Here is a 57,671-nt window from a genome sequence, read left to right on the forward strand (position 1 = left end):
AATATTTTTGAGGGAAATTTTATGGTCTTTAAAAACTGACATAATGATGGAATATCACCTATAAATATAAAAATAAATCCATGCAGAAAAGAAAAAGTCGAAAGAAAAAATCTTCCGACCAAGACTAGCGAAGCTGCCGCGCCGAACCCCCAAAAATAAAAAATGGGCTCAAACAAATGCTGCGATCTGGGCTAGGAATGGGAATTGTCAATTTTACGTTGTAAGTAAATTATGAATTTTCCGGACTAAAAATTCCCCTTCTTTGAAGGGGTGGATTTTTGCATAAGCAAAAAGACGGGGTAGTTTAATTATTATAAGAAAATGGAAAGTAATAATAAAACCACCCCGTCAAAAATTTCTATGAAATTTTCGCCACCCCTCCAAAGGAGGGGAATTTTTGTTGTGTGAAACTCAAGTATAAAAAAGTCTAAAAAAAAATTCTACACATCATTCACAATTACAACGTTGATATTTTATAAAAAATAAAAAAATGTATAATTTTTGCTACCACATAAAGTAAAAGGTAAAGCTTAAACGTCAACAAGATTAACAACTATAAAGAAATGGACTCAATCAAAGTAATTCTCACAGGTGCAACAGGAATGGTAGGTGAAGGTGTTTTATTAGAATGTCTTGAAAATCCGAATGTTTCAGAAATTTTAAGTGTCGGCAGAAAACCTTCAGGAAAAAAGCACGCCAAATTAAAAGAATATATAGTTTCAGATTTTCTACAAATTGATCTTCTGGATGAAAATCTTAAAGGTTACGATGCCGTTTTCTTTTGCGCCGGAATCAGCAGCGTGGGATTGAATGAGGAAGATTACACCAGAATCACTTACGACACCACATTGCATTTCGCCAAAGCAGTTCTCAACCAAAATCCGGATATCGTTTTCAATTATGTTTCCGGAGCAAGTACCGATAAAACCGAAAGCGGAAAACTGATGTGGGCAAGAGTAAAAGGAAAAACAGAAAATACATTGAGAAAGCTTGGTTTTAGAAGCGAATACAATTTTCGTCCTGGGTTTATGAAACCTGTTGAAGGCCAGGAAAATGTAAAATGGTTCTTCAAACCAATTATTTGGATTTTTCCACGTATATTACCTTCAAAATCATTAACTTTACACGAAGTCGGGAAAGCGATGATCAACGCAGTGCAAAAGGGCTACCCTACCTCAACTTTAGAAATTAAGGACATTAAAAATTTAGCGATATGAGAGAAATGTTAAAGAGAATTGTTCTGGTGGTTTTCATTTTATTGGTCTTGACTGCAATTTCAGGATTTTTTTACATGCAAAAACATCCTCTGGAAAATTCTTCCAATCAAATCTATTTAGCACATCCGGATAAATAAAACAGTACATTCAATTTTATTATAGCCAATATTTCTACAGTTGGCTGATTTGTCGTTTCTTTAATTTTCTATTTTCTTCTTTCGAAATTTAATTTTCATCAAAACTTTCAAAAATTACATTATTATTAAGAATTAATTAAAATTCGCTTAAAATGTTTACAAAATAGAAAGTTCATTTTTGCATAAATTTAATATAACGTAAAAATGACTGATAACTACCTTTTGAAAGGTTCGGTGATTGCCGCGATGTTCCTTCAGGGAGCAGCTTTCGGGCAATCAAGCCTTATTCATTACTGGAATTTTAATAACAATGCTTCTGCAACCGCGATGATGACGCCAACATCAACTTTGGTAAACGGTTCTATGACAGCCGTAACCAGCGGAACAACAGAAGTTGATTTTGCCAACGGAACAGGGCAAAACTTCAGCACAGAAAATTTAAATGCAAGAAATGGAGATGCTGCCGGAACGCATTTGCGATACAACTTCCCTATTAACGGGAATTTGCAGTTCAATTTACCAACTACAGGATTCAATAATGTGGTGGTAAAATTTACGACAAGAAGATCGGGTTCGGGGGCAGGAACACAAACGTGGTCTTACTCTTTGGATGGAACAACTTTTCAGACCTATCAAACAGTAAATCCGCAAGATGCCAATCCGCAATTAATTACATTTGATTTTTCCAATATTGCAGGCGTTTCCAACAATCCTAATTTCAAACTTAAAGTTGAATTTTCCGCAGGAGCAAATAACGGAACTGTAGGAAATAACCGTTTTGATAATTTTACCGTAGACGCAACAGCAGTTGGAGGTATCGACACTACTCCGCCAACAGTTGCCTACCTTCCCACAAACAACACAAATAATGCTTTAACGACTGTAAATCCTACCATTACTTTCAACGAAAATGTAAGATTAGCCGACAATTCTACGATCAACGATTCTAATGCACAAACGCTTGTAGATTTCCGTATTGGAAATGCTTCAGGTGCTCAAATTCCCTTCGCAACAACTTTTTCTAACAATAAAATCACGGTTATTCCAACCTCAGGTTTAGTTCCGAACCAGACGTATTATCTGGCTTTAAAACCAAATGTGGTGGAAGATTTCAGTGATAACGCAGTAACAACGGCAACTTCAACCGTATTTACAACCGCCGGAACTTCTATTTCTTTGGATAAAAACTTTATCAAAGTCAATGAAAATGCAGGAACATTCGCATTTAAAATTAATGTAACCAATCCTTCCACGGCATCGGTAAATTTGGTAGCAAAACCGGCTCCTTTCAGCACGGCAGACCATAATGATTTCACTTTTATCAGTCAAACAGTTAATATTGTTCCGGGAACTACAAGTTACACGGTAAATATCCCTATTATTGATGATGCACTAGCAGAACAAGAAGCAGAATATTTTGTTTTAAGCCTTGAAAATCCTACCGGAGCAACCATTTCAGGAGACAGCAATTCAACGGTTTATATTATTGATAATGATAAAGCGGCTCCTGTTCCATCACACCAAATTCAGTTAAATTATATCGGAAGTTTTGATCCTTCCGGAAACAACAGCAGCTCTACGGAAATAGTGGTTCACGATCCTACCACGCAGAGATTATTTACCATCAGTTCTTTGACGGATGTTTTTGATATTATCAATTTCAGTAATCCGAATACTCCAACGGTTATCAATACCGTAAATATGGCTCCGTATGGCGGAATTACAAGTATTGCCGTGAAAAACGGAATTATTGCGGCAGCTTCTCCAAACACGAACCCTCAACAGAACGGTTCGGTAGTTTTCTTTGATATTAACGGAAATTTCCTGAAACAAGTTACGGTTGGTGCTTTACCGGATATGGTTTCCTTCTCACCAGACGGAACAAAAGTTTTAACCGCCAATGAAGGTGAACCCAATGACGCTTACACCATCGATCCTGAAGGAACTATCAGCATTATTGATATTTCGGGAGGAATTAACAATCTAACTCAAAATAATGTTACTACACTTAATTTCAATGCGTTTGATTCTCAGGTGGCAGCATTAACACCGACAGGTTTAAGAAAAGTAAGAACCAATAATATACTTTCTCAAGATTTAGAACCTGAATATATTACGATAAGTGCAGACAGCCAAAAGGCTTGGATCACACTTCAGGAAAATAATGCGATTGCTGAGGTTAATTTAACTTCAAAAACGATTACCGGAATTTGGGGATTAGGCAAAAAAGATATGAGCCTTCCAGGAAACGGTTTTGATGCTTCGGACAATAATGGTGAAGTTTTAATTGCCAACTGGCCTGTAAAAGCTTATTATATTCCTGATGCGGTTCAGAATTATAAAGTGGGAAACACAAACTATATTGTAACGGCAAACGAAGGTGATGAAAAAGATCTTTCAGGATTTAGTGAGAGAACGACGGTTGGAGCCAACGGTTATACTTTAGATCCAGCACTTTTCCCGCAATCATCAATATTAAAAGCTTCGCATAATTTAGGAAGATTCAGAGTTTCTAATGCCACAGGAAATACGGATGGAGATAATGAATTTGAAGAAATTGCAGCGTTGGGTGCACGTTCGTTCTCGATTTTCAATGCTGACACGAAACAAATCGTTTACGACAGCGGTGATCAATTTGAACGATATATCGCAGCTAATCATCCATTGATTTTCAATGCTGATAATGAATCGAACACGATTAAAAGCAGAAGCCGTGCAAAAGGCCCAGAGCCGGAAGGGGTAACTTTAGGAACAATTAATGGGCAAACTTACGCTTTCATCACCATTGAAAGAACCGGAGGTGTAATGGTTTATAATATAACAGATCCGAATAATCCTACTTTCACTGATTATAAAAACTCTCGTATGACTTCAGCGTATGGAGGTGATAATGGCCCTGAAGGAATCATCTACATTGCTCCTGAAAATACCACAACAGGAAAAGGATATGTGGTAATTGCCAACGAAATCAGCGGAACTTTATCGATGTACGAAGTAGCCACTCCAAGTTTGGCAACCGGAGAAGTGAAAACAGAAAAATCGACCTTCAACGTATTCCCGAATCCGGTATCAAAAGGAAACACTTTATATTTCAACAGAGTTCAGGATTATGAATTGTATGATATGTCTGGAAAACTGATTGAAAAACAAAAAAATGCTTTAACAATAGATACTTCAAAGCTTTCTACAGGCGTTTACCTTGTGAAAACTTCTGAAGGACAGCTAAAAAGAATTATTGTAAAATAGAGTATATTATTTAGTTGATGTAAAGCTCCGAAAAAGTTCGGGGCTTTTTTATTATTGAACATTTTAATATAGCAAAATTAAACGCAATACTATCAATATTACCAATACAAGGAAAATCTTATCATCACTTTAACCGTGGCTCTCGGTATAGCAACACCATGTACAATATTAACATTATAAGGAGACTTAATAAGTATAACAGGGGAAGCCTTTTCTGACGTAAACAATAGGGCAGATATTCCCTCAATGCATCTCGTCATAAATTCTCACCAGATCTACCACACTTTTCACTTGTAGCTTCTCAAAGATTTTCTTTTTATAGGTACTTATGGTTGACGTCTTTAGATCTAAACTATTGGAAATCTCAATATTTCCATAACCTTCTGCTAAAAGTTTGAAGATTTGAAACTCTCTCTTAGAAAGTTTTTCAACAGTATTATTATCTTTTGAAGTCAGCAGTTTATTCATCATTTTAGAAGGATAATAAAAACCTTCTTCAAAAATTGCCATAATTCCCTTTAAAATTTCAAATTCACTGGCACTTTTATTCATATAACCTTCTACTCCCTCTTCTATGTACTGAATCCCTACATTTTCATCATAGGTGGAAAAAATCAGGATTTTAATATTTTTCTGCCTTTTCTTAAGATCCTTCACCATTGATTTAAAAATACTTCCCGGAATATCTGTATCAAGAATTATAAGATCATATTGTTTAGAAGAAATCTTCTCTTTCGTTTCAGAATAATTTTCAGCGAAATCAATTTTACACGGAAACTGTAGCTTAGTCTCCAACAACACTGCCGTACCCGCCCTTACCACATACAGACCGTCAGCAATGAGTATATTTTTCATAGTTTTAGTTTTTTAATAATAGTTTCCATAAAACCCATACATCTATTTTACAGAAGTTAGTTTATCCTCTAAATTATTATCACAATGCAATACAACATATAGACCAATACCACATTTTTTCTTAAAAAATTCTTTATTTAAAGCACTTTCCGCGATTTTCATCAAAACTTTAAACAAAAAAATTCTGCCCTTACTTTCTTCTCAAAGTCGGGTAACTTGCCATAAAAAACATTGAACATTAAAAGGAACGACAACGCAACCTCAATAGTATATTTTAAAACCTCATATTGCGTTGTAAATAAATTTTTTACAAAAATAACACTAATAAATCTCATGCAATCATAGAATTATTTCTATATGCAGGTAATAATTTTTCTAAACTTTTTTCTCGTTTAAAAGCAAAAAAAAACAGGTCTTGAAAACCTATTTAATATTGGAATTGAAAACCATAAAAAAAAGACAGGCCGAAACCTATCTCAAAAAAATATATATTGTTATTTTTTATTCCACGCTTATTACTTTTTCTATTTCCGGCGCATGTTGTTTGATTGTATTTTCAACACCTAATTTCAATGTTGATACATTCAGTGAGCAACCAGAACAGTTTCCTAAAAGTTTTACATAAACCAAGTTATCCTTCACATCAATAAGCTCAATATCTCCACCATCTTTATTCAAAAACGGTCGGATGCTTTCCAGAGCTTCCATCACTCTTGTTACTGTATCTTCGTGTGTTATGTTTGTTTCCATATTTTTTCAGTTCAATTCGGTTTTTTCAAGATTTGAAAAATATTTATTTTGCTTTTGGCGAGCAACCCGCCATTGTAGAAATTTTCACTGCTTCAGTCGGAGGAAGATTTTTATTTCTTTCTACCAAGCTTTCCACCATTTTACGGGCAGTTTCTGTGTAGATCTCCGCGATTTTAGAACCATCCTGCAAAGCGGCCGGTCTTCCAACATCTCCCGCTTCTCTGATACTTTGAATTAACGGAATCTCTCCCAAAACAGGTATTCCAAGATCATCTGCTAAATATTGCGCTCCTTGGTTTCCAAAGATATAATATTTATTTTCAGGTAATTCTTCCGGTGTAAAATACGCCATATTTTCCACTAATCCAAGAACCGGAATGTTAATACTTTCCATCTGGAACATCGCAATCCCTTTTCTTACGTCTGCCAAAGCCACGTGTTGAGGGGTACTTACAATCACCGCTCCCGTTACAGGAACTTCCTGAATAATTGATAAGTGAATATCACCCGTTCCTGGAGGAAGGTCGATCAATAAGAAATCTAATTCTCCCCAAGCTGCGTCTCTGATCATTTGGTTCAGCGCTTTTGAAGCCATCGGGCCTCTCCAGACAACCGCCTGATTTGCACCTGAGAAATATCCTATGGAAAGCATTTTTACGCCATAATTTTCAACAGGTTTCATTAAACTTTTACCGTTTAATTCTACAGAAATTGGCTTTTCACCTTCTGTATCGAACATCGTAGGAACTGAAGGACCATAAATATCCGCATCCAATAAACCTACTTTGAAACCCATTTTTGCCAACGTTACCGCCATGTTTGCAGAAACCGTAGACTTACCAACACCTCCTTTTCCAGAAGCAATGGCAATAATATTTTGAATCCCAGGAATTTGTTTTCCTTTGATCTGACTTTGCTGAATTTCGCTAGGTTCCGGAGAAACGATTTTTAATTTTAAAACAATTTCATCTCCGAATTCACTTGCAAAAGCCTGCTTCATGGCTGCCTCAAGCTTTTTTTTCTCGTGCATTGCCGGTGAATGCGCAGTCATATCAATATATACATCGTTGCCCATAACCTGAAAATTGCTTACCAAGTCATCAACTTCTATCTCTTTAAGGAAATTTTGTACCTTTTCTTTCGTCAACATAAACTAAATAAATTGTTTACAAATTTACGTAATTTTTACCTATTTAGAATAAGTAAACGCAATGATAGATATTTTCTTTTGTGAATCCAAATTTTAGTGTATTTTAGGGGAATTTAATTTTTTACATGATGAAAAAAATATTAGTTGTTCTTTTAGGAATTGTTGCCCATAATTTATTTTCACAAAATTATTCGCAATATGTAAATCCTTTTATAGGAACTGGTGGGCACGGACACACGTTTCCCGGAGCCATTGTTCCTTTCGGAATGGTACAGCTTTCACCCGATACAAGAATCGATGGAAGTTGGGACGGTTGCAGCGGTTATCATTACTCAGATTCTGTGATCTACGGATTTTCTCACACGCACCTTAACGGAACGGGAGTTTCGGATTATGGAGACATTATGCTGATGCCGACAATGGGAAATCCAAGTTTGGACAGCAAAGACTATTCTTCTAAATTCTCACACAAAAACGAAAAAGCAACGGCTGGATTTTATTCGGTTAAGCTAGATAAAAACAATATCGATGTTCGTCTGACTACGACCAAAAGAGTAGGTTATCACGAATATACTTTCAATAATGCTGGAAATGCCAATATCATTTTAGATCTGAATCACAGAGATAAACTGCTGGAAGGTGAGGTTAAAATAATCGACGATAAAACCATTGAGGTTTTCAGAAGAAGTGAAGCTTGGGCAACGAACCAATACATTTACGCAAGAATTGAGTTTTCAAAGCCATTAAAAATTTCAAAAAAACTGGTAAACGGTAAAGACGAAACAAATCTTTTAACAGGAACAAAATTAGCATTGGCCTTTTCAACAACAGTAAAGAAAGGAGAAAAAATCAGCGTAAAAGTGGCGATTTCTCCGACAGGTTATGAAGGCGCCGGAAAAAATATGCTGGCGGAAGGAAAATCTAATGATTTTTCTGAAATTCAAAAACAGGCGGTTGCAGATTGGGACAAAGAATTATCAAAAATTGAAGTTAAGTCTTCCGATAAAGATAAACTGACGGTTTTCTATACGGCAATGTATCATGTTTTCACGCAACCTAATATTAATATGGATGCAGACGGAAAATACAGAGGTCGCGACAATAAATTCTATATGGCGAAAGGTTTCGACTATTACTCGGTTTTCTCGCTTTGGGATACTTTCAGGGGTGCGCATCCTTTAATGTCTTTAATCGATAGAAAAAGAACAGCCGATTTCATCAATACTTTCATTAAACAATACGAACAGGGCGGCAAACTTCCGGTTTGGGAGCTGGCTTCCAACGAAACAGAATGTATGATCGGTTACCACGCAGTTTCTGTGATTGCAGACGCGATGGCAAAAGGAATCACTGGTTTTGATTATGAAAAAGCATTTCAAGCTTCTAAAAATTCGGCGATGTTGGATATTTTTGGGTTGAATGCTTACAAACAAAATAATTTTATCGCTATTGATGACGAACACGAAAGTGTTTCTAAAACCGTAGAATATGCTTACGATGACTGGTGTATCGCTCAAATGGCGAAAATTTTAGGCAAAAAAGAAGATTACCAGTATTTCATGAAGCGTTCTCAGAACTGGAAAAATTTATACAATCCCAAGAACGGATTTATGCAGCCTAGAAAAAACGCAAACTGGCTTGAACCGTTTGATCCAAGAGAAGTAAACAACAATTATACAGAAGGAAATTCATGGCATTACTCCTACTCCGTTCAGCAGGATATTCCGGGATTAATTGCGGCGCACGGCGGAAAAGAAAAATTCGAACAATTTATTGATGCTATTTTTGCAGCTCCGGATAAAACGACGGGTAGAGAGCAGGTGGATATCACAGGTTTGATGGGACAATATGCCCAAGGAAACGAGCCGAGTCACCATATCGCTTATCTTTATAATTATGTTGGCAAGCCGGAAAAAACAGATGCTAAAATAAAGTATATTCTTGATAATTTCTATAAAAACACTCCTGACGGATTGATCGGAAATGAAGATTGCGGACAAATGAGTGCGTGGTATATTTTGAGCACGATGGGAATTTATTCTGTAACGCCAGGATTGCCTGAATGGCAGACGACAAAGCCTTATTTTGATGAGGTTAAAATTCACCTTGAAGACGGAACAACGAAAATCATCACAAAAAATACAGGCAAAGAAGAGCTTAGAAAATTAGGTTTTGAGAATGCAAAATCGTTCAAAGATTTTAAATATGACGAATTAACGGCAACGCCTGTTATTGCTGCAGACAGAATTTTTGACATCAATACCAAAGTAGCCATCACTCCATTGAATCCGAATGATAAAATTTATTATATGACGATGGATGAAGGTGATGCGAATGTGAGAAAAACATTTAAGCCATATAAAGAACCTTTCACCATCACAAAAACAACTCAGGTTTCTGCGTATGCGGAAAGAAGTGGCGAAAAAAGTTCAATTACAACCGCTAATTTCTACAGAAGACCCAACCATTGGAGCATTGATGTGAAGCCTACCGCTTATCCTCAATATACAGCAGGTGGAAAATTGGCTTTAATTGACGGAATCAACGGTGCGATAAATTGGAGAAAAGGCGAATGGGTTGGCTATTGGGGACAGGATTTCGAAGCCGTGATTGATATGCAGTCACCTCAGCAGATCACGAAATTATCTTCTACTTATCTTCAGGACAGCAAAGCATGGATTTTAATGCCTAAAAAAGTGGAATATTATGTTTCGATGAACGGAAAAGATTTTATCCTGATGAAAACAGTTGATAATACAGTTGATCCAAAAGATGAAACAGTACAAATCAAAGATTTCGCTGCAGAAATTTTACCAACTGAAGCAAGATATGTAAAAGTAAAAGCGTATTTCTTCGGAAAACTTCCGGAATGGCATCAAGGTGCCGGCGGAGATGCGTATATCTTTGTGGATGAAATTTCTGTGAAGTAAAAAATTATAATGATGAAAAAATTATTCTTCGTATTATTTTTAATAATCGGTGTGATACAAGTATCCGCCTGTAAGTGCGTTACTAACACTTTAGTCGAAAATTATTTAGCAGCAGATGTTGTTGGAGTTATAAAAATTTTAAAAGTCTATGATGAAAACGATGAGCAAAGAACCTATAAGGCTGATGTTAAATTTGAAAAAATTTATAAAGGCGAACAATTTAAAACTTTAAATATTAGAGGCCTCATAGGGGATGTTTCATCCGGAGCCTGTGAAACAAGTGTTGAAGTTGGAGAAGAATACCTGATATTATTAAGTAAATACAACAATAGTTATGGTATTTCTTCCTGCTCTCCTAAATACCATGTTGATCCCAAAAAAGAAAAGAATAATCTAAAAGCATTGGAAAAAACCTTTGCCTATATAGATAAAAACAAATTCAGATTCATGGGATTAGAATTTACAACAGGTTATGACAAATTACAAACAGGAGACAAATCGGCACTTTCTAATATTAAAAATTTTTCTCCAAAACAGCCTTTTGCAATTTATAAAATCACGATTAACGATTTTCAAAAAATAGAAAAAATTTCACCCATAACCGTTTTTGGAAGTAAGGATAAAGAAGTCGAGAAGATAATGAAGAATAATCTTGAAATTGATCCTCCTTTATTTACAGAAAGCCCGACAAATGAGTATCTCATATTACTTTTATACCTTAAAGATAATATGAATACAAAATACGGAGAAGTTATTAATAGTGAATGGTAAAAATCAACTCCCTTTCGAAAATTTCGGACGGGAGTTTTTTAGCATTTTTGATATGAAATTTATGGACTAAATTTCTTTAAACATTCGATGTATATCTAAAAAAGCTAACATTCAAAATCAATTTTACAAAAAACCCCTCACGAAATTCGCAAGGGATTTGGTGGCAATATCATTTAGCATTCGACATTTTCTTCTGCATTGTAAATGACATCACCGGGTATTGTTGTTTTAAAAATAAGCACTTTTTAGTCTAGATAACGTTTTTTAAACCATGTATCCAGAATATTCATACTGATATTCAGCATGTGATAATTTTCCCGGATTGCTACATTTTTCTGAACGCCATGAATTCCGTAGCCGTAACCGACATTCAGAACTACTTTATTTAATGGGATTCCTACCCCAACAGTGGCTTCCAGTTTATCGATTTCAACTTTATTGATCTTGTAATATCCGGTATCATAATTTAAACCGAAACGATAAATAAAGGTTTCAGAAAGTTTTTCGGTACGTCTTCTTTCAGGAAGAATTTCAACTCCCAAACCGTAGGTTTTCTGTCTGTAATATTGTTCTGAAGTCTCGGTATTTTTTACTTTATCCCAGTTGCTTTGTGTAAAATCGAAGGTAAGACGGTATCTTTCTTTCGCTAAAAATCCAAATCCGAACCCCATCTCAAAAGGCAAAGCCGAATCTTTTGACGAAAGATTGGTCGTAATACTATTGGTATAATCCTGATTTTCGGTGTAAGAAACATCTCTTTTGGAAACCAATTTGCTGCCAAAATTCACAATTCCTCCTAAAGTCAATTGAAAATTATCACTAAAATCTTTCTTAAACTGCGTTCCCAAATTATAACTAAAACCCGTATATCTTATATTTCTGCTGATTTCTACTTCAGAATTTGTAGTAATGGTCTCTTTACGGATAATTTTTCCGAAATTGTTTTTCACTTTTCCGCCAACACTCCAGTTATCATTAATTTTATAGGCTAAACTTACGCCCCAGTTCGACAGTCCGCCACTTCCTTCGTATGTTACGGGATATTCAGTCGCGGTGCCTTCGATGGGAATGGTAGACGAAATCTTGTAGTCTGACGAAGTAGACGGTTGTATATTCATCCCGACAAATAATTTTTTTGAAACCCTCAACGCCGCACTGAAATTTGTAAAATTAGCATTGAATCTGTTGTCTTTTCCTAAATTACTCGAAATCGTATTGTACTTCCCTATTCCACTGATATTGAAAACTACATTTTTTGAAGAAATAGCCGTCATGGATGCCGCATTTTTAGAATTGATATAATTTGGAGCTTCCAAAGCGATTCCTGTATTTCCCAAGGAGATATTTCTGGCATCATCAACATTATTAAACATTCCGACCCCGAAATAGGAATAAGGCGAAGAGTTTTGAGCATACAATCCGGAAGTAAAAACTCCTGAAAACAATAAGCCGATTACAATTTTATTTTTTCTGTTCATAAATTTTTTCTGCATTAATATCCTAAAATGTAAACCTTTAGTTTTGCCGGATTCGTTTTGTTTTTTGAATCTCCAATCACCACTTTTCCTGAAAGAACATCGTTGTAGGAAGAAGGGTAAATCAATGTATTATAATTTGAATTGGCTGTTTCCGTTAAAATAGTATTGAAATAACTCGACATAGAAAAGCTGTACGCATGCTCATTCTGGAACTCGCTGCTATTAGATAAACTTGCGGTAATTTCTGTACTTCCATCTGATGTATAAGTGCTTACCACATGATTTGCCTTATCACCCATATAATAATACAAGGGGCTCGGATTATAAAACTGATTAGAATAATACCCCGCCACAGGGCTCACAGTAAGCGTTGCATCTATGATTTTATAGTTATCGTATAAATTTTTAATATTTTTCAGATACGGAATTTCCACTTTGGTGTACACTCCTATTCCCGCCATCATATAAGCTTTGTTATCTAAATTTGTTGAAAGTATAGGGTTTTTAGGAGTCAGCCCCGCCAAATCAGAACCTGTAAAATCACTTTGTACTTTATTATATTGATACGTTGAACTCGGGTTGAGGTCTAAAGTATATTTCACTAATTCAGTTCCGTTTTGCGACGTGGTGTGATAATACATTCTCACGATATTCGACACTTTTTCTTTGGTGCTTTTATTAATTTGAACCTGATAAGACGAATTAATCCCAAACCTCAGCATTGCATTATTGTCAGATGAAGGAACGAGCGCCAGACCTTTATAAAAATTCAGAAAATATTCCTGAGTGGTCACATCGCTGTTCTTTAGCGTATTGAAAAGAGTTTGTCCGTAAGATTGATCTAATTTCACCTTCACATAACTACTGTCTGTATTCGGTCTCGGATAAAACTCTGCACTTCCGATTGAGTTTGATGCATAATTAAAATTACTTTTATTATAAAGATACCCCCCATTCAACCTGATTCTGTCAGTCAAAGGATGTACCTCCAATTTATATGTTTTCAATGTATCTCCGTAATAAAAATCTGAATTGGTAAGATACATTACAATAGAATCGAAAACCGCACTGGTAGGAGAATTCAAGGTATAAGCTTCTGGTGTAAGTTCAAAAAACGAAGACGAATTTACCTTCCCAAAAGTCTGATCTTTTATATTTCCTATCATCATTACATTTTTTCCGGAAGTCACTACAGAATCCATCATAATGGTAGACATTTTCATAGTCAGCGTATCGATCATTACAATTTTTGACTGCGCATCCATCCACGTGCTTCCCACTTCATACGTATTGGTTTCATCTTCGCAGGAAAACAAAAACATCATTGAAATACATAATAAAAGGTATTTATACATCTTTTTTCCGCAAACATATAATGAAGATGCTATTGAGATAAAATTTATTCTCCCTTTTATCCATAGTTGTAGACCATAGCAAGATTTGCTTAGATAAATGATGATTTTCAAAACAATACCTCATCCATCATAAAAATAAAGGCATTCGCCTACAAAAAACACGCATTCGTCTAAAAAATTTTCACAAGATCAGAGAATGAAATTCATTTGCACAAAAAAGAATGAATAATGAATGGTAAACTTTCAATCTTAGCCCTTACTCTTGTAGGAACATTTTTAGCTGTAAGCTGTCGAAATGACGATGACGACGATGAACTAATGGGAAACTGGGTAAGAGTTTCGGATCTGGACGGTAAACCTCGTTCCAATGCCTCTGCATTTGTGGTAAACGGAAAAGGATACATCACCGGAGGATATGACGGAGAATATTATTACAACGACTTATGGAGCTACGATCCCAATGCTAATTCATGGACTCAAAAAGCAGATTTTCCGGGTTCTAAAAGAAGCTCTGCGGTAGGTTTTGCCACCAATGCTTACGGCTATGTGGGAACCGGATATGATGGATTGAATAAATTGAAAGATTTCTATAAATACGATCCAACTTCCAACACCTGGAACCAGATTGCCGATTTTCCGGGAACAGAACGATATGCCGCTTTAGCATTCGGAGTTGAAAATAACGGCTATGTAGGAACAGGATACGACGGAAGCGAGTTGAAAGATTTCTATAAATATAATGAATCGACCTCATCATGGAGCTCCATCACAAGTTTAGGAGGTTCTAAAAGACGAGACGGAGCCGCTTTCGTAATCAATAATATCGCTTATGTAGGATTTGGAAGTAATAACGGAAGCCTTGTTTCAGATTTCTGGGCATTCGATCCTAGTTCTGAAACATGGACAAGAAAAGTAGATACCAGCAATGATGATGATTCTCAAAACCGTACTTCAACTGCTGCTTTTGCAGCAAATGGATTAGGATATGTGGCGACAGGTTCTACTAGCGGCGTGGGAAATACTACCTGGGAATACAATCCTTCTACCAATGACTGGACGCAGAGAACATCCTTCGAAGGTTCTTCCAGAGAAAGCGCGTGTGCCTTTTCCATAGGAAGCTACGGATATGTTCTTACCGGAAACAGCGGTTCATCTTATTTTGATGACATCTGGGTTTTCCATCCAAATGAAAGTGAAAACAGCTATGACTAAAACATTTTTAAAAATACTTTTTGTCTCAGGAATATTTTTGTTGAGTTGCGAAAAGAAAACCGGAAATCTTGAAGTGAAGATCATCAAACAAAATTCAGGATACGGTTATCAGATTCTTAAAAAGCATAAAATTCTCATCAACCAGCCTTTTATTCCTGCCATACAAGGAGAGAAAACTTTTAAAAACGAAACAGACGCACAAAAGACTGCAGATCTTGTTGTGAGTAAAATACATCGATATTCTTTACCCAGAATTTCTGTACGTGAACTGGATTCCATGAAAATCGAATATTAATTGCTTTAATTCCCTAGAAATTCCTTCAATAGTTTATTGAGGGAATTTCGTGCTCACAAACAACAAATTATTTTTTATGACCGCATTTTTAAGACAAATACAAACCACCTACATTTATCACTGGATTATCTGGAGCATTCTTATTTTCTTTAAATTAATAATGGATTATTCCGTTTTTGGAAATTTTCTTCTCCTCATGAATCTGAAAATTTTTCTTGTTTCCATTATTCTTTTTTATATCAATTATTATATTGCTTTACCGTTTCTGATCAAGCAGTCACCCAAAAAAATTCTGATCATTACCATTTCATTTGTGGTCATTTATGTGTCTTTAATGATCATATTTATGCCGCCATTTCCGAAACATCCACCGTTTCCTCCGAAAGATTTTAACCCGAACGGTAGAATGATGAGACCTTTTCATCATGATGTTAACTTGTATGATATTTTCTTCAGAATAGGAATTTTTTCCATGATATTCAGCATTCTGCTTTTCTTTGTCGATAAATGGATGGAAAACGGAAAAAAAATAAAAGCCCTGGAATTTGAAAGACAATCGAGCGAGTTGAAAATTCTTCGGGAGCAAATTAATCCGCATTTCTTTTTTAATGCACTGAACAGTATTTATTCATTATCAATTATTCAGTCTAAAGATACGCCGAGGGTGATTTTAATTTTATCAGACATTATGCGGTATGTTCTGAATAATAAAAATATGCAGAAAAATAACCTGAATGATGAAATTAATAATATTAAAAAATATATTGAAATTCAGTCGATTCGGTTTAATAAATTCAATAATCTGAATGAAGAATTTAATGGCAATTTTGAATCTTACGAAATTGAACCTCTTCTGCTTTTAACTTTTGTTGAAAATGCTTTCAAATACGCTGATCTGAGAAAAGGAGCTTTGGACATTAAAGTACATCTCGAAAACGGATTGCTTGATTTTAAGATCCGAAACTTTTATGAAAAGAAGAATCATGAAAAATCCAGTGACAGCAAAATGGGAATAGAAAATACCAAAATGAAACTGAATCTTTTGTATCCCGAAAAATATCAACTGAATATTGACGACAATGGCTCTGAGTATAAAATCAACTTAAAACTTCAATTGAATTAAAAATGAATTGCATAATTGTAGACGATGAAGAACTGGCTCATCATGTAATTGAAGAATATATTTCAAGAATTCCCTTCCTGAATCTGGTTAAGAATTGCTACGATATTCAGGAAACGATACAGACTTTACAAACCGAAAATGTAGACCTTATTTTTCTGGATATCAACCTTCCCAATATCACCGGAATAGAGTTTTTAAAAAGCTTTAATAGGCTTCCCGATGTTATTATTACCACCGCTTATGATGATTGTGCCGTACAAGGTTTTGAAATGGATGTGATGGATTATTTATTAAAACCTTTTTACTTTGAAAGATTCCTGAAAGCTGTTTATAAAAGCTATAATCATCAGAATAATTCTAAAATTTTACAGGAAAAAAGTACACAGATTTTATTTAAAGATTCATTCATTTTTGTGCGATCCAATAATGAAGATGTAAAATTGAATTTAAGTGAAATTACCCGAATTAATGCTTTAAAAGATTATATCATTATCTACACGGAAACCCGAAAACTGATTGTGCATCAAACCATGAAATCCATTATGGAAAAGATAGAATCTGAGAATTTTATTCGTGTTCACAACTCACATATTATTTCGCTTCAGCATCTTCAAAGCATCGGAAAAAATAACCTAACAATTGGAAATGAAAGAATTCCGATAAGTGAAAAATACAAAGCATATTTGAATAAAGTAATTGAAAAGTATAAGTAAGTTTAGAAGCAGGAAGAGGGAGGCTGGAGGTTTTGATACCGCCCAACTTCACAATCTCCGTCAGTTCGAGTGATTTTTCGGAGTAAAACGGAGAAAAATTGTATCGAGAACTTTATGATCAAAGGAAATTATCTTTTTCTAAACAACTTCTCGATACACTACGCTGCACTTCGTTACTCGAAGTGACGGTGTTCTGACTTAATAGGAAAGTCGCTCTGACCAATTCAATTCTTCCGGAAGCTCCAAATCCGAAAATTCAATATGGATCACTCTTCTTTTCTTTCCGTTGATTGTTCGGTTGGAACCGTGAAGCAATAAAGGTTTCATGATCATTATTCCACCTTTTTCTACATTGCAGATGGTTTCAGTTTCTACGGTCCAGTCGATGGTTTCCGGTCTGTAAATACCTTTGGCATGAGAAGTCGGTACGACTTTCAAGGCACCATTATTTTCATCAGTTTCATCCAAATGAATTCTGATCGTAAAAATATTTTCCAATATGGACAACGGTGGCTGAACGGCAAATTGATTTTGCTTGGTCGTCCACGGACCAAAATTTTCTAATTCTAATTTTTTGTCAACTGAAATTGTTAAATCCTGATGATAAGCCACATACCAATTCGACTTTTCTGGTTTATCGAAATAAATACTTTTCACCACAAAATATTTGTCACCGAAAATTTCTTTAATGATTGTCTTTAAATTTTCATTAAAAACTACACCTTTAATTTCCGGAATTTCCTTTAAAAACTGTCGGATCGCAAACAGATCTTCGGATTTTCTGAAGGTTTCTTTTGAAGTATCTATATTTTGAATGATTTCACTAATCTTTTCTATTTCTTCATCGGAAAAAATGTTGTTGATGACCGTAAAACCGTTTTCTGTGATTATATTTTTATGATGCTGTAAATTCATTTGATTGATTTGAATTTATTTTTAAATGCAAAGATCGCAAAGATTTTCTTTAAAATAATACTTACTTTTTGTGAAATTACTTTACCTTCGATTCACAATAATAAATTTAAATAACCGACTGCTACCCTAGCCCCGATCAAGCGGCATGTTTGAGCTCTTTTCCCGAATCGGCTCGGCGGCTTCGCCGCCCAGCCGATTCGGGAAAAAGCGAGTAGCGAAAGCGGGAAATAGCTCCTAATAAAAAATGGTCAATAATGAAATATATTCACTATTGACCATTCATTAGCCTAAGCCAAGTTATAATTTATTCTTTAAACAACTTCGTTTCCGTTACCATTTTCAAGCTGTCCTTCCCATTTTGAAACGGCTGAGGTTGCCAAAGCATTTCCTAAAACGTTGGTCATACTTCTTCCCATATCGCAGAAATGGTCGATTGGTAAGATCAAAGCAATTCCTTCCGGCGGAATTCCAAACATGGAACATGTTGCCACGATAATAACCAGTGATGCTCTCGGAACTCCTGCAATACCTTTTGATGTTAACATTAACACCAAAAGCATGGTAATTTGCTGTCCGATTGTCATTTCAATTCCGTAGATCTGCGCGATGAAGATAGACGCAAACGTCATGTACATCATACTTCCATCCAAGTTGAATGAATATCCTAATGGTAAAATGAACGAAACCACTCTGCTGTTACATCCGAATCTTTCCAATTCTTCCACCAATTTCGGGAAAACGGCTTCTGAACTTGTAGTTGAAAATGCTATTAACAAAGGTTCTTTGATTCTTCTTAATAATTCGAAAAGTCGGTTTCCGATAATCAAATAACCAGCTAATAAAAGCACTAACCAAAGAACTCCCAAAGCAAAGAAGAAATCTCTAAGGTAAATAGCATATACTTTAAATATCTCAAATCCATTGGTCGCCACAACGGCAGCAATAGCTCCCAATACTCCAAGCGGCGCAAACCACATGATGTAGCCTACCATTTTCAGGATTCCGTGTGCAATAATGTCGAATAATTTGATCACAGGTTGTGCATATTCTTCACCCATATTCGCCAAAGCAATTCCGAACATAATTGAAAATACTACGATCTGAAGTACTTCATTGGTTGCAAAAGCTTCAAATATACTTTTAGGAATAATGTGTTTTACAAAATCTTCCATAGAAAAGCCTTTACTGCTTTTCAATAGTTCTTCAGCAGAAGCAGCATCCTGAATCGGCAGTTTCGTAACGTGTCCAGGTTCCATCCAGTTGACCAACATTAAACCGATGAAAAGCGAAACCAATGAAGCAGAAATAAACCACAACATCGCTTTTGTTCCTACTCTTCCGATCATTTTAATATCACTCATTTTGGCAATTCCTACGACTAAGGTAGTAAATACCAACGGCGCAATAATCATCTGTACCAATCTGATGAAAACAGTTCCTAAAAGTTTAATGTTTTTAGAAAAAGGTTCTGCGCTCTCAGGATACATCGTATGTACCATTCCTCCAATTCCAACTCCTATCACAAGCGCAATAATAATTGCTATAAACAGTTTATTTTGTCCTTTCATATAAATAGTTCAAGTTTGGCAAATATAATATTTTTACAATTGGTACAACATTTCGTTGAAAAAGGATTAAATTTAGTCTAAATTCATAATTAACGGAAATTAACAATCTGAACTCTAATTCATTGTAAAAAAATTAAAAAATATTTATTAAATTTTAATTCATTTGGTATACATTTTATTATTACATTTACTTGTATTAACAACATTATTAAAATATACAATATGAAAAAAACTATCGCAATGGCTGCATTGGCTATAGCAGTATCTTTTGGCGCTGTTTCTTGTAAAAAGAAAGTTTCTGATGCCGATCTACAAACTCAGGCTACTACGGTAGTAACGTCTAACCCAAGTGCTTCTGTGGAAGTGAAAAACGGAGAAGCTCACCTAAGCGGAACTTTCGCAGATCAGGCTTCGAAAGATGCAATGATTACTCAGTTGAAAGCTATTCCGGGAATTAAGAGTGTGCATGACATGGCAACTATTGAAGCTCCTGCAGCTGCGGCACCGGTAGAAACTCAATCTGCAGTATCTCCTGAAGTTCAGCAAAAAGTAAAAGATGCGCTTAAGGATTTCCCAACAGTAAAAGTAGAAACTGTAAACGGAGAACTTACGCTTACAGGAACGGCTAAATCTACAGATGCGAGAAAGATTAAAGAATCTATCGATGCTTTGAAAATCGGAAAATACACAAACAACATTACTGTAAAATAATTTAAGATGAGCACATTACAAGATAAATATTCAAGCGTAGTTTCTGCTGCTCAGTCTGCAGGGATTTCAAATTTACAGGTTCAGGAGCAAGACGGAATTTTGTATGTTTCAGGAAGTGCTTCCAACACAGCAGCAAAAGATTCTGTTTGGAATGCTTTGGGAGCAATTGATTCTACATATTCTGCTTCAGATATTAATATTGATGTTCAGGTAACCGGTCTTGCATCGGGAGCTGCTCTTACGGTAGCAACAGATGAGTCTAATCTAAACATCAGACAAGAGCCTTCTACGGAAGCTGCAGTGGTAGGAAAAGCTTCAAAAGGTTCTTCCGTAACACTTATTGAGCAAACTTCTGACGAATGGTGGAAAGTAAAAACTGCCGACGGACAGGAAGGTTACGCTTATTCAAGATACTTGAGAGCTTAATTTCTAAGATTTAACATTTTTTACATAAAACGCATCCCTAATCAGGGATGTTTTTTTTATATTTTAGCAGCTTCAAAAAACATATTAATGAAAAAAATCCTTTGGTTGCTATTACTTACATTTAATTTTTTAGGATTGAATGGACAAAAATTCAGCATCGACGGAAAGATTTCTGATCATGAAAAGAAGCCTGTTGAAAACGCAACCATTTATCTTCTCAAACAAAAAGATTCATCCATCATTAATTATACTTCAACCAACAAAGAAGGAAAATTTTCATTAAAAACTGAAGAACTTAAAGAACCATCCATTCTTTCTGTGGATACCGATAAATTACTTCCTTATTCTAAAAAGTTTGACAAAATAGATCAGTCTTATACTTTAGATGAAATTTCGCTTGATAAAATTCGCAGTTCTGATATTGAAGAAGTAAAAATTACAGTTTCACCGATAAAAATTAAAAAAGACACCATTGAGTTTAATGCAAGCGCGATAAAAGTTCGTCCGGACAGCAATATTGAAGAACTCTTGAAAAACATCAGCGGCGTAGAAATTGATAATGACGGAAAAATTACAGTAAACGGAAAAGAGGTTGACCAAATCATGATCAACGGGAAAGAATTCTTCGATAAAAGCGGAAAAATTGCCCTGAAAAATATTCCTGCGGATATTATAAAAAATATTCAGTTTACGACTACCAAAACGAAGGAAGAAGAATTGACTGGAAAAACGCCAAAATCTGAGAATAAGACAATTAATTTCAATATTGATGAAAAGAAAAATAAAGGTTTTCTTACCAAATTAGCGGTTGGATATGGATCTGATAAACGCTATGAAATTAACAGTTTTTCGAGTTATTTTAAAGACAAAACCAAAATCAGTCTCGTAGCTTCTTCAAATAATATCAATACATCTAGTAATTTTAATGATGATGATTCCAGAAGAAATTCGCGTGCCGGAAGTTCGATGAAAGGCATTCAAAGATCAACAACGATCGGGCTGAATTACAGTGACAATCTGGGCAAAGATATTGATCTTGACGCGCTGGGACTTACGAGAACGAGCAGCAATATGGAAACCGCTTCCAAAGTTTCGAAAACTACTTTTCTTCCGGATTCAAATTTAAAAACGGATTCCGAAAACCGTAGTGAGAATGATTCGGAACAGTATAATTTTAATTCTTCGCTCCAGATAAAGGCAGATACAGCCAATACCTTTTATTTTTCACCTAAATTTTCACATTCAAAAACAAAAAACTTAAACTTCGGAAATTCAGCAACTTTTAAAAATGATGAGCTTCTGAATAAAAGTACATCTTCAACCAACTCAGATTCTGAAAGTAATAATTTTAATCCGAGCATTTATTATGTGAAAAAATTTAAAAAGAAGAATCGAAATTTATCGGCTAACATCAATACTTCAATTTCAGAAAATAAAAATAATAGTTTGGTGAATTCTCAAACCTTATTTTACGAAAATGGAGCTGAAAATGTGTCTAAAAAGGATATCCGAAACCAATTAAGTCAAACAAAAGCACAAAATAATAATTATTCTTTCGACGCAAGATACACCGAACCTATTTCGGATTCTATGAGTGTAAGTTTTGGGGTAAAATTCAATTCCCAAAGCAATGTAAATGAAAGAATGGTTAATGATTTTGATGAAAGTACGGGGCAATTTTCAAAATACAATCTGGCTTTATCCAACAATTCCAGTGAAAAAACCAATCAACTGACGCCTGATATTAGCTTTAATTTAAACAAAAAGAAATTCAATTTTTGGTCTTCTCTGAATCTCGGTTTTACTGATGTGAAATATAAGTCCACTTTTAATGGTGCAAATTATGACTTGCAAAGAAACTTTCTGCTTCCAGATTATAATATGGGATTTCAGTATAAATTTAACCAAAACTCTTCATTAAGTATATATAATTCTACCAATTTCAATTCGCCGTCTTCACAAAATTTGATTCCTTATATGGATGAATCTAATCCGTTGGTAACATACAAAGGAAATCCTGATCTAAAAAATTCTTGGACGAATACCTCAAGCATCAGCTTTAATTCGTATAATATTCCGAAAAGCATAAATTATTTTATCAATACAATTTTTACTTTTAATAATAATGATACAACCAATTTTTCCTATTTTGATGATTCCGGAAAACAGTTTGTAACGTACACCAACATAAGTGGGAATAAAAATGCCAATGTTTTCGGTGGGTTCAGCAAAACCTTTAAATGGGAAGAAAATAAATTAACGATTAGCCCTAAAGCCAGTTTAAGTTATAGTTTTAATAAAGGTTTTATTAACGGACAACAATTTACAGGCAATTCTTATATGTTCGCTCCAGGAATTAATGTAACGTACGACAAAAGGGATAAAATTACGATAAGACCATCTTATAACGTAAATTATTCTTTTTCAAATTATAAAAATTATAGTGTTGAAAGTATCAAAAATACATTTCAGACCTTCCGACTGGAGCTTACCAATTATTTCCTGAAAACCAATTTATTATTTGGAAATGATTTTGAATATAATACAAGTTCCAACATTGCTCCGGGTTTTAAACGAGATTTTTATTTTTGGAATACCAGCATCGGATATTCTTTTTACGATAAACAATTAACAGCCAGAGTAAAAGTATATGATGTTTTAAACCAAAATCAGAGCGTAAAAAGAAATATTACGGCGTCGTATGTGGAAGACCGTGAGGATTTGATTTTGAGAAGATACATTATGTTTTCATTGACGATGAAACTGAATAAGTTTGCAGGGAAAAAGAGATAATTTTAAACACAAATAGCATATTTTTTTAACGTAAAGATTTTATTTCTTTCTCCTGATCTTTAGAAGGCAAAGGCAAATAAATTTACTTCGCGAAGCTTGAAAACACGCTTTATCAAATCAACTTGTTGATTCTTCTTTGCTCACTTGAGTTTTTTACATTTAAAAAAAAACTTTGCGTTAAAATCAACCCAATAAAATTTAAACATTCTCTTAAAACATAAATTTAGTTAAAATCATTTTTATGTTTAAATTAGCCACAAATTTTTACATAATGAAGATTCATTTTTCTCTTTTATTTATTTTCCTTTTTATTTTGGGAAATTCACAAAATACGCAGCCTGCCGACACTTTTGTGAAAGATAATTTTAGCAAGAAAGAGTTTTATATCACGATGCGAGACGGAGTAAAACTTTTTACGATTGCTTATATTCCGAAAGACATTTCCGGAAAGAATAAGTATCCGTTTTTGATGCAGAGAACGTGCTACAGCATCGCTCCTTACGGTGAAAACGAATACAGACCGAAGCTAGGGCCGAACCAATATTTAATGAAAGACAAATATATTTTTATATTTCAGGACGTTCGGGGACGATATATGAGTGAAGGAACTTTTACGAATATGACGCCACAGGTTGATCATAAAACAAAAAAAGATATTGACGAAAGTACAGATACTTACGATACGATTGATTGGTTGATTAAAAATATTAAAGACAACAACGGAAAAGTAGGTCAATACGGAACTTCTTATCCGGGTTTCTACACAGCTGTCGGGATTTTAGCCCAACATCCTGCTTTAGTGGCATCCTCTCCACAAGCGCCTATTTCAGATTTTTGGAATGACGATTTTCTTCATAATGGAAGATTTATGTTAGGTTATTTCAAAACTTTTCCGGTTTTCGGAGTTCAGAAAACGAAGCCAGAAAATAAAGCATGGTACACCGATTCTATGATCAAAGCGACTTCTGAAGATGGTTTAAAATTCTACCGAGATATGGGAACTTTGAAAGACGGTTATGAAAAATATTATAAAGATAACTTCTTTATGACGGAAATTATGAACCATCCCAACTACGATGAATTTTGGCAAAAAAGAGGACTTCTTCCTCATCTTAAAAATGTAAATCATGCGGTAATGACTGTCGGTGGTTGGTTTGATGCAGAAGATCTTTCAGGACCTTTGAACATTTATAAAACGATTGAAAAAACAAGTCCGAAAGCTAAAAACACAATCGTGATGGGCCCTTTCTCACATGGCGGTTGGGGTCGTGAAGAAGGAAAACATTTCCACAATCAGATTTATTTTGGAGACAGTATTGCAACGTATTATCAGAAAAATATTGAAACGAAATTTTTTAACCATTATTTAAAAGGTGATACAAAAAAAGATGCCGGACTTCCAGAAGCTTTGATGTATGACACCGGAGCAAAACAATGGAGAGAATTCGCAACTTACCCTCCGAAAGAAGGAAAAAAAGTAAATTTTTATTTATCTAATAAAACGTTGAATAAATCGGCCGGACAAGGTTTTTCAGAATATTACAGCGATCCTAATAATCCGGTTTTAAGTTCTGATAATTTGAAAGATTTTAATGGATTTACTCCAAGAAACTATATGTCGGAAGATCAGAGATTTGCAGAAGGAAGACCTGATGTTTTGACATTTACAACGGATGTTTTAACGGATGACATGACTTTCGCAGGTGAAATTATGGCTAAATTAAATATTGCTTCGACTTCTACAGATGCAGATTTTGCAGTGAAACTAATTGATGTTTATCCTGAAGATTTCAAGCCTGTTGAAAAGAAAGACGGTGTAATTTACGGAAATTATCATCAGATGGTAAGAAGTGAAATCATGCCTGCGAGATTCAGAAATTCGAGAGAAAAAGGTGAAGCATTGGTTCCGAATCAGAAAACTGCTGTTAATTTCAGATTGCAGGATGTTGTTCATACATTTAAAAAAGGACATAAAATCCAGATTCAGATTTCTTCGACGTGGTTCCCGTTGTTTGCCCTCAATCCACAGAAATTTTTAGATAATCCGAATTTTGCAACGAAGGAGGATTATACAAAAGCGTTTATCAAGATTTTTGAAGATAGCGCGATTGAAGTTGAGGTTTTGAAATAATTTAAAAGCTGTTCGGTTTGAACAGCTTTTTTTATTTTTTGTCTCTCGTAGGTTTTGCAGATGACGCAGATTTTTTAACTCAATCATCTGTAAAATTTGCTTAATCTGCGAAAGACAAGATTATATGCAACTTTTGTCATCCTGAAAGGATCTCAACGATACATTGAATAACTTTGTTCAGATGCTTTCAGCATGACAAGCATGTAGTAAATTAATTTAAATACATCATTCCTCGATCGTTCTGAAAGTCAAATTCACTCTAGGCGATTTTACTTTTGTTGTTGGCGGAAGTCTGTGCAACCAATGATCCTGTGTCGCTCCTTTCATCACCAATAAGCTTCCGTTTTCCAGAAATATTTCTACTTTTTCTTTGGTCGTTTTATGTTTAAATAAAAACTTTCTTTCCGCTCCGAAAGTTAAAGATGCAATGGCTCCATGTTTTTTTAAATCCTTTTCCGCATCACTGTGATATGCCATTCCTTCGCTTCCGTCATGGTATAAATTCAACAAACAAGAGTTGTACGTTTCTCCGGTAACTTCCTCGCATTTTTGTTTTAATTCCAATAGCTCCGGCGTCCAGAATTTTGCATATTTCGTTCGTTTTGAATACGTATATTCAAATGGTTTTTCTCCAAACCAAGCGACTTTTCTTTTGGTTAAAATTAATTTCCCAAAAATAATCGCCTCATCGTTTTCCCAAGGAATTTGATTGAATAAATAATCATAATAAAAATCAGATTTTTCTTTTGAGAAAACTTTTCCGTAATAGTGAACAGTTCCGTCGTTGGGAAGGATATTTAAAGGGTAATCGGATATATCTTCGAATAAATTCAGCATTTGAAAATTTTTAACAATGTTTGGTTAAAATTAAAACATTAAGGCTAATTAAGGAGTTAAGGAAATTAAGGTTGCTTCGCTTAAGGATTAAATAACTTAAAAATTAGAATGATTATCTTAATTAAACTTCAATTCTTAAAATAAATCTTAATGGTTTAAATAAATTTTATAGTAAAATAGAATTTTAAGAATAAGTTCTCGAACTTTCCCAACCTACAATCAATTGTTTTCTTTCACTTCCCCATCGATAACCGCCGATATTTCCGGAAGCTTGAATGACACGATGACAAGGAATCAGAAAAGCTACAGGATTACTTCCAATCGCCGTTCCTACCGCTCTTGAAGCGTTTGGATTTCCTATTTTTTCGGCTAAATTTCCGTAGGTTGATAATTTCCCCATCGGAATTGTGAGAAGGCTTTCCCAGACTTTTAATTGAAAATCCGTTCCTTTTAAATGGAGTTTTATGGTGTTGAGTTTCGTCCAGTCTTTATTGAAAATGGACAAAGCATTTTTCTGAAAATCATCTTGTTTTTCAAAAAAAGAAGCATTAGGAAATTTAATAATTAAATCTCCCAATGCTTTATTTTTATCGATTTCAAAAGCCAAATAACAGATTCCTTTTTCTGTGGAAGCTGCGATTACATTTCCAAAAGGTGTTTCTGAAAAACTGTAATTGATGTTCAGACTTTTTCCGCCGTTTTTATATTCTGCTGGAGACATTCCTTCGATTTTTACAAACAAATCGTGCAATCTGCTCGTGCTCGAAAATCCTGTCTCATAAGCCGTATCAAATAAACTTGCCTTTTCCTCCTTCAACAAATTTTTAGCATGTTCAAGGCTTATGAACTGCAAAAATTTCTTCGGACTCGTTCCCGCCCAATCAGAAAACATTTTCTGAAAATGAGCCGGGCTTAAATGAATTTTCTCCGCCACTTCCTCCAAATTGGGCTGAAGCTTAAAATTGCTTTGGATATATTCTATCGCTTTCGCAATTCTTTCGTAATCGATCTGATTTTGTGTGGACATAACATTGAATTTACCTCACAAATTTCCAAAGATTTTCTGACAGAAAAAATCCGAATCTTGCGAAGTTAGTCTTGATTAATATGATAATAAGCAAGCATTTTGTAATATAACTTTGCCGCCAAGAATGCACTTGGTTTTGCGTAAGCGGAATCCATTAATTCAACGATATCAAACGCTACAACATTACATTTTTCGAATACTTTTCTTAATAATTCTAATGTTGGATACCATTGTAAACCACCTGGTTCAGGAGTTCCTGTTGATGGAGCAATTGATGGATCAAAAGCATCCAAATCAATTGTAATGTAAACATTTCCTGAAACTTTTTCCAACACATCATTTACCCAGTTTTCGTTATTCGCAATTTCATGAGCGAAAAATACCCTTCCTTCCGGTAAATACTCAGCTTCTTCGATATCCATAGAACGGATTCCCACTTGTACCAAATTGTGTTTCTGATTGGCTTCAAAAACCGCACAAGCGTGATTAGAAGTAGAACCATGGAATTCCGGACGAAGATCTGTGTGAGCATCTAATTGAAGAACCGTTAAGTTTTCAAATTTCTCACCCACCGCACGAATAGAACCGATAGAAACAGAGTGCTCTCCACCGAAAAGTGTGAATAGTTTACCGTCATTATTCAACAATTCTTTTGTTTTTTGGTAAACCGCTTCCGTCATTGCTTCAGGTGAAGAATTTTCAGAAACTTCTCCAGCCAGATAAACTCCTTCTAAGTAAGGTTCAGTCTGAGTTTCGATGTCGTAAAGCTCCATGTTTTCAGAAGCATCTAAGAACAATTCCGGGCCTTTATCAGCCCCTTTTCCCCAAGTTGAAGTTCCGTCGTAAGGAACAGTCACCAACATTACTTTCGAGTTCTCTAATGATGCATTTTCTTCAGGAATTCCTGCGTATGTTTTCATGTTTTATTTAAAAATTAAATGATTTCAGCAAAGATACGGAAAAGTGAATTGAAGCCGAAAGCTGGATGCTGGAAGTTTTACAAAATAGCAAAAAATTAAACATCATAATTTAAATTTTCCCCCCCCAGTTTCCAGCTTCCACCCAAAATTATACAGCACAATTTTAAACCTCCATCTTCCATCTTCCCGCTTCCAGCCAAATTCCTTACCTTTGTTCAAAACAAAATTTTATGTCGTTAAAAGCTGTGCTATTCGATATGGATGGCGTGATTGTGGATACTGAACCATTGCACAGAAAAGCCTATTTTAAAACATTCAAAGATTTGGGAATTGATGTTTCCGAAGAATTATATACATCCTTTACAGGAGCTTCTACGAAAAGAGTTTGTGAAACATTGATTAAAGAATTTAATTTAAACCAACCTTACGAAGAAATAGCCAAAGCAAAGAGAGATTATTTCAAGGATTATTTTTATAATGATGAAGAATTTGATTTAATTACTGGAGTAAAAGATTTAATTCAGCATTATTTTGAAAACGGAATTAAATTAATTTTAGCATCTTCCGCAACAATGATGACCATCGACATGGTTTTCGAGAAATTCGAATTGGAGAAATATTTCAGTGGAAAAATAAGCGGTGCCGATTTAAAAGAATCTAAACCTCATCCTGAAGTTTTTCAATTGGCCGCAGAACTTGCAAAAGAGCCTATTGAAAACTGTATGGTAATCGAAGATTCTACAAATGGAATTCTGGCGGCACACCGAGCGAATATTTTTTGTGCAGCATATAGAAGTCCGCATTCTAAAAATCAGGATTATACGTTGGCGAATATTGTCGTTTCGGATTATGAAGAACTTCAATTGGATAAAATTTCAAAATATTTTTAAATAGAAAAGCTCTCAATTTCTGAGAGCTTTTATTTTATTTTTTTAAACACTAATTTCACTAATATTTTCACAAATTTCACAATTAATATTTGTGTGTTTAGTGCAAAAAATTTGTACTGTTTGTGGTTAAAAATTTATTGATATCCTAAAAGTTTCAACACATCTTCCGGTTCCTGTTTTTCGCGGAAAATCTCGTATTGTAACTCACCGTTTTCATCTTTTTGAATCAAAACGTGTCTTGGCTGAGGCATCAAACAGTGATGAACACCGCCGTAACCTCCGATTGTTTCCTGATACGCTCCCGTGTGGAAGAAACCAATGTACAAAGGTTTTGTATCGCTGAAAACAGGTAAGTAAATGGCGTTGGTATGTTGTTCAGAATTATAGTAATCATCTGAATCACAAGTTAATCCACCTAAGAAAACTCTTTCATAAGTATCATCCCAACGATTCAACGGAAGCATGATAAAGTGTCTTGAAATCGCCCAAGTATCTGGAAGTGTCGTCATGAAAGACGAATCGATCATATTCCATTTTTCTCTGTCGTTCTGACGTTTTTGAGAAATAATTTTATAAATATTCGCACCACTTTCTCCAACCGTAAAACTTCCGAATTCAGTGTAAATATTTGGTTCTTCAACCCCTTCTTCCTCACAGAATTTCTTGATTTGAGAAACGATTTCCTCCACCATATATTGATAATCGTAATCAAACTGTAAAGAAGTTTTGATTGGGAAACCACCACCAATATTCAATGAATTTACTTCCGGAGCAATTTTTTTCAAACGTGCATACACACGAAGACATTTGTACAATTCGTTCCAATAATACGCTGTGTCTTTGATCCCTGTATTGATGAAAAAGTGAAGCATTTTCAATCTCGCATTCGGATGTTCAGCGATTTTTTGACTGTAATAAGGAATAATATCTTTATATCCGATTCCTAATCTTGAGGTATAAAATTCGAACTTCGGCTCTTCCTCAGATGCAATTCTGATTCCGATATCGAAAGTCGTGTCGATGCTTTCTGTAAGCTTATCCAGCTCGCGATAATTATCCAAAATTGGAGTAATATTTTCAAAACCACTGTTGATCATATCTGAAATTTTAGCCAGATAATCATCCGTTTTGAAACCGTTACAAATCACTTCGATATCTTTTGATACTTTCCCTTCTTTGTAAAGAGATTTCACAATATCCATATCATACGCAGAAGAAGTTTCTATAGAAATGTCATTTTTCAAAGCTTCTTCCAATACAAATTTGAAATGACTTGATTTTGTACAGTAGCAGTACCTATAATTCTTCTTATATTCGGTTTTCTCAAAAGCTTCCTTAAACCAACTCTTGGCCTTCTGGATATTTTGAGAAATTCTCGGCAGGTAGCTAATTTTTAGCGGAGTGCCAAACTGTTCAACAACATCCATCAAAGGAATATCGTGAAACGACAAATTGTTCTCAGATACATTGAACTCCTCAGTAGGGAAATACAACGTCTGATCAATAAGTTCCGAGTATTTTATTTTCATTTCTAAACAAGTGAATTAAGAAATGCAAAATTGCTAAAAAAGTTTGATTTTTTCGCGTTAAATTTATTATAAATTTTAAGCTGTTTTTTAGTAAAAATTTCGCCTAAATTATTAATATGTAAACTTCTGAATATATTCTTGTCTTTTATTTTTAGAAATTCCCAAAACATATTGAATATAAATATCAATTGAACCGTATTTCTTATTGATTTCGTTAAAAGCCGCATCCAAATAATCGGTTTCAACCCAACTTAATTTCTCCAAAACTTTCACATCCATTTTTGGATAAAGGAAATCTAAATTATTAGCTAAACTTAATCTTTTATCAACGAGTTTTTTTCTGTAATTATTGGAGAGAAGATAATCGTTGTAAATAGTTTCTTTATTAAATTTTAAAATCGTTAAAATCAAAGCTGTGATAATTCCTGTTCGGTCTTTTCCGGCTGTACAATGATATAAAATCGGTTGGTCTGATTCTAAAATTTCAGTGATAATTTTTTTGATGATTTCAGGATTTTCAATGACATAATCTTTGTAAAAATCAAGCATTCTTTTGTCCGCATCCGAACCGTTGACTTTTCCTTTTAACACCAGTTTTTTAGCCTGATCCAATTGATCACCTTCATCTTCAAAAGCAGAATAGTTTTTATATAGAATTCCGTTCGGAAGATTGTCGGGTTTTTGAGCGATTTCCTTTGAATTTCTAAGATCGATAATTTCTTTAATTCCTAGTTTTTCAATTTCATCAAAAGATTTTTTCTTTAGCTGATGAAGATGTCCGCTTCTGTAAAATTTTCCGCTTTTTAAAGTTCTTCCGTCAATATTTTTAATATTCGCAACTTCACGAAAATTATGAACTTTTTTGATCTTAATATCTTTTTCAGTTTCATTTTTTCCGTATTCAGGCGCGAAAAAGTTTTGCGTTTTACAGGATAAAACACAAAGTAATGTGATGATTAGAAATGATATTTTGATTAAGCTTTTCATTCTTTATTTTCCCATGGATTACGTAGATTTCCACAGATGTTTTATATTTATAATCTAAAATTGCATTGTACAATTTGTGTAAATGTTAGTGTTATTCGTGTTTAAGTTACAAATATTTTTTTCCGATAAAGATCAGTAAGTCTCCTTTTTCATAAGTGATGGACACATCATTTTCAACAGCGAAGTTTCTTGTTAATAAATTACCTGTTATGCTTGCATTTTCATTTTTCAATTCCCAGTTTAAGCCTTTTGTTGTAATATTTTCAGCTATGGGAAACGGATATAAGGAAATCATTTTATTATTTACATCCTTTAAAACAGTTTGTTGGGAGATAAAATAATAGGTTGAGAATTCGTCATAAAATTTGATATTTAATTGATCCTTAAAACCAAAAGCTACGGTGAGATTTCCTAAAAAATGATCCTGCTCTCCTCCACTTCCTCCTAACACATCAACATTATGGAAGCCTTTTCCGGCGATAATCTCCAAGGCTTTATAAAAATCCGTTCTCTCCTGATCGGGCGTATGAATAAACTTATCCTGATACATATTTTCATCAGAACCCGAATGAGAATCGAAGTCACCGGATATAAAATCTAGTTTATCTAAAGAGAAACCCATATTTTTTAGATAATGAAAAGCGCCATCTGTACAGGCAATCAAACCATAATTTTCAGGATTCGGGAAAGATTTCGGAGCGTCTCCGTTGATGAAAAGCAATACTTTATCTTTCATTCGGATTCCAGTATTCTTCGGGCTCATTATTGATTTTCGACATATATCTTGCCAAAACAAATAGATAATCTGAAAGCCTGTTGAGATATTTAATCAACTCAGGGCGAACTTCTTCCGACTCATTCAAAAAAACCAAAGAACGTTCTGCTCTTCTGCAGATGGTTCTTGCAGCGTGTAAAAATGTCGCAGGTTTTCCGCCTCCGGGAAGGATGAAATATTGAAGCGGTTCTAATTTTTCATCAAAAGCATCCATCCAGTTTTCCAGTTCTTCGATTTCAGTTTCTGCAATGATTAACGGTAAACGAGATTTTCCGTTGGCTAACATCAGCTTATCAACCGGGGTTGCCGCTTCTGAACCTACCGTAAATAAATCGAACTGTATTTTTTTCAACTGTCTCAATACTTCTTCATCTTCGATATGGCTTTTGGCGATCCCAATGAATGAATTCAATTCGTCTATATTTCCGTAGCTGTCGACTCTTGCACTCGCTTTTGAAACTCTTGTTCCTCCGTACAATGCAGTCTGACCTTTATCGCCTGTTTTTGTATAAATTTTCATAGGACTAATTTACTTCTTTAAAATAAGGCTGACAATAGTTGTTGGTTTTTGATATTTCTCTATTTATTCCAAATGACTGAATTTGATTTGGATGATTTATTCCTTAGCCCGGATTGAGCGGCATGTTTGAGCTCTTTTTGTATTGAGTTTCGGCGGCTGGCTCCGCCAGCCGCCGAAACCTCAATACAAAAAAGCGAGTAGCGAAAGCCGGAAATAGCTTCTGAAAAATAGATACAGAGATCCTTCGACTACGTTCAGGATGACACCGCTAATACTAATTGTATTAATTAAGATTTTAATAAAATAAAAAATGATCGATCTCCACAGATCGACCATCTACAAATTATTTATTTACCTAACAATAGCGTAAGTATACCTCTCTAACGGGAAAAAATGCCAGATTATTTTGAAAATAAAAAATATTTTTTCACGGTGTAAAATCCTACTGACAAACTGTTGTCATAAACGTGATTTAACTTTGTATCAACAAAAACAAACAACATTAAAATTATGACTACAACAGCAACCATCACAAAACAATTCATGACTTCTGACCAATTATTAGAGCACTGGCAAGGACATAGAAATTTGACAAGAAGAGTAATCGAAGCTTTTCCTGAAAAAGAATTATTTGAATTTTCAATCGGTGGAATGAGAACTTTTGCCAAGTTAGCTTGCGAATTAATAGGTATTGCAGGGCCTGCTTTAAAAGGAATTATAGACCGAAATATGGATGATTATAATGAAGAAGGCTTCAAACCGGAAACAAAAGCCGATCTTTTGAAAAAATGGGATGAGGAAACGGAGGTAATCAACCATTATTTCGCTCAGATTTCGGAAGAGCGTTTTCAGGAGACTTTCAATTTATTCGGACAGTATGAATTTCCGGTATATCAGAACATTTTATATTTTGTTGATAATGAAGTTCATCACAGAGGTCAGGGCTACGTTTATTTAAGAGCCTTAGGAATTGAGCCGCCTTTTTTTTGGGAGAGATTTTAGTGTCTTTAATGCCTTTATGGAGACTAAAATTATTAATTGAAAATAACGAATCCAACTCAATCATTTCTAAACAAAAAAGCTTTCAGGATATCTGAAAGCTTTTTGTTTTATTTAAATTTAAAGAATGTTTTTAATATTTTTCAGAGAGTTTATTAATTAATTTTTTCAGACTTTCTTTTAAAGATTCCGGTTCTAAAACCTCAGCATAATCTGCAAAAGTAATAAGCCAGCGCGGAAAACCTTCTTTAATCCAATCAGTTTCAAAAATCAATTCAACGCCATTTTCTCTTTCGATTTCTTCAACCAATCCATAATATTTTTTTGAATTAACGAGATGCCCAATAATTCTTTTTTCTACTAAAAGACGGACTTTCGTTTTATTTCCGTTGGGATTCTGTCGATAATCATTAATTTGCCCGTATTCCTGCAAAAACGGATTTTGAGTTTTGAAAATCTGTAAGATCCTGTCGACACGAAACTGCCTAAAATCATTTCTCAGCGTACAAAACGCCATGATATACCAATAATTGAATTCAAAGAAAACCCCAACAACCTCAATCGTTCGCATAGAAACTTTTGAATCTACCGTTTCATATTCCAGCGTTAATTGCTTCTTTTCGGCAATGCTTTCCAAAATAATCGGGATAATATTTCGGATTTTATCTTCTGGTTTAGGATGATAATTAAAAACATCGATCTGTTTTTCAATATTTTCAATTAAATTTTTATCTGAATATTTTAATACAGAACGAACCTTTTCCATTGCTGTTTGATAATGATTTCCCAAACTTTCATGTAAAAATTTCTGCATCAGTTTTTCCGCAGTAATGAAACTCAACACTTCTTCTTTCGTGAACATCACCGGCGGAAGTTTGTAGCCATCCATCAAAGAATAACCGCTTCCCGCTTCACCAACAATAGGAATTCCGGCGTTTTCCAATGTTTTTACATCACGATAAATTGTTCGGACACTTACATCGAATTTTGTTGCCAAATCTTGTGCTCTTACAATCGGTTTTGATTGAAGTTGAGTAAGAATTGCGGTTACTCGGTCGAGTTTTTTAAGGTAGTGGTCGTTCATTGGGTTTGAGAGTTCGAGTGTTTTAGTGTTTTAGTGTTTTAGTGTTTTAGTGTTTTAGTGTTTTAGTGTTTTAGTGTTTTAGTGTTTTAGCAAAATTAATTTCTAATTTCTAATTTCTAATTTCTAATTTCTAATTTCTAATTTCTAATTTTTAATTTAATTTTCCTTATAAGTATTAACCAGTTTATCTAAGTTTAAACTTCTCGCAGAAGCATCAAAAATTTCGCGATATACTCCGTTGATATGCACCAATTCATCATGAGTGCCGCTTTCTACAACTCTACCTTTTTTCATGACATAAATTTTATCTGAATCTAAAATCTGCGACAAAGAATGAGAAATAATAATTACCGTTCTGCCTTCTTTTATCGCATCCAAAGAGTTTTTAATCTGTTCTGTGGCAATGGCATCCAAACTTGCCGTTGGTTCGTCAAGGAAAATAATTGGTGGATTTTTTAAGAATAATCTTGCAATCGCAATTCTCTGTTGCTGCCCGCCCGAAAGCTGGGTTGCATCGTGATTGTAACCTTCCGGAAGATCCAAAATCTGCTCGTGAAGATAGGCTTTTTTCGCTGCTTCTTCAATTTCTTCAAAAGTTGCGTTCATATTTCCGTAGCGGATATTATCTTCGATACTTCCCTGAAAAATATGATTTTTTTGTAATACTAAACCTAAATCGTCACGGAGAAAGGTATTGTCATAATCATTTAAATCAACATTATCAAGTAAAATATCTCCTGAATTCGGAAGATAAAATTTACATAAAAGATTGATAATCGTTGATTTTCCAGCTCCACTCAAACCAACCAGAGCGGTTGTTTTCCCGTTTTCGATTTTCATGGAAACATCGTGTAAAGCCTGGGTTCCGTTAGGATAAGAAAAGTTGACATTTTTTAATTCAAAATTTCCTTTAATTTCTTTTTCCACGAAATTTCCGTTGGGTTCTTTTTCGTCATCAGCATTTAAAATATCAAAATATCCTTCCGCATAAATCATTGCGTCATTCATATCATCATAAATTCTGTGCAACTGTCGAATCGGAGCTGAAACATTGTTGAAAAGCATAATATGAAGCATGATAGCACCGATAGTCATTTGTTGATCAAGCACCAAATAGACCGTCAAAAGGATAATTAAAACCACTCCAAACTGTTCGATAAAAGTTTTCAAGCCATCATAAATAAAATTCGTTTTTCGGGTAAACAGTTGACTTTCCATCAACTGCATCTGCAGATCGTATTGCTTTTTTCCTTCAAATTTTTCGCGGACAAAACTTTTAATCACCATAATGGAATTAATTAAATTTAAAAGCCCGGAAGTTTTTTGTTCTCGTTGATTTCTTAAAGTTCGTCTAACTCCACCCAGTTTTTTTGCCTGTAAAGCGCTGATATAAAAATAAATAGGAACAATAATTGTGGAAACAATTCCTACATACATATTTTGCATATACATGATAATCAATGCAATAAAAGCATTTGAAAATAACGGAAGCATATCGATAAAAAAGTTCTGAACCAATCTCGTTAAACTTTCAATTCCACGGTCGATTCTTATTTGTAGTTTTCCGGATTCGTGGTTTTCATCATTAAAATAAGCAACTCGATACGTTAAAATTTTATCAATTGCCGATTGGGCTAAAACCGAACTTACATTAATTCTAATTTTTTCACCATAAAATTTCTGTCCGAAATTGATGAAAATATTTAACAATTCCTTTCCCAATAAAATAATAGAAATCAGCACCAAAATATGAATTCCTTCAGACATCGGATGCGGAAGGTGAGTCAGTTTTGTCACCTCATCTACTGTATACTTCAACACAAGCGGATTTACCTGAGCGGCAAGCGCGCCTAAAAATGTCAGAAATAACGTTCCGTAAATCATTAATCGATAAGGTCTGATGAAAGGAACCAGCTGTTTATAAATTCCAAATAAAGTGACGGTTCTGTTGAAAGGTTTTGCCATAGGAATGAATTTAACTAAAAAACGTACCGTTTTACAGAGAAAAGGTACGAATTATATATATTATTTTATTCTAAAATTACGCTCTCAAAAAAATATCATTGATCTTGTTTCCATTTGTCAACAATTTCAAAAATCTCTTTTCCTAAAGTAAATCCTTTATCACCAGTGAAAATATTCCATTCAGCATTCGGTTGAAACCAACCCCATAATTGAGTAAAATCTGCAATATTATCACCTATTACTTCATAAAATTCCTCAATAAGATTTTCTTTAAAAAAGATAAATTTACCTTCAGAATTGGATAAAGAGATTTCGTTTAAAAGATCTTCTGCTAGATATAATTTAGCAAACAATTCTCCAAGACGATATTCTTCGAAATAATGCTGTTTAGAATAAAATTTACCCTTCAAAAGATTCTGTCGTTAAATAATGTAATTCCGGTTTACTTGCAGCTTTAGATTCTGCCTGCGTCTGCTCTAAAGTATAAATTGAATTAATTTCTTTTTTCTGGAAAACGAAAGAATTGTTGGCGTTTTTATCCACCACTTCATTAAAAATATGCTGAATTTCCGAATTTCCCATAGACGCAAAACTGATATCCTGAAAACCGTGCAACAATCTCAGATCATCAAACTGAGCAAAATTTTCATCTACAAAACTTTGAAACTGAGCTTTTGATTCAAAATTTCCAGCCCAAATATTGTAAGCGTAATTTTTCTTTTTCTCTTTATCAAAAATACTTTGGTAAACGAAGTTTTCTCCTAAATAAGCTTCTCTTACCTGCGGATCGTTTGCCAATTCTTCCGGAAGACCTTCTTTCAAAATCCTTCCTTCAAACATGATGTACGTTTTATTGGTAATCGCCAAAGTTTGTTGTACGTTGTGATCCGTAATCAGAATTCCGATGTTTTTATCGGTAAGACTTCTTACAATTTTTTGGATGTCTTCCACCGCAATCGGGTCTACTCCGGCAAAAGGCTCATCCAACAAAATAAAACTAGGGTCTGTTGCCAAACATCTTGCGATCTCAGTTCTACGTCTTTCACCTCCGGACAAAAGATCTCCACGGTTTTTACGAACGTGTTGAAGTGAAAATTCTTCTACCAATTCGTCACATTTCATCTGCTGTTCACGCTTTGAAAGTTTTGTTAACTGTAAAACTCCCATGATGTTTTCTTCCACCGAAAGTTTACGAAAAACAGACGCTTCCTGAGCCAGATAACCGATACCTTTTTGTGCTCTTCGGTACATCGCATCGGTCGTGATTTCCTGTTTATCCAAGAAAATTTTTCCTGAAGTAGGCTTAACCAAACCAACAATCATATAAAACGAAGTGGTTTTTCCTGCCCCGTTCGGACCAAGCAAACCAACAATTTCTCCCTGCTGAACCTGTACAGAAACGCCTTTTACAACTTTTTTAGGACCGTATTCTTTGATTAAGTTTTCTCCTCGTAAAATCATGAAGCAAATATATAAAAATGTAAACAAGTTTACATTAAACAGAACTTTGTTTATCTCTGTTCATCTTTAACCGAACTTATTTAAAGTATTTACTTTTATTTCCATAATTTTAAAGACAAATCAATTCTCAAATTTATTATGCAAAATAATCAACAACTAACAGATCTTTTAGCCTTAGATCTCGGTCTAAATATCGTTAACAGGCGACCTTATGCCAAAGAAGTTTTCAAATGGCAGGATATGGATCTTCTTCCGCATTCCTCAACAGATACTTTATTATGCGAAATTTTTGAATGGAACGGAAGAAACTGGCGAACAACAGGAAATAATTTAATCGGGTTTTTGTTTTCAGGGGAAAATTTAAATCAAATTAAAAATCAACTCATAAACGTTCCGAAAAATCCGGCTTTGATTCCTGATTTTGAATTTACCAAGGAAAGTATGCTGGAATATGGTCTCTCATTACCTTCCCTATTTAATATCGGAATAAACGGAAATATTAAAAGTGCAAAAGATTTTTCGGTAAAAGTAAATGGTGTTACCAAATCCAGAATCACCAATATCGATTCTCCCGGCGTTGAAATTTTGAGAAACTACTCTGAATTCACACAAAGTAAGTCGAAAACATACCGAAAAAATGTGAAATTCAATTTTTTAAGCACTTCTCTTTTTTATGCTGAAAGTGTGGAAGTTTATCTTGAAAAAGATTCGGGTGTCGCTCTAGATGTAAGTTTTCAAACGCAGGATGTTGAAGTAGAAGCGAAAATCAACACCGATACAAAAAAGAATTTTGTTTTAAAATATACCGGAAATCAAGCGCCTTTTGCTGCAAAATTTACAAAAGGAAAAGATTTTGATATTTCGTGATTAGTTTTGAGTTAAGAGTTATGAATTATGAGTTAATCAACGCTGTGAAATTTACAGAGTAATTTAAACTCATAATTCATAACTTGTAATTTATCACTCAAAAACTATTTGTTTAAGATCATTGCTGCTTCTTTTGCAAAATAGGTAAAAATCATATCTGCTCCAGCTCTTTTAAAGCAAGTCAAGCTTTCGATAATTGTTTTATCATTATCCAGCCAGCCGTTTGCTGCAGCAGCTTTTACCATCGCATATTCACCACTTACGTTGTAAACCGCAATCGGAAGATCGATCGCCTCACGAACTTTAGAAACAATATCCAAATACGGAAGTCCCGGTTTGATCATAATAATATCTGCGCCTTCATCGATATCTTTGAAAACTTCGTTTAACGCTTCTCTTGAATTATGAAAATCCATCTGATACGTTTTTTTATCCTTCGGAATTTCCATATCATCTTTCGGCGCGCTGTCTAACGCACTTCTGAAAGGTCCGTAGAATGAACTTGCATATTTTGCGGCATAACTCAAAATTCCCACATCTGTAAATCCGCTGTCTTCCAATGCCTCACGAATCACTTGTACTCTGCCATCCATCATGTCACTTGGTGCCACAATGTCCGCTCCGGCTTCTGCATGTGACACAGACATTCTTGCCAATGCGTCATTTGTAGCATCATTTAGAATTTTTCCGTTTTCGATAATACCGTCGTGACCGTAGATTGAATAAGGATCCAACGCCACATCGGGCATAATTACCATCTCAGGAAGGGCATCTTTTATCGCTCTGATGGTATTTTGCATCAGTCCGTTTTTATTCCATGCTTCTTTTCCTGTATTGTCTTTTAGGTCTTCTGAAACTTTCATGTAAAGATTGACAGCCTTTACTCCCAAAGAAAATAATTCCTTACATTCTTTCACCGTTAAATCTATGCTCCTTCTGAAAATTCCTGGCATCGACGGAATTGGTTCCTGCTTGTTTTCGCCCTCCATTACGAAGATCGGCATTACAAAATCACTTGTTGTAAGAACATTTTCTCTTACCAAACTTCTTATAGATTCATTTACCCTAAGCCTTCTATTTCTTGAATGTATCATTTTTGGAATACTTTTTGAATAAGTTTCTGCAAATTTAATATAACTTCTACAAAAAACTATTGCAGAATATCATAGAATGTATTAATTTTGTTTATAACTATATGTAATATAATTTGATGAAAAAACTTTTACTTTTATTTATATTTTTAGGCACATTTGTTGGATTTTCCAACGCATTAAGTGCGCAGGTGAGAGAGCCAGGAGCCTTCTCTCAGAAGTCTGATGACGGTGTTCTCGTTGCCTATCCGAATCCTGCGAAGGACTTTCTGATTTTTAAGGCAAAAGATACTTCTTTGAAGATCAAAAGTGTGACTTTTTATTCTATTTTGGGGACTCAGGTTGCCAACTATTCGGTAAATATGAACTCAGGGGAAGTAAATATTGAAAAATTAAAACCCGGAAAATATTTAATACGATATGTTTTAAGTGACAACACACAGAAGGTTACTCAAATCGTAAAACAATAAAATTAAATCCTGATAATCATCAGGATTTTTTCTTTTAGCTGAATTCTGTTTTAATAATTCCGTAACTTTCGGGATATTTTTATACTAATTGTAAAAAAACAATTTAATGCTAAAAGCAGAACATATCAGGAAGACTTATAATGCCGGTAAAAAGATAGCTTTGGATGATTTCAGCATCCATGTTCCAAAAGGCAGTATTTATGGTCTTTTAGGTCCCAACGGAGCCGGAAAAACTTCTTTCATCCGTATCATCAATCAAATTACGCAAGCAGATTCCGGAGAAATAGAAATCAACGGACAAAAGCTTAATCCCAATCATATTAAAGACATCGGATACATGCCTGAAGAAAGAGGTTTGTATAAAAATATGACCGTAGGCGACCAGCTTCTTTATTTCGGAGAGCTGAAAGGCATGAGTAAAAATGATGCACTGAATGAAGCAAAAAAATGGTTTGAAAAGCTACACATCGATCAATGGTGGAAGAAAAAGCTTTCCGAACTTTCAAAAGGGATGGCTCAGAAAATTCAATTTGTTGTAACTGTTTTGCACAGGCCTCATCTTTTGATTTTAGATGAACCGTTTTCGGGTTTTGATCCGGTGAATGCCAATTTAATTAAAGATCAAATCATCGAACTTAAAAATAACGGAACGACCATTATTCTTTCAACTCACAGAATGGAAAGTGTGGAAGAAATGTGTGATTATGTAGCTTTAATCAATAATTCAAAAAAGATCATCGACGGAAGAGTTTTCGATGTAAGAGAAAAATTCAAGAAAAATATTTTCGGAATTACATTGGCTGATGTAGACCATTCTCAACTGGAAAATTTTAAACAAAAATATGAGCTTTTCAATTTTTCGCATGAAAATAATCTGACCTCATTCGATATTAAAAATGAAACCGAGCAGAACCGTCTTTTACTTGATTTGGTAAACGTAGGAAAAGTACGATCTTTTGATGAAAAAATCCCTAGTATGAATGAAGTATTTATTAACGCCGTAAGCAACAACTCTTAATTTTATGAATAATATTTTTTTAATTACAAAAAGGGAGTTTCTTACACAGGTGAAGAAAAAATCCTTCATTATATTAACGCTTCTCGCTCCTATTATGCTGATTGCTTTTGGAGCTGTTATTGGTTTAATGTTTAAAGCCAATGAGTCTCATAATATTATTGAAGTTGTTGATAAAAGCGGTTTATTTAAAAATCAGTTGAAGTCTGACGATCAGCTGAACTATATTTACGTTTCTGCAGCCGACGAAAAATCGAAGATGAATAATCTTAAAAGCAATGAATCGGTAAACGGAATTTTAATTTTACCCGAATTAAGAAATCAGGATTTTAATGATCTTCAAAATAATTCGAGATTGGTTATTAATTCTAAAATAGGTTTTAAGACAAAGCAAAAGATTGTTTCAGACATTAATGAAGTCATTAAAAAGGAAAAAATCAAACAATTGGGTATTGCTGAAACTCAGCTGAATAATCTTGATAAAAGTTTCACTTTGAAAACCATCAATGTTTCAGAAAACAATAAAGAAGATTCGGATCTTGTTTTTGGAGTTAAAAGTGTATTGAGTATGCTTTTGATGTACGTTACTTTCATGTTCATCATTATTTATGGCGTAAGAGTGATGCGAAGCGTTCTGGAGGAAAAAAACAACCGCGTGGTGGAAATCATTATTTCTTCTGTTAAGCCTTTCGAACTGATGATGGGGAAAATATTGGGAGTAACGATGGTTGCTTTAACACAATTTGTTGTTTGGATCACGATGTCGGTAATTGGCGCATTGGTTTTGAATACTGGATTTAATACGCTTCCAAAAAATATTCCGGGAAATGAAGAAGTGATGGGTAAGTTTGATATTTTACAAATAGGAACTCAGGTTTCTCATAGTTTGCTGGAACTGAACTTCCCTTTAATTATCTTCGTTTTCATCGTGTTTTTCCTATTGGGATACATCTTTTACAGCTCGATTTACGCAGCCATTGGTTCTGCAGTAGACAATGAAACGGAAACGCAACAATTTACATTATTTGCCATATTACCATTGATGTTAGGAATGTACGGAAGTTTCTCTTTGATGAATAATCCTGACGGGCCGCTTGGTTTTTGGCTTTCTATCATTCCGTTTACGTCGCCTGTAGCGATGATTGCAAGAATTCCTTACGGAGTTCCGGCTTGGCAGATTGCGCTGTCTATCACTCTTCTTTTAGCCACAACTATTTTCATGATCTTTTTGGCAGGGAAAATTTACCGTGTTGGTATTTTAATGTACGGAAACAAAGCGACACTGAAAGAGATTTGGAAGTGGATTAGAGGATAGGAATAGTTGATGGTTTTTAGTTGATTGTTATCCTTTAAATATTATTAAATTTTGCAAAGCATTATTAAACGAATATCTTTTAAAATTGAGATTTTTCGACTTCACTTTGTTTCGCTCAAAATGACAATCGCAAATTTAAATTTTCAGACTAAATAAAACAAAACTCCCGAGATGTATTTCTCGGGAGTTTTTTATGTTTCAAATGAAATATTCTTATTTGAAGATATAGGATAGTCCTAAACTGATAACCTGCTCAGATTTATTTTTATCAGAACCATTAGGCTCTTTTCTAAGACCTTTATAAGTGTCTGATAAACCTAAATCATATTTTAACGCAACTTCTAACTGTCTTTTATAACTATACCCAATACCTAATCCTACTCCAAAGTTAAAGCTGTTTGCTTTACCATTTACTCCAGGGTTGTTAGGATCTGTTGCATCTGGATCATAGTAAGGTCTTTTTGCAGGAACGTTTTTCACGTTTTGGCTTAACAAGAAGTTGAATCTTGGCCCTACCATTCCAAAGAATTCTGATTCTGCTTCAGAAAAATATCCTTTGAAATAAACAGGAACGCTCAAATAATCGTTAGCGTACACTGCATTATAACCATCTACGTTTTTAGCATCTTTATCCTTTCCTGTTTCTCCGGCTCCGTAGTATAAAACCTCCGGTTGAATATAAAACTGGTTGTCTTTACTGATTGGAATTAAAGCCAAAAAACCTGCCTGAAAAGTATATCTTGGTCCGGAAGGGTTATGTGCATTTTTTACTCTGGAATAGTTACCTCCTGCAGTAACTCCGAATCTTGTTCCGCTAAAAAGACCTCCTCCTTTAGTTGTAGTAGGACCTTCTTGTGCGAAAGACAATGTTGATAGGGCTAATGTGGAGATTAATAAAAATTTTTTCATATGTTTTTGTTTAATTTTATCCTAAAACTTTAGCGATCGTAGCACCAATTTCAGCTGGAGAATCTACTACGTTGATTCCGTTTTCTCTCATGATTTCCATTTTCGCCTGAGCTGTATCTTCAGCACCACCTACGATAGCACCAGCGTGTCCCATAGTTCTACCTTTAGGAGCTGTTTGCCCTGCGATGAAACCTACAACTGGTTTTGTAGAACCACTCGCTTTATACCATCTTGCAGCTTCAGCCTCAAGACCACCACCGATTTCTCCGATCATTACAACTGCTTCAGTTTCTGGATCGTTGATGAATAATTCTAATGCTTCTCTTGTAGTAGTACCGATAATTGGGTCACCACCGATACCGATTGCTGTAGAAATACCGTAACCAGCTCTTACAACTTGGTCAGCAGCTTCATAAGTAAGAGTTCCCGATTTTGAAACGATACCTACTTTTCCTTTTTTGAACACGAAACCTGGCATAATACCAATTTTAGCTTCTTCAGAAGTAATGATTCCCGGGCAGTTTGGACCGATCAATCTGCAGTCTTTGTCAGCGATGTAAGATTTTACTTTCACCATATCCGCTACCGGAATACCTTCAGTAATACATACGATAACTTTGATACCTGCTTCTGCAGCTTCCATAATAGCATCTGCAGCAAATGCAGGTGGTACGAAAATAATACTTACGTTAGCTCCAGCCTTTACTACAGCATCTGCTACAGTATTGAATACAGGCTTTCCTAAGTGCTCGCTACCTCCTTTTCCCGGAGTAACACCACCTACAACGTTTGTTCCGTATTCGATCATTTGGCTTGCATGGAAAGTACCTTCGTTCCCTGTAAATCCTTGTACAATTACTTTAGAATCTTTGTTTACTAAAATTGACATTTTATTATAATTTTAATTTATTTATTATTTTTATTAATGCTCACAAATTTACTTATTTTTCTTTGAACTGATGAAAAAAAAGTAAGTTTATTCTAAGCTTGGCTAAGAATCATAAAATTGCTTTTCCTTTTGAGAGAGAGGATTATATTCTGGAGTATAATAACTGGGATTATATTGATAAAGGAATATTAATTTACTCTTTTATCCTATTAAATTTATAAAATAAATAAGGTGTTTCATTCTGAGCTCGCGCAGAATTTATCAACTTTTCAGAATCTTTTATATCTGTTGAAAATCCATAATATTTATTATTTTGCTTAAATAATAGAACTACTGGCTGTGCCGTTTTATTAAGACTTTTAGATGTTCCTGTATTATTTTGTTGTTTCTTATAGAGTTTAAGTGTATCCCCTGAAATTATATAATCACATTTATAATCTATTACATATCCTCCAGGCGCTTCTGTTGGAAATTCAGATTCCATTCGGTTATCATTAAGATAGATGATTTCATTTGGAGAAATTACCAGCTCATACCATCCAATTCTATTTTTAATTTCATCATAAGATTTTAATGATTCATCATCTGAATTAATAAATGTTCCGACCCATTGATCTAGATTAGACAATTTATTTTTTCTTTGTGACGCTAATTTATTTATATAGTTTTCTCTCCATTTATCTTCTTTTAAAACATCACTTTCATTATGAACATTAAATATGTCTATAGTAACATAGCTGTTATTTGATGAGTCATACTTGTATAAAAATACTTTCCGAGGAATTAATTGAGTATAAGGCGCATCCATATTTGGAGTATATTTTAGAAACTCTTTAGGAATATGAAAAACCCAAATATCAAAATCATTGCTTATTTTTTTGAAAGATTGTTCATTTAAGCTTCTTTCTATAGCTGCATCAACATCTTGATTTTTATATTTATTAATTTGTTGAGCATACCAATTTTCTGCTCCAACTTTAGGTACTAGTATAAATGTAGCTTCGCCATTACTATATTTGTAATCAAAATTTCTGTATATACCATCGTACTGAGTAGAAGTTATACCTTCAAGATCATCAATAGGATAATTGATAAAGTCTAAGTTTTGAGAAACTTTGGTTTCATTGTTTACATTATTTCCCTCCCTATTTTTTTGGCAATTAATCAAAATTGTAAAGAATAAAAAACAAAAAATTATCTTTGCTACCTCTCTCATATTCTATTTTTTATCCAAACAAACGATCCCAAAATCCTTTCTTTTTTTCCGGAAGCGGGTCATCATCTGCAAGAAAACTATGCTTCTTTCTCTCTGTTTTTGCTACTTCATGAAAAACCTGTTCATTTGGTATATATCCTACCCTGCCATCAACTCGTATAAAATCCCAACCAGAGATTTTGCTCAAGTATTCAATTTCATTTTTTACAGTTATCTCTGTTGAAAAACTGTTGAAATCGGCGCGGTCGTAGATTTTTATTTGTGCTATGGAAGCTTTCTGTTTATTTAATAAAGTTTTAATTTTTCTATATTCATTTTCATAAAAGTTTATTCCAATATTTTTTTCTTCTTCAAATTCAACACCTTCTATAATTTCTTTTAAGGGTTGCAATCCATAATAATTATTTTTTTTTATTATTTCTAATATCTCCGGATATTCATTAGTGATATTATATAAAGAAGTACCCGCCTTTGTCCAACTTCCTGCTGTAGAATTAGAATACTTATACTTATAAAATGCCGGACTTTCAATATTTGCAACATATGCAACAATTTTTGCTTTATCTTCTAACGTAAATTTAGATCTTAGATCTTCATCAAATTTTTTGTTTGTATCTTCATGAAATAAATAAAGTAAATAATTTCCCAATGCTTCTATGAATTTGCTTTCGTTTTGATTTGTATGTTTAGCAACATAATCCAATAGCCCCTCTCTAATACTAAGTTTTTTATTACAATCTTTTACAAACAAAATTTCTCCTATTTTTTCTGTAGATACAGGGGTATCAGATTCATATTTTTTAAATAAATCGTTCAAAACCATTTCATTAATTTTCTCTTCTTTATCATAACCAAAAACTACCAAAAGATTTTGTAGAAAGTCTTTATCATTTAGTAATAGCCATACTAAATCAGCTTTACTTTCATTAAATAAATAATTATTCCTATGAAGAGAATTAGAATCTTGAATAAAATCCAATTTATTATTTTCAATTTTCACAAAACTTTCTAACAATGGTAAACTAGAAATTATTTTGTATTCAGGAAAAACAAAAATATGATCATATGTATAATCATCTTCTGTCTTTTCAATATCCGTATCTTTTTCTGTGTTAATCAAAAATGTGTAAAAGGAGCCGTTTCCCTTTTTCTGTGTTAATTTACAGTTTGGCGAATTTTCAAAGAATAATTTTATTTTATTATTAAACTCATCTTTTCCAAGAGGTTTAAAACCTGAACTTACAAGCCCTTTTGCTACAACATAGCCGCCTAATTTATAATCAATATCTGTTAAATGATATTGATGGGAAATATCCGTATCATTTTCAGGAAGTTCGTACATTTTTTGAAGATCAATATGTTTTTTTATTAACTCTATTGTATCATTTGAAGTGAACCTTTCATTTGTGCTATTCATTTGCTTATCTTTTTTTTGACAACTTAACAAATTAGTTATTACAGCAAAAAATATTACTATTTTTCTCATTTTATTATATTTTTATTATCTTAATCCTAAATGAAAATGATCTTGATGAATTTTAGTAGCTACACCTGTTGTATTTAAAATTCCTTTCTTGTACGCATAATTTTTATTAAATCCCCATTTTAATGCTATTTGTAAGATATTTTCTAAAACAGAAACAAATTTTTGCTCTGTTCCATATGCTTTCATAGCTTCTCTCCAAGTTGTTACTCCTCCGTTACTACTTCCTGGATATCTTATATCTATATCATTACCTTTTACGTGACCTTTATGTCCAATATTTCTCCCATCATTTGCAGAAATATCATTAAAATACAATATTCCACTATAGCCATTACTTGGTAACGAATAAAAAAATCCTAATAAAGCTGCACATACTTTTTCTTCAATCCAGTTATCACCACCTTTATCCCTAGCTCCAAACCTTCCCCAATTACTGCTGTTTTCAGGAAAAGGTAGTAAATTATGATTATTCATTTCTAAAGTATATGTTTTTAATATTTTATTTGCATTGTAAATATTATAAACATATTGATCACTTTCTTTATTTATATTTATTTTTTTATACGAAAAACTATCTATGTATATATCATATTCATTCTTCTTTTCTTTATCATTTTTACTATTTTTATTTTTATATGTACATTCTTTCACTTTAAAAACTTTTGATGTTATGTTATCAAAAGCTTTTTGCTTAGGAACATGATTTACCGATTCTTCATTTCCTTTTTCATCAAATATAAATACATCATTTCCCACAAAACTTGAAATAATATCTTCATTTTCTTCGCCTATCATCTTTGATGTTGCTCCCAAAAAATGGAAATAAGCAAGTGAGGTAAAAACAGCAATATCAATATCAGTTCCTACTTTTTCAAATTCTTCAAGAATATTTACGTTTAAATATTTTAAAGTATAAGTATTTATACTTGTATAATTTTTTCGACCCGTAAGCTGTACCATACCTCTACCTCGATAATTCCATCCATCATCTCCTCCTTTGTTCCCTAACCTTTCACCATAAGCAATATTGGCAATCATTTTTTGATCTGCTTTAAAATTATTCTGTTTACTTCTTCCATATTTGAAAGCCAAATCATTAGGTCCATTCGTAATCGCATTATATTTTTGATTAGTGTGAATTCTAAATTTTGAAAATTTTTGGGGAAGAGCTTCTGCTGCATAATCCAAATTTTCACCTTTTTTTAAACTCAATGAATCACCCGACTCTACTTTTGCTTGAGCGAAAAAATGAGCTTTGTTCCAACATGTATTCATATTCAAGGCTCTCATATACTTATTGTATGTATCTGCTACAATTTTTCTTTTCGAAGCATCCGCTTTAGGAAATATACTTTGTAAATCCTCAGCAGTTATATCTTTTTCACAATTTGGGCATCCATTTTTCTTCTTATCCACTTCATCAGGTTTCTCCACCAACACCGGCTTATTGGTTTTATCCACTTTTTTAGCAGGTTCTTTATCTTTTGTCGCCGTGGCAATTTTACTTTCTGCGACATCCCAAAGTTCTTTTCCTTTGTCGAGCATGGTATCCCAAATGCCTTTTTCTTCCTTTTTACTTTTAGGCTTTTGTGTTGCCGGAGAACCTTGGGCTTTTGCTGGATGTTGAGTTTCTTTAGGCTTTTGCCTACTTTCATGTTTTATTGGCGGCGGTACCTTATAAAGAGGATTTTGCACATTTACATTTTCAGAATCATGTTTTTTATTTTTATAATATTCTACCGTAACATAAAATTCTAGCTGACCATCATGCTCCCCTCTCATAGCTTTGGTCATAAGTCCTTTTGTTAGCATAAACTCTGCAACAGCCAATCCGTTTTTAGGGTTTACTTTTGCTTTTGCTGTTTCTACCAAAAGATTCTTGGGATCATGACCTTTTCCCTTCACATCATCTTCCCATAAGGTAAACAACAGTTCTTCATTCGCAAGATTTATACAATGAGCCTTGGCTCTTAATTTTTCAAAAAAACTAAAAACATTGCCTTTTTCATCATCAATATAATGAAGCTCTACTTTATTAATCTGCGGAACTTTACTGGGCTGCGGATTAATGATTAACGACATCGGCTCTTTGCCTTCAGGGTGATTCAGATACGCTTCAAGCCTGTAAGTATACCGCCACGCTTTTTCACCAAACGTAAAATGACTGATTCCTTTTTTCTTAATACTTGTAGAAACAAACTGTCCGCTTTTTTGTTTGATGAATAATTCCCACGTCACATTCATGGGGTTTCTCTCCAGCAAAGGGGTATCCGGATACCATTCTTCAATAGTATAAATCATCTCTTTGCCAACGACCGGAGATGTATTTCCGGATATTCTATAAATTCCTTTTTTAGACATTTCTATACTTTTTTGGGGTTAATAGGCATCTAAACCGTCCAGTTCATCCAACAGCTCATCAATATCCATAAACGGATTAAACAAATGCACCTTCAATGAGCTTGTATTTTCAAGATTCTGTTGACTGAGCTCAATGCTCTGCCCATGCTTTATAATGCTGATGCAGTCTTTTCCTCCTACAGGGCAAGTCGCTTTACTGTCTTCCAACAAAGATTTTCCCTTATTCATTTCAATGGTGATATTTTCGTAATAACCGCTCCATTCGGTAACTGTTGCCTGACAAGGATTGTTATTCATTTTAGAACAGCTTCCGAAACTGTTTTTCTCAAAGGTTGCTCCAAGTTCTTTATTCGTGGCGGCAAGTTTGGTTTTACAATCTTTGTCGTTAATGTAATGTTTATTCTGTGTTTTTACTTTCAGCTTATCAGGAGCAGTTCCGAACTTGCACATACAAGTTGCTCCCTGACATACACGATATTTTGTTGCCATCAGATTTGTGTTTTTTTAATGGTTATGTTTATAATTTCAGTTGCGCTATGAAGATCAACTTCTGCTTCTTCCAGCATTCCATATTCTATATCCTGCTTATATTTTACATTCATCTGAAAATTAGAATTATCTTTTTTTCTAATCTCCTGAGAAATGTAATAATATTTGCTGTTGACATCTTCATTTTTCAACATCACATTTTTTACAATACATAATTCATTCAGCAGTTTTATATATTTTTTACAGATTCCGTCTTCGTAATTCCCCATTCTACCGCGTAACAATAGCGCCCAAAGAATATTAGAATTGAGGTAATCGCTCAAAATATCAGAATTACAAATTTTATAACCCACCTGTTCTATTAACTTACCTCCTATTTCACCTTCAAAAAGTTCTTGTAAATCTGGTTTACGCTGTTTCCATTTTTTCCTTAAAGTATATATTTGATTAATTTTTTCAACTAATCCCTTCTTATTCACATAAATTTCTAAAGGAAAAATACTTTTATTTAATTCTGAAGACATAATTTCAACAGAAAAACTAGGCAGCTTATCATTACATGTAATTTCAGACTGATGAATTCTTAGCGGATGCAATTCATCTTCATTTTTATTAAAATGCTCTACAATTAAAGTCTGTTTATATACATTTTTGGAATCTTTTTCATGAATCGTCACCAAATAACTGCAACTTATTTCCCGACAAGGAAAATCGAAAGTTCTGTTGCGGAGTTTATGAAATTTACGGTCTACGTTTTCCTGTCTTCTTTCCTTACGCTTTGCAATCATTCTTGCAATATCCTCTTTATTCGGAATGAAAATCTCCTGACCTTCATACAAAACTTTTCCTAAATGATTTTTATCTTTAGGAACATGAAGATGATGGAAAGAAAACAACATTTTCACATCCGGAATATCATATAAAGCCGCAATTTCTTCCAGGGTTTCACCTTTTTTTACAAAGTGAGTGATCACATAAATACTCATGGCTAAAAATCTATTTGAAGGTAAATTATAGAAAATGTCGGAAAATAAGAGAGAAGGCGAATGCCATGTAAGTTGTGTTTTTCATCTAAATTAAATTGTGTTTGATGTCTAAAATTACAAAAATAATCGACACAACATCTCAACTTAGTGAAAAATATTAATTTTTAGAATAAAAAAAGTACAGCATGACTGCTGTACTTTGTATTTTTAAACTGAGATTAGAAGTATTCATTGCATAAATGGCACAACGTCATTTCGAGTAGATTTTGAAAAAATCGTATCGAGAAATTATTATTATTTAAAAAAAGTTCTCGATACGTTTTTCTCCATTCTATTACGAAAAACACTCGAACTGACGGATTTTTTTTAATCTTATGTCTTGATTATTTTAAATTCCTCAATTTAACTTCTTTCTTAAGATAGGTTTTGTAATCCTCGGCAAACATACCGATATAAGTGCCTTTTTCAAGATCTCTGTTGACTCCGGTTTTACCTAAAAGAACAGAACCACTTTCGATTTTATTTCCGGAAGCGATACCTACTTGTCCCCAAAGTGTTACCTCGTCGCCAATGATACAACATCCTGCAACTCCCACTTGAGAAGCAATCAAACATTTTTTACCAATAATGGTATCATGCCCAATCTGGATTTGATTATCTAGCACAGAACCTTCCCCAATGATCGTGGAGTCTGTAACGCCTCGATCAATCGTACATCCGTTTCCGATTTCTACATTGTTTTCGATGACAACATTTCCGACAGAAATTAAACGGTCGAAATTTCCGTTGAGTTTACGGTAATAAAATGCGTCACCTCCCAAAACTGTGTTTGACTGGATTACTACATTGTCTCCAATCACCGTTCTGTCACCAATCACAACATTTGGGAAAATAAGCGTATTTTTTCCGATTACAACATTGTTTCCAATAACTGCTGTATTATGGATTTTTGTGCCTTCGCCAATTTCTACATCATGAAGTTCTTCCGTGAAATTATAAATTCTCGTAAAGTGTGTATTGATCTTATTGAAATCTCGGAAAGGATCATCTGAAACCAACAATGCTTTACCTTCCGGGCACTCCACTTCTTTATCGATCAAGATAATAGTTGCCGCAGAATTTAATGCTTTATCGTAATATTTCGGATGATTCACGAAAACAATATCACCTGGTCTTACCCTATGAATTTCGTTGGTTCCCAATACTTCAAATTCTTCTGAACCTACGAATTTTGCGCCGATAATTTCAGCTATCGTTTTTAATTTCTGTGGTTGATGAAACGTCATGTCTTTAAATGATGTTTGGTTATCAACTTTGTCAAAGTTTCGAACTTTGACAAAGTTTTTTGCGGTTTACATTTGCAGCCCAGCCTGAGTGAAGCTCTTTTTGTTTTGGCTGAAAAGCCAAAACAAAAAAGCGGGAACGGAGGATGGAAATAGCTGCCCTAAAAAATAAAAGCTGAAAGTTATGATGCTTCCAGCTTTCTATAATTTTTTTGAATAATTATTCTTTTACTCTTTCTAAGTAAGAACCGTCTTCAGTGCTTACTTTAATTTTGTCTCCCGGCTCGATGAACAAAGGAACCATTACTCTTGCTCCCGTTTCAACGATTGCGTTTTTAAGAGCATTGGTTGCTGTGTTACCTTTCACACCCGGATCAGCTTCTACAACTTCAAGATAAACAGACTGTGGCAATTCTGCAGAAAGCGGAGTTTCGTCAGCTTCTTTCAAAATGATTGTTACTTCTTCACCAGCTTTCATTAGGTTTGAGTTTTCAATCATTTCTTTATTTAAATATAATTGAGAGAAGTCATCATTATTCATGAAGTGGAATCCGTTCTCATCATCATAAAGATACTGGAACTTTCTGGTGATCACTTTTACTTCCTCGATTTTATGACCTGCAGAAAAAGTGTTATCAATAACTTTTCCGTTGGTTACTGATTTTAATTTTGTTCTTACGAAAGCAGGCCCTTTACCCGGTTTTACGTGAAGAAACTCGATTACTTTGAAAATATCATTGCTGTATTCAATACAAAGCCCTTTTCTGATATCGTTACTTGTTGCCATTAATTTTTGTATATTATTTTCTTTTATTAAATTGTATTCCCTGCCCTTGCATAGGCATTCGGTTATATAAATTATTATTAAATGTATTCACATTATTTTGTAATCTGTTCACGTTGATCTGAACTTCAGAATGATAAGGATTGGCTGTTCCCAAAATGGAGCTTCCACCGATAGTATTCTGTTTTAGAATATCATTTAAATTATTTTTAGCAAGGCTGTCGTCGGTTTTTGAAGGAATTCTTCGTTCCATCGACATTTTACCTTCCCTTACAATTTTTAATCCTTCCGTTTGCTGGCCAAACAATAAATTGACGGTCGAAAGCGCTACTATCAGGATTAAATTTTTCATCTATATTTTGCTTAAAATTATTCTCTTTCCTTACCGGTTCCGTATCCTTTTACGATACCTCTTGGTGAATTTTGAATAAACTGAAGAATTTCATCTCTTTCAGCCGTTGGAAGCATTTCTTTTTCTATGTAAAGCAATGCCTGAGTAACATTCATCTTCATCTGGAAAATAGATCTGTAGATTTTCTGGATTTCAAAAATTTTCTCGTTAGAAAATCCTCTTCTTCTTAATCCTACAGAATTGATTCCTGCATAAGATATAGGCTCTCTTCCTACTTTAATATAAGGCGGAATATCTTTTCTGATCAACGATCCTCCGGAAATCATGGTATGTTTACCAATTTTCCCGAACTGCTGAACGGCAGATAAACCTCCCATTACGGTAAAATCTCCTATTTCTACATGTCCGGCAATCCCGCAACCGTTAGCAATAATTACATTATTTCCTATAATGCAATCGTGAGCGACGTGAGAAGTGGCCATTATTAAACAGTTATCTCCTACTTTGGTATACCCCAGTGCTTTCGTCCCTTTATTTACGGTAACACATTCTCTCAATGTCGTATTATCACCAATGATTGTCTGTGTATCTTCACCGTCAAACTTAAGATCTTGAGGAATCGCAGAAATAACAGTTCCCGGAAAAATCTTACAATTTTTCCCGATTCTGGCTCCATCCATAATGGTAACGTTAGAACCAATCCAAGTTCCTTCTCCTATTTCAACATCTGCTGCAATGGTAGTAAATGGTTCTACTACAACATTTTTGCTGATTTTCGCACGTTTATCAACGGCTGCTAATTGATGAATCATTTAATCAATTTTATTTTTTGCAACTTGAGCCATTAGCTCTGCTTCTACTGCCACAGTATCTCCTACATATCCGTATCCTTGCATGTGAACAATACCTCTTCTGATAGGCTCTATAAGTTCAATTTTGAAAATAATAGTATCTCCAGGAACTACTTTTCTCTTGAATTTCACTTTATCAATTTTAATGAAATACGTAGAATAGTTTTCAGGATCCGGAACGCTTGCCAATACCAAAATTCCCCCTGTCTGTGCTAAAGCTTCTACTTGTAAAACTCCCGGCATTACGGGCTCTTTAGGAAAATGCCCAACGAAGAAAGGTTCGTTCATTGTTACATTTTTCAAACCTACCACGTGAGAATCTGAAAGTTCAAGAATTTTATCAATCAATAAAAACGGTGGTCTGTGAGGCATAAGCTTCATAATTCCGTTGATATCGAAAACAGGTTCTTTAGTTAAATCAAAATCAGGAACGTTTTTCTTTTTCTGCAATTTCCACTGACGGTTCAGCTTTTTAGCAAATTGAGTATTAACGAAATGTCCTGGTTTGTTGGCAATTACCTTACCTTTTATTTTCACACCAGCCAAAGCTAAATCACCAATTACATCAAGCAATTTATGTCTTGCAGCTTCGTTTGGATAGTTTAAATTTAAATTATCAAGAATTCCGTTTGGTCTGATAGACACATTGTCTTTTCCGAAGGCTTTCTTTAATTTTTCTGTTGTATCAGGAGTAAGATCTTTATCTACATATACAATCGCGTTGGAAATATCTCCACCTTTAATCAAGCCATGATCTAAAAGCATTTCCAACTCATGCAAGAAACTGAACGTTCTTGCAGATGAAATTTCATCTTTAAATTCTGATATATTTTTTAACGTGGCATTTTGAGTTCCTAAAACTTTAGTCCCAAAATCTACCATAGTCGTTACTTCGTAAGTATCCGAAGGAATGATGGTAATCTCTGAACCAGTTGCCGGATCGCTGTACGTAAGAACTTCTTTCACCACAAGATATTCTCTGGCTACATTTTGATCTACAACTCCAACGCTTTCGATAGCTTCAACAAAGAATTTTGAAGATCCGTCTAAAATAGGAGGTTCAGAAGCATCCATTTCTAAAATTGCGTTATCAACATCGCAACCCACCAAAGCGGCTAAAAGATGTTCGCAAGTAGTAATTTTTACTCCTAATTTTTCTAATGTTGTTCCTCTTTCCGTTGCCACAACATAATTCACATCTGCCTCAACCTGAGGATGCCCTTCAAGGTCTGTTCTTACAAATATAAAACCTGTATTTTCTTTAGCAGGTTTAATGGTTAGTTTTACTTCTTTACCCGTATGAAGGCCAATTCCAGAAAGAGTAACCTCTTGCTGAAGTGTTTTTTGCATATCACTCATTAGTATTATCTTTTGAGGTATTCTCAAGATTATTTATTCTTTTTACAACGTCAGGAAGATTTCTGAAATGCACATAGCTTCTCAGATAGTCGTTATAGCTAATTGCCGGCGAACCGTACAAAGTTTCTTTATCATTAACGCTAGAATTCACGCCACTCTGAGCCTGAATTTTCACCTGATTTCCAATTTTAATGTGTCCTACAACACCTACTTGGCCTCCAATCTGGTTCCAGTCACCGATAACCGTAGAACCTGCAATTCCTGCTTGTGCTGCAATTACATTATTCTGTCCGATTTTCACATTGTGAGCAATCTGGATCAAATTATCGATTTTAGTTCCTTTTCCAATCATGGTAGAACCAATAGTTGCTCTGTCGATGCTACAATTAGATCCGATTTCCACATCATCTTCAATGATAACATTACCAAGCTGAGGTATCTTTTTGAAGCCTTCTGCTGTTGGCTGGAAACCAAAACCATCGCCACCGATCACGGTATTGGAATGGATCACACAATTATCTCCGATAATACAGTAGTCGTAAATTCTGGCACCACTGTCGATTTTACAGTTTTTACCAATTTTTACGCCTTTACCTATATATACCTGAGGATAAATTTGTGTACCGTCTCCAATTTTTGCTTTCTCAGAAACGTAAGTAAACGCTCCAATATACACATTTTCACCGATTTTTGCACTTTCGTGAATAGATGATCCGTCTTCAATGCCATCTTTTCTTCCCTGCATTTCCTGATATAAATTCATCAGGATCTGAAAAGAAAGATAAGCATCTTTTACTGCAATTATGGTTGGATTATAAGTGTCTTTTGTTAAAAGGTTTTCAGAAACAATAAGAACGGAGCAGTTTGAGGTATCTAAAAAATGGGAAAATCTATCTTGTGCTATAAAAGAAAGATGCCCAGATTCCCCACCTTCAATTGGTGAAACCCCTTTAATAAGCGCATTTTCGTCGCCTATTATTTTTCCGTCAATAAAACTTGCAATTTGCGAAGCTGTAAATTCCATATTCTGCAAAGATAAGAAATTCTATAATTCGCAAACATTTTTTAATTTTAGGAATATCAATTTTAATATACTTTAAGATTTCCGTTTGTATTTTCTCTCGGAAATGTTAAAATATATCTTGTCGTTTTATTCACAATCAAGCCTGATAAAAGCT

General features: G+C 34.2%; 51 protein-coding genes and 1 pseudogene (1 of these 52 running past the window's edge). 19 read left to right on the forward strand and 33 right to left on the reverse strand.

The features are described from left to right. Nucleotides 1-563: 563 nt before the first annotated feature. From ABEG63_RS16345 to ABEG63_RS16355, 3 genes are all read left to right on the forward strand, one after another. Nucleotides 564-1,217: an NAD-dependent epimerase/dehydratase family protein gene (locus ABEG63_RS16345; RefSeq protein ID WP_312400215.1), complete on the forward strand. Its 654-nt coding sequence runs from the start codon at nucleotides 564-566 to the stop codon at nucleotides 1,215-1,217. Continuing rightward, nucleotides 1,214-1,354, forward strand: a complete 141-nt coding sequence (locus tag ABEG63_RS16350; RefSeq protein ID WP_267401618.1) for a hypothetical protein — start codon at nucleotides 1,214-1,216, stop codon at nucleotides 1,352-1,354. Before ABEG63_RS16345 ends, ABEG63_RS16350 begins: the two co-directional genes overlap by 4 nt. A 204-nt stretch (nucleotides 1,355-1,558) precedes the next feature. Beyond that, entirely contained in the window at nucleotides 1,559-4,600 is a 3,042-nt protein-coding gene (locus tag ABEG63_RS16355) for a choice-of-anchor I family protein (protein ID WP_346586267.1), read from the forward strand. A gap of 243 nt (nucleotides 4,601-4,843) precedes the next feature. Here the strand turns inward: ABEG63_RS16355 and ABEG63_RS16360 are convergent, their stop codons facing one another. The 3 genes from ABEG63_RS16360 to ABEG63_RS16370 form a co-directional block, all read right to left on the reverse strand. Then, the gene (locus ABEG63_RS16360) at nucleotides 4,844-5,455 is read right to left on the reverse strand and encodes a response regulator transcription factor (RefSeq protein WP_346586269.1); all 612 of its coding nucleotides are present in this window, start codon (nucleotides 5,453-5,455) and stop codon (nucleotides 4,844-4,846) included. 501 nt (nucleotides 5,456-5,956) lie between these two features. Beyond that, nucleotides 5,957-6,205 carry a NifU family protein gene (locus tag ABEG63_RS16365; RefSeq protein WP_267401623.1) on the reverse strand — a complete coding sequence of 83 codons (249 nt, stop codon included), beginning with the start codon at nucleotides 6,203-6,205 and terminating at the stop codon, nucleotides 5,957-5,959. Between the two features lie 43 nt (nucleotides 6,206-6,248). Beyond that, complete coding sequence (locus ABEG63_RS16370) at nucleotides 6,249-7,355, reverse strand: Mrp/NBP35 family ATP-binding protein (protein ID WP_346586271.1); 1,107 nt, start codon at nucleotides 7,353-7,355, stop codon at nucleotides 6,249-6,251. 128 nt (nucleotides 7,356-7,483) lie between these two features. Here ABEG63_RS16370 and ABEG63_RS16375 point away from each other — a divergent pair, with 128 nt between their 5' ends. Next, a complete protein-coding gene (locus tag ABEG63_RS16375) occupies nucleotides 7,484-10,285 on the forward strand; it encodes a GH92 family glycosyl hydrolase (RefSeq protein WP_346586273.1) in 2,802 nt (933 codons plus the stop codon). Between the two features lie 12 nt (nucleotides 10,286-10,297). Continuing rightward, nucleotides 10,298-11,056: a hypothetical protein gene (locus ABEG63_RS16380; RefSeq protein ID WP_346586275.1), complete on the forward strand. Its 759-nt coding sequence runs from the start codon at nucleotides 10,298-10,300 to the stop codon at nucleotides 11,054-11,056. Between the two features lie 245 nt (nucleotides 11,057-11,301). Here ABEG63_RS16380 and ABEG63_RS16385 read toward each other — a convergent pair whose 3' ends face one another. Both ABEG63_RS16385 and ABEG63_RS16390 read right to left on the reverse strand, forming a co-directional pair. Then, the gene (locus ABEG63_RS16385) at nucleotides 11,302-12,534 is read right to left on the reverse strand and encodes a hypothetical protein (protein WP_346586277.1); all 1,233 of its coding nucleotides are present in this window, start codon (nucleotides 12,532-12,534) and stop codon (nucleotides 11,302-11,304) included. Between the two features lie 14 nt (nucleotides 12,535-12,548). Next, the gene (locus tag ABEG63_RS16390) at nucleotides 12,549-13,889 is read right to left on the reverse strand and encodes a DUF4270 family protein (protein WP_346586279.1); all 1,341 of its coding nucleotides are present in this window, start codon (nucleotides 13,887-13,889) and stop codon (nucleotides 12,549-12,551) included. Between the two features lie 228 nt (nucleotides 13,890-14,117). Between ABEG63_RS16390 and ABEG63_RS16395 the strand changes: the two genes are divergently transcribed. The 4 genes from ABEG63_RS16395 to ABEG63_RS16410 all read left to right on the forward strand — a co-directional run bounded on the left by ABEG63_RS16395 (nucleotide 14,118) and on the right by ABEG63_RS16410 (nucleotide 17,232). Continuing rightward, nucleotides 14,118-15,101 (forward strand): kelch-like protein, encoded by a 984-nt coding sequence (locus tag ABEG63_RS16395; protein WP_267401634.1) that lies wholly within the window; start codon nucleotides 14,118-14,120, stop codon nucleotides 15,099-15,101. Then, nucleotides 15,094-15,396 carry a DUF4907 domain-containing protein gene (locus ABEG63_RS16400; protein WP_346586281.1) on the forward strand — a complete coding sequence of 101 codons (303 nt, stop codon included), beginning with the start codon at nucleotides 15,094-15,096 and terminating at the stop codon, nucleotides 15,394-15,396. The genes ABEG63_RS16395 and ABEG63_RS16400 overlap by 8 nt, the downstream gene beginning before the upstream one ends. 76 nt (nucleotides 15,397-15,472) lie before the next feature. After that, complete coding sequence (locus tag ABEG63_RS16405; RefSeq protein ID WP_346586283.1) at nucleotides 15,473-16,519, forward strand: sensor histidine kinase; 1,047 nt, start codon at nucleotides 15,473-15,475, stop codon at nucleotides 16,517-16,519. 2 nt (nucleotides 16,520-16,521) lie between these two features. Next, nucleotides 16,522-17,232 carry a LytTR family DNA-binding domain-containing protein gene (locus tag ABEG63_RS16410; RefSeq protein WP_346586285.1) on the forward strand — a complete coding sequence of 237 codons (711 nt, stop codon included), beginning with the start codon at nucleotides 16,522-16,524 and terminating at the stop codon, nucleotides 17,230-17,232. A gap of 198 nt (nucleotides 17,233-17,430) precedes the next feature. Here ABEG63_RS16410 and ABEG63_RS16415 read toward each other — a convergent pair whose 3' ends face one another. Both ABEG63_RS16415 and ABEG63_RS16420 read right to left on the reverse strand, forming a co-directional pair. Continuing rightward, the gene (locus ABEG63_RS16415) at nucleotides 17,431-18,147 is read right to left on the reverse strand and encodes a phytanoyl-CoA dioxygenase family protein (RefSeq protein WP_346586287.1); all 717 of its coding nucleotides are present in this window, start codon (nucleotides 18,145-18,147) and stop codon (nucleotides 17,431-17,433) included. 311 nt (nucleotides 18,148-18,458) lie between these two features. Next, a complete protein-coding gene (locus ABEG63_RS16420) occupies nucleotides 18,459-19,715 on the reverse strand; it encodes a cation:dicarboxylase symporter family transporter (protein ID WP_267401638.1) in 1,257 nt (418 codons plus the stop codon). A gap of 222 nt (nucleotides 19,716-19,937) precedes the next feature. Here ABEG63_RS16420 and ABEG63_RS16425 point away from each other — a divergent pair, with 222 nt between their 5' ends. The 4 genes from ABEG63_RS16425 (at nucleotide 19,938) to ABEG63_RS16440 (ending at nucleotide 25,776) form a co-directional block, all read left to right on the forward strand. Continuing rightward, nucleotides 19,938-20,426, forward strand: coding sequence for a BON domain-containing protein (locus ABEG63_RS16425; protein WP_346586289.1), 489 nt, complete (start codon nucleotides 19,938-19,940; stop codon nucleotides 20,424-20,426). 6 nt (nucleotides 20,427-20,432) lie between these two features. Further along, complete coding sequence (locus ABEG63_RS16430) at nucleotides 20,433-20,852, forward strand: SH3 domain-containing protein (RefSeq protein WP_312399958.1); 420 nt, start codon at nucleotides 20,433-20,435, stop codon at nucleotides 20,850-20,852. 87 nt (nucleotides 20,853-20,939) lie between these two features. Then, complete coding sequence (locus ABEG63_RS16435; protein WP_346586291.1) at nucleotides 20,940-23,645, forward strand: outer membrane beta-barrel protein; 2,706 nt, start codon at nucleotides 20,940-20,942, stop codon at nucleotides 23,643-23,645. A gap of 271 nt (nucleotides 23,646-23,916) precedes the next feature. Beyond that, nucleotides 23,917-25,776 (forward strand): CocE/NonD family hydrolase, encoded by a 1,860-nt coding sequence (locus tag ABEG63_RS16440; RefSeq protein WP_346586293.1) that lies wholly within the window; start codon nucleotides 23,917-23,919, stop codon nucleotides 25,774-25,776. Between the two features lie 225 nt (nucleotides 25,777-26,001). Here the strand turns inward: ABEG63_RS16440 and ABEG63_RS16445 are convergent, their stop codons facing one another. The 3 genes from ABEG63_RS16445 to speB all read right to left on the reverse strand — a co-directional run bounded on the left by ABEG63_RS16445 (nucleotide 26,002) and on the right by speB (nucleotide 28,560). After that, nucleotides 26,002-26,613, reverse strand: a complete 612-nt coding sequence (locus tag ABEG63_RS16445) for an alpha-ketoglutarate-dependent dioxygenase AlkB (RefSeq protein WP_346586295.1) — start codon at nucleotides 26,611-26,613, stop codon at nucleotides 26,002-26,004. A 184-nt stretch (nucleotides 26,614-26,797) separates the two neighbouring features. Beyond that, a complete protein-coding gene (locus ABEG63_RS16450) occupies nucleotides 26,798-27,640 on the reverse strand; it encodes a methylated-DNA--[protein]-cysteine S-methyltransferase (protein ID WP_346586296.1) in 843 nt (280 codons plus the stop codon). A 65-nt stretch (nucleotides 27,641-27,705) separates the two neighbouring features. Then, entirely contained in the window at nucleotides 27,706-28,560 is an 855-nt protein-coding gene (gene speB, locus ABEG63_RS16455) for an agmatinase (protein WP_267401648.1), read from the reverse strand. 230 nt (nucleotides 28,561-28,790) lie between these two features. On the opposite strand from speB, the gene ABEG63_RS16460 reads away from it, so the two are divergent. Next, entirely contained in the window at nucleotides 28,791-29,450 is a 660-nt protein-coding gene (locus tag ABEG63_RS16460) for an HAD family phosphatase (protein ID WP_346586298.1), read from the forward strand. A 134-nt stretch (nucleotides 29,451-29,584) separates the two neighbouring features. Here ABEG63_RS16460 and ABEG63_RS16465 read toward each other — a convergent pair whose 3' ends face one another. The 4 genes from ABEG63_RS16465 to ABEG63_RS16480 form a co-directional block, all read right to left on the reverse strand. Further along, the gene (locus ABEG63_RS16465) at nucleotides 29,585-30,979 is read right to left on the reverse strand and encodes an arginine decarboxylase (protein ID WP_267401650.1); all 1,395 of its coding nucleotides are present in this window, start codon (nucleotides 30,977-30,979) and stop codon (nucleotides 29,585-29,587) included. Between the two features lie 111 nt (nucleotides 30,980-31,090). Then, nucleotides 31,091-31,966, reverse strand: coding sequence for a tyrosine-protein phosphatase (locus tag ABEG63_RS16470; RefSeq protein ID WP_346586300.1), 876 nt, complete (start codon nucleotides 31,964-31,966; stop codon nucleotides 31,091-31,093). A 106-nt stretch (nucleotides 31,967-32,072) separates the two neighbouring features. Beyond that, nucleotides 32,073-32,729 carry a thiamine diphosphokinase gene (locus ABEG63_RS16475; RefSeq protein WP_346586301.1) on the reverse strand — a complete coding sequence of 219 codons (657 nt, stop codon included), beginning with the start codon at nucleotides 32,727-32,729 and terminating at the stop codon, nucleotides 32,073-32,075. Next, the gene (locus tag ABEG63_RS16480) at nucleotides 32,692-33,261 is read right to left on the reverse strand and encodes a cob(I)yrinic acid a,c-diamide adenosyltransferase (RefSeq protein ID WP_346586302.1); all 570 of its coding nucleotides are present in this window, start codon (nucleotides 33,259-33,261) and stop codon (nucleotides 32,692-32,694) included. The genes ABEG63_RS16475 and ABEG63_RS16480 overlap by 38 nt, the downstream gene beginning before the upstream one ends. 510 nt (nucleotides 33,262-33,771) lie before the next feature. On the opposite strand from ABEG63_RS16480, the gene ABEG63_RS16485 reads away from it, so the two are divergent. Next, on the forward strand, nucleotides 33,772-34,263 hold the full coding sequence (locus ABEG63_RS16485) for a DinB family protein (protein ID WP_346586304.1): 492 nt from the start codon (nucleotides 33,772-33,774) through the stop codon (nucleotides 34,261-34,263). A 130-nt stretch (nucleotides 34,264-34,393) separates the two neighbouring features. Here ABEG63_RS16485 and ABEG63_RS16490 read toward each other — a convergent pair whose 3' ends face one another. From ABEG63_RS16490 to lptB, 4 genes and pseudogenes are all read right to left on the reverse strand, one after another. Further along, nucleotides 34,394-35,344 carry a YafY family protein gene (locus ABEG63_RS16490; RefSeq protein ID WP_346586306.1) on the reverse strand — a complete coding sequence of 317 codons (951 nt, stop codon included), beginning with the start codon at nucleotides 35,342-35,344 and terminating at the stop codon, nucleotides 34,394-34,396. 156 nt (nucleotides 35,345-35,500) lie between these two features. Further along, nucleotides 35,501-37,309 carry an ABC transporter ATP-binding protein gene (locus ABEG63_RS16495; protein WP_346586307.1) on the reverse strand — a complete coding sequence of 603 codons (1,809 nt, stop codon included), beginning with the start codon at nucleotides 37,307-37,309 and terminating at the stop codon, nucleotides 35,501-35,503. A 95-nt stretch (nucleotides 37,310-37,404) separates the two neighbouring features. After that, nucleotides 37,405-37,719: a hypothetical protein gene (locus tag ABEG63_RS16500; RefSeq protein WP_312390704.1), complete on the reverse strand. Its 315-nt coding sequence runs from the start codon at nucleotides 37,717-37,719 to the stop codon at nucleotides 37,405-37,407. A 325-nt stretch (nucleotides 37,720-38,044) separates the two neighbouring features. Beyond that, nucleotides 38,045-38,770, reverse strand: a pseudogene (gene lptB / locus ABEG63_RS16505) (LPS export ABC transporter ATP-binding protein); the annotation flags it as partial. Between the two features lie 138 nt (nucleotides 38,771-38,908). Here lptB and ABEG63_RS16510 point away from each other — a divergent pair. Then, the gene (locus ABEG63_RS16510) at nucleotides 38,909-39,637 is read left to right on the forward strand and encodes a hypothetical protein (RefSeq protein ID WP_267401662.1); all 729 of its coding nucleotides are present in this window, start codon (nucleotides 38,909-38,911) and stop codon (nucleotides 39,635-39,637) included. A gap of 104 nt (nucleotides 39,638-39,741) precedes the next feature. Here the strand turns inward: ABEG63_RS16510 and hemB are convergent, their stop codons facing one another. After that, nucleotides 39,742-40,731: a porphobilinogen synthase gene (gene hemB / locus ABEG63_RS16515; RefSeq protein WP_267401663.1), complete on the reverse strand. Its 990-nt coding sequence runs from the start codon at nucleotides 40,729-40,731 to the stop codon at nucleotides 39,742-39,744. A gap of 116 nt (nucleotides 40,732-40,847) precedes the next feature. On the opposite strand from hemB, the gene ABEG63_RS16520 reads away from it, so the two are divergent. The 3 genes from ABEG63_RS16520 to ABEG63_RS16530 all read left to right on the forward strand — a co-directional run bounded on the left by ABEG63_RS16520 (nucleotide 40,848) and on the right by ABEG63_RS16530 (nucleotide 43,528). Then, the gene (locus ABEG63_RS16520; protein WP_267401665.1) at nucleotides 40,848-41,198 is read left to right on the forward strand and encodes a T9SS type A sorting domain-containing protein; all 351 of its coding nucleotides are present in this window, start codon (nucleotides 40,848-40,850) and stop codon (nucleotides 41,196-41,198) included. A 106-nt stretch (nucleotides 41,199-41,304) separates the two neighbouring features. Then, entirely contained in the window at nucleotides 41,305-42,216 is a 912-nt protein-coding gene (locus tag ABEG63_RS16525; protein ID WP_346586310.1) for an ATP-binding cassette domain-containing protein, read from the forward strand. A gap of 4 nt (nucleotides 42,217-42,220) precedes the next feature. After that, nucleotides 42,221-43,528 carry an ABC transporter permease gene (locus ABEG63_RS16530; RefSeq protein WP_312390695.1) on the forward strand — a complete coding sequence of 436 codons (1,308 nt, stop codon included), beginning with the start codon at nucleotides 42,221-42,223 and terminating at the stop codon, nucleotides 43,526-43,528. A gap of 213 nt (nucleotides 43,529-43,741) precedes the next feature. On the opposite strand, the gene ABEG63_RS16535 is transcribed toward ABEG63_RS16530, so the two are convergent. The 14 genes from ABEG63_RS16535 to ABEG63_RS16600 form a co-directional block, all read right to left on the reverse strand. Next, the gene (locus ABEG63_RS16535) at nucleotides 43,742-44,437 is read right to left on the reverse strand and encodes a porin family protein (protein WP_312390693.1); all 696 of its coding nucleotides are present in this window, start codon (nucleotides 44,435-44,437) and stop codon (nucleotides 43,742-43,744) included. A 16-nt stretch (nucleotides 44,438-44,453) separates the two neighbouring features. Then, nucleotides 44,454-45,326, reverse strand: coding sequence for a succinate--CoA ligase subunit alpha (gene sucD / locus ABEG63_RS16540; RefSeq protein ID WP_312390692.1), 873 nt, complete (start codon nucleotides 45,324-45,326; stop codon nucleotides 44,454-44,456). A gap of 193 nt (nucleotides 45,327-45,519) precedes the next feature. Further along, nucleotides 45,520-46,542 carry a hypothetical protein gene (locus ABEG63_RS16545; protein ID WP_346586313.1) on the reverse strand — a complete coding sequence of 341 codons (1,023 nt, stop codon included), beginning with the start codon at nucleotides 46,540-46,542 and terminating at the stop codon, nucleotides 45,520-45,522. Nucleotides 46,543-46,552: 10 nt separating this feature from the next. Beyond that, nucleotides 46,553-48,028, reverse strand: a complete 1,476-nt coding sequence (locus ABEG63_RS16550) for a hypothetical protein (protein ID WP_346586315.1) — start codon at nucleotides 48,026-48,028, stop codon at nucleotides 46,553-46,555. A gap of 15 nt (nucleotides 48,029-48,043) precedes the next feature. Beyond that, nucleotides 48,044-50,389 carry a hypothetical protein gene (locus tag ABEG63_RS16555; protein WP_346586317.1) on the reverse strand — a complete coding sequence of 782 codons (2,346 nt, stop codon included), beginning with the start codon at nucleotides 50,387-50,389 and terminating at the stop codon, nucleotides 48,044-48,046. Between the two features lie 18 nt (nucleotides 50,390-50,407). Next, on the reverse strand, nucleotides 50,408-50,878 hold the full coding sequence (locus ABEG63_RS16560; protein ID WP_346586318.1) for a DUF4280 domain-containing protein: 471 nt from the start codon (nucleotides 50,876-50,878) through the stop codon (nucleotides 50,408-50,410). Then, nucleotides 50,878-51,864, reverse strand: coding sequence for a LysM domain-containing protein (locus tag ABEG63_RS16565; protein ID WP_346586320.1), 987 nt, complete (start codon nucleotides 51,862-51,864; stop codon nucleotides 50,878-50,880). The genes ABEG63_RS16560 and ABEG63_RS16565 overlap by 1 nt, the downstream gene beginning before the upstream one ends. Nucleotides 51,865-52,247: 383 nt before the next feature. Next, a complete protein-coding gene (locus tag ABEG63_RS16570) occupies nucleotides 52,248-53,150 on the reverse strand; it encodes an LpxD N-terminal domain-containing protein (protein WP_346586322.1) in 903 nt (300 codons plus the stop codon). A gap of 217 nt (nucleotides 53,151-53,367) precedes the next feature. Then, a complete protein-coding gene (gene efp, locus ABEG63_RS16575) occupies nucleotides 53,368-53,934 on the reverse strand; it encodes an elongation factor P (RefSeq protein WP_267401682.1) in 567 nt (188 codons plus the stop codon). Between the two features lie 13 nt (nucleotides 53,935-53,947). Next, nucleotides 53,948-54,283: a hypothetical protein gene (locus ABEG63_RS16580; protein WP_346586324.1), complete on the reverse strand. Its 336-nt coding sequence runs from the start codon at nucleotides 54,281-54,283 to the stop codon at nucleotides 53,948-53,950. A 17-nt stretch (nucleotides 54,284-54,300) separates the two neighbouring features. Further along, a complete protein-coding gene (gene lpxA, locus ABEG63_RS16585) occupies nucleotides 54,301-55,095 on the reverse strand; it encodes an acyl-ACP--UDP-N-acetylglucosamine O-acyltransferase (protein WP_267401685.1) in 795 nt (264 codons plus the stop codon). Further along, the gene (locus tag ABEG63_RS16590) at nucleotides 55,096-56,493 is read right to left on the reverse strand and encodes a bifunctional UDP-3-O-[3-hydroxymyristoyl] N-acetylglucosamine deacetylase/3-hydroxyacyl-ACP dehydratase (RefSeq protein ID WP_346586326.1); all 1,398 of its coding nucleotides are present in this window, start codon (nucleotides 56,491-56,493) and stop codon (nucleotides 55,096-55,098) included. After that, nucleotides 56,486-57,517: a UDP-3-O-(3-hydroxymyristoyl)glucosamine N-acyltransferase gene (gene lpxD, locus ABEG63_RS16595; protein WP_312390673.1), complete on the reverse strand. Its 1,032-nt coding sequence runs from the start codon at nucleotides 57,515-57,517 to the stop codon at nucleotides 56,486-56,488. Before lpxD ends, ABEG63_RS16590 begins: the two co-directional genes overlap by 8 nt. 62 nt (nucleotides 57,518-57,579) lie before the next feature. Continuing rightward, nucleotides 57,580-57,671 carry the end of an HD domain-containing protein gene (locus ABEG63_RS16600; protein WP_346586328.1) on the reverse strand. It continues 1,144 nt past the right edge of the window, so 92 of the gene's 1,236 nt are visible here — the last part of the coding sequence; the start codon falls outside the window, past its right edge; its stop codon occupies nucleotides 57,580-57,582.

It is taken from the genome of Chryseobacterium sp. C39-AII1, assembly GCF_039672645.1.
Lineage (GTDB): Bacteria > Bacteroidota > Bacteroidia > Flavobacteriales > Weeksellaceae > Chryseobacterium.

Excerpts from the sequence above, each read along its gene's own strand:
- ABEG63_RS16345 (WP_312400215.1), top strand. The coding sequence starts at position 564 with ATGGACTCAATCAAAGTAATTCTCACAGGTGCAACAGGAATGGTAGGT.
- ABEG63_RS16350 (WP_267401618.1), top strand. The coding sequence starts at position 1,214 with ATGAGAGAAATGTTAAAGAGAATTGTTCTGGTGGTTTTCATTTTATTG.
- ABEG63_RS16355 (WP_346586267.1), top strand. The coding sequence starts at position 1,559 with ATGACTGATAACTACCTTTTGAAAGGTTCGGTGATTGCCGCGATGTTC.
- ABEG63_RS16360 (WP_346586269.1), bottom strand. The coding sequence starts at position 5,455 with ATGAAAAATATACTCATTGCTGACGGTCTGTATGTGGTAAGGGCGGGT.
- ABEG63_RS16365 (WP_267401623.1), bottom strand. The coding sequence starts at position 6,205 with ATGGAAACAAACATAACACACGAAGATACAGTAACAAGAGTGATGGAA.
- ABEG63_RS16370 (WP_346586271.1), bottom strand. The coding sequence starts at position 7,355 with ATGTTGACGAAAGAAAAGGTACAAAATTTCCTTAAAGAGATAGAAGTT.
- ABEG63_RS16375 (WP_346586273.1), top strand. The coding sequence starts at position 7,484 with ATGAAAAAAATATTAGTTGTTCTTTTAGGAATTGTTGCCCATAATTTA.
- ABEG63_RS16380 (WP_346586275.1), top strand. The coding sequence starts at position 10,298 with ATGAAAAAATTATTCTTCGTATTATTTTTAATAATCGGTGTGATACAA.
- ABEG63_RS16385 (WP_346586277.1), bottom strand. The coding sequence starts at position 12,534 with ATGAACAGAAAAAATAAAATTGTAATCGGCTTATTGTTTTCAGGAGTT.
- ABEG63_RS16390 (WP_346586279.1), bottom strand. The coding sequence starts at position 13,889 with ATGTATAAATACCTTTTATTATGTATTTCAATGATGTTTTTGTTTTCC.
- ABEG63_RS16395 (WP_267401634.1), top strand. The coding sequence starts at position 14,118 with ATGAATGGTAAACTTTCAATCTTAGCCCTTACTCTTGTAGGAACATTT.
- ABEG63_RS16400 (WP_346586281.1), top strand. The coding sequence starts at position 15,094 with ATGACTAAAACATTTTTAAAAATACTTTTTGTCTCAGGAATATTTTTG.
- ABEG63_RS16405 (WP_346586283.1), top strand. The coding sequence starts at position 15,473 with ATGACCGCATTTTTAAGACAAATACAAACCACCTACATTTATCACTGG.
- ABEG63_RS16410 (WP_346586285.1), top strand. The coding sequence starts at position 16,522 with ATGAATTGCATAATTGTAGACGATGAAGAACTGGCTCATCATGTAATT.
- ABEG63_RS16415 (WP_346586287.1), bottom strand. The coding sequence starts at position 18,147 with ATGAATTTACAGCATCATAAAAATATAATCACAGAAAACGGTTTTACG.
- ABEG63_RS16420 (WP_267401638.1), bottom strand. The coding sequence starts at position 19,715 with ATGAAAGGACAAAATAAACTGTTTATAGCAATTATTATTGCGCTTGTG.
- ABEG63_RS16425 (WP_346586289.1), top strand. The coding sequence starts at position 19,938 with ATGAAAAAAACTATCGCAATGGCTGCATTGGCTATAGCAGTATCTTTT.
- ABEG63_RS16430 (WP_312399958.1), top strand. The coding sequence starts at position 20,433 with ATGAGCACATTACAAGATAAATATTCAAGCGTAGTTTCTGCTGCTCAG.
- ABEG63_RS16435 (WP_346586291.1), top strand. The coding sequence starts at position 20,940 with ATGAAAAAAATCCTTTGGTTGCTATTACTTACATTTAATTTTTTAGGA.
- ABEG63_RS16440 (WP_346586293.1), top strand. The coding sequence starts at position 23,917 with ATGAAGATTCATTTTTCTCTTTTATTTATTTTCCTTTTTATTTTGGGA.
- ABEG63_RS16445 (WP_346586295.1), bottom strand. The coding sequence starts at position 26,613 with ATGCTGAATTTATTCGAAGATATATCCGATTACCCTTTAAATATCCTT.
- ABEG63_RS16450 (WP_346586296.1), bottom strand. The coding sequence starts at position 27,640 with ATGTCCACACAAAATCAGATCGATTACGAAAGAATTGCGAAAGCGATA.
- speB (WP_267401648.1), bottom strand. The coding sequence starts at position 28,560 with ATGAAAACATACGCAGGAATTCCTGAAGAAAATGCATCATTAGAGAAC.
- ABEG63_RS16460 (WP_346586298.1), top strand. The coding sequence starts at position 28,791 with ATGTCGTTAAAAGCTGTGCTATTCGATATGGATGGCGTGATTGTGGAT.
- ABEG63_RS16465 (WP_267401650.1), bottom strand. The coding sequence starts at position 30,979 with ATGAAAATAAAATACTCGGAACTTATTGATCAGACGTTGTATTTCCCT.
- ABEG63_RS16470 (WP_346586300.1), bottom strand. The coding sequence starts at position 31,966 with ATGAAAAGCTTAATCAAAATATCATTTCTAATCATCACATTACTTTGT.
- ABEG63_RS16475 (WP_346586301.1), bottom strand. The coding sequence starts at position 32,729 with ATGAGCCCGAAGAATACTGGAATCCGAATGAAAGATAAAGTATTGCTT.
- ABEG63_RS16480 (WP_346586302.1), bottom strand. The coding sequence starts at position 33,261 with ATGAAAATTTATACAAAAACAGGCGATAAAGGTCAGACTGCATTGTAC.
- ABEG63_RS16485 (WP_346586304.1), top strand. The coding sequence starts at position 33,772 with ATGACTACAACAGCAACCATCACAAAACAATTCATGACTTCTGACCAA.
- ABEG63_RS16490 (WP_346586306.1), bottom strand. The coding sequence starts at position 35,344 with ATGAACGACCACTACCTTAAAAAACTCGACCGAGTAACCGCAATTCTT.
- ABEG63_RS16495 (WP_346586307.1), bottom strand. The coding sequence starts at position 37,309 with ATGGCAAAACCTTTCAACAGAACCGTCACTTTATTTGGAATTTATAAA.
- ABEG63_RS16510 (WP_267401662.1), top strand. The coding sequence starts at position 38,909 with ATGCAAAATAATCAACAACTAACAGATCTTTTAGCCTTAGATCTCGGT.
- hemB (WP_267401663.1), bottom strand. The coding sequence starts at position 40,731 with ATGATACATTCAAGAAATAGAAGGCTTAGGGTAAATGAATCTATAAGA.
- ABEG63_RS16520 (WP_267401665.1), top strand. The coding sequence starts at position 40,848 with ATGAAAAAACTTTTACTTTTATTTATATTTTTAGGCACATTTGTTGGA.
- ABEG63_RS16525 (WP_346586310.1), top strand. The coding sequence starts at position 41,305 with ATGCTAAAAGCAGAACATATCAGGAAGACTTATAATGCCGGTAAAAAG.
- ABEG63_RS16530 (WP_312390695.1), top strand. The coding sequence starts at position 42,221 with ATGAATAATATTTTTTTAATTACAAAAAGGGAGTTTCTTACACAGGTG.
- ABEG63_RS16535 (WP_312390693.1), bottom strand. The coding sequence starts at position 44,437 with ATGAAAAAATTTTTATTAATCTCCACATTAGCCCTATCAACATTGTCT.
- sucD (WP_312390692.1), bottom strand. The coding sequence starts at position 45,326 with ATGTCAATTTTAGTAAACAAAGATTCTAAAGTAATTGTACAAGGATTT.
- ABEG63_RS16545 (WP_346586313.1), bottom strand. The coding sequence starts at position 46,542 with ATGAGAGAGGTAGCAAAGATAATTTTTTGTTTTTTATTCTTTACAATT.
- ABEG63_RS16550 (WP_346586315.1), bottom strand. The coding sequence starts at position 48,028 with ATGAGAAAAATAGTAATATTTTTTGCTGTAATAACTAATTTGTTAAGT.
- ABEG63_RS16555 (WP_346586317.1), bottom strand. The coding sequence starts at position 50,389 with ATGTCTAAAAAAGGAATTTATAGAATATCCGGAAATACATCTCCGGTC.
- ABEG63_RS16560 (WP_346586318.1), bottom strand. The coding sequence starts at position 50,878 with ATGGCAACAAAATATCGTGTATGTCAGGGAGCAACTTGTATGTGCAAG.
- ABEG63_RS16565 (WP_346586320.1), bottom strand. The coding sequence starts at position 51,864 with ATGAGTATTTATGTGATCACTCACTTTGTAAAAAAAGGTGAAACCCTG.
- ABEG63_RS16570 (WP_346586322.1), bottom strand. The coding sequence starts at position 53,150 with ATGACGTTTCATCAACCACAGAAATTAAAAACGATAGCTGAAATTATC.
- efp (WP_267401682.1), bottom strand. The coding sequence starts at position 53,934 with ATGGCAACAAGTAACGATATCAGAAAAGGGCTTTGTATTGAATACAGC.
- ABEG63_RS16580 (WP_346586324.1), bottom strand. The coding sequence starts at position 54,283 with ATGAAAAATTTAATCCTGATAGTAGCGCTTTCGACCGTCAATTTATTG.
- lpxA (WP_267401685.1), bottom strand. The coding sequence starts at position 55,095 with ATGATTCATCAATTAGCAGCCGTTGATAAACGTGCGAAAATCAGCAAA.
- ABEG63_RS16590 (WP_346586326.1), bottom strand. The coding sequence starts at position 56,493 with ATGAGTGATATGCAAAAAACACTTCAGCAAGAGGTTACTCTTTCTGGA.
- lpxD (WP_312390673.1), bottom strand. The coding sequence starts at position 57,517 with ATGGAATTTACAGCTTCGCAAATTGCAAGTTTTATTGACGGAAAAATA.